41 protein-coding genes and 1 rRNA gene (1 of these 42 cut by a window edge) are annotated in these 45,043 nt (G+C 62.2%); 33 read left to right on the top strand and 9 right to left on the bottom strand.

The window, feature by feature from the left end; all coding sequences use genetic code 11:
- A 5S ribosomal RNA gene (rrf, locus tag ASR47_RS07510) occupies positions 1-110 on the top strand; the annotation flags it as partial.
- Positions 111-325: 215 nt separating this feature from the next.
- Here rrf and ASR47_RS07505 read toward each other — a convergent pair.
- The gene (locus ASR47_RS07505) at positions 326-886 is read right to left on the bottom strand and encodes an acyloxyacyl hydrolase (RefSeq protein WP_065307132.1); all 561 of its coding nucleotides are present in this window, start codon (positions 884-886) and stop codon (positions 326-328) included.
- A gap of 51 nt (positions 887-937) precedes the next feature.
- On the opposite strand from ASR47_RS07505, the gene ASR47_RS07500 reads away from it, so the two are divergent.
- The gene (locus tag ASR47_RS07500; RefSeq protein ID WP_082988796.1) at positions 938-1,885 is read left to right on the top strand and encodes an NAD(P)-dependent oxidoreductase; all 948 of its coding nucleotides are present in this window, start codon (positions 938-940) and stop codon (positions 1,883-1,885) included.
- Positions 1,886-1,890: 5 nt separating this feature from the next.
- Here ASR47_RS07500 and ASR47_RS07495 read toward each other — a convergent pair whose 3' ends face one another.
- Positions 1,891-3,084 (bottom strand): M20 aminoacylase family protein, encoded by a 1,194-nt coding sequence (locus tag ASR47_RS07495; protein WP_065307153.1) that lies wholly within the window; start codon positions 3,082-3,084, stop codon positions 1,891-1,893.
- 206 nt (positions 3,085-3,290) lie between these two features.
- On the opposite strand from ASR47_RS07495, the gene ASR47_RS07490 reads away from it, so the two are divergent.
- The 4 genes from ASR47_RS07490 to ASR47_RS07475 all read left to right on the top strand — a co-directional run bounded on the left by ASR47_RS07490 (position 3,291) and on the right by ASR47_RS07475 (position 10,112).
- A complete protein-coding gene (locus ASR47_RS07490; protein ID WP_065307129.1) occupies positions 3,291-5,366 on the top strand; it encodes a molybdopterin-containing oxidoreductase family protein in 2,076 nt (691 codons plus the stop codon).
- A gap of 1 nt (position 5,367) precedes the next feature.
- Entirely contained in the window at positions 5,368-6,423 is a 1,056-nt protein-coding gene (locus ASR47_RS07485; RefSeq protein ID WP_065307128.1) for an aminopeptidase, read from the top strand.
- A gap of 269 nt (positions 6,424-6,692) precedes the next feature.
- The gene (locus ASR47_RS07480) at positions 6,693-8,375 is read left to right on the top strand and encodes a long-chain fatty acid--CoA ligase (RefSeq protein WP_065307127.1); all 1,683 of its coding nucleotides are present in this window, start codon (positions 6,693-6,695) and stop codon (positions 8,373-8,375) included.
- Between the two features lie 54 nt (positions 8,376-8,429).
- Entirely contained in the window at positions 8,430-10,112 is a 1,683-nt protein-coding gene (locus ASR47_RS07475) for a long-chain-fatty-acid--CoA ligase (protein ID WP_065307125.1), read from the top strand.
- Here the strand turns inward: ASR47_RS07475 and ASR47_RS07470 are convergent.
- Entirely contained in the window at positions 10,109-11,281 is a 1,173-nt protein-coding gene (locus tag ASR47_RS07470) for an acyltransferase family protein (protein ID WP_065307124.1), read from the bottom strand. The two genes, ASR47_RS07475 and ASR47_RS07470, sit on opposite strands and share 4 nt — an antisense overlap.
- Positions 11,282-11,426: 145 nt before the next feature.
- On the opposite strand from ASR47_RS07470, the gene ASR47_RS07465 reads away from it, so the two are divergent.
- Complete coding sequence (locus ASR47_RS07465; protein WP_245714286.1) at positions 11,427-12,311, top strand: LytTR family DNA-binding domain-containing protein; 885 nt, start codon at positions 11,427-11,429, stop codon at positions 12,309-12,311.
- Here ASR47_RS07465 and ASR47_RS07460 read toward each other — a convergent pair whose 3' ends face one another.
- Together ASR47_RS07460 and ASR47_RS07455 are read right to left on the bottom strand one after the other, a co-directional pair.
- On the bottom strand, positions 12,312-13,901 hold the full coding sequence (locus ASR47_RS07460) for an alkaline phosphatase D family protein (RefSeq protein WP_065307121.1): 1,590 nt from the start codon (positions 13,899-13,901) through the stop codon (positions 12,312-12,314). It lies immediately after the preceding gene.
- An 8-nt stretch (positions 13,902-13,909) separates the two neighbouring features.
- The gene (locus ASR47_RS07455) at positions 13,910-14,350 is read right to left on the bottom strand and encodes an acyl-CoA thioesterase (protein ID WP_065307120.1); all 441 of its coding nucleotides are present in this window, start codon (positions 14,348-14,350) and stop codon (positions 13,910-13,912) included.
- A gap of 61 nt (positions 14,351-14,411) precedes the next feature.
- Between ASR47_RS07455 and ASR47_RS07450 the strand changes: the two genes are divergently transcribed.
- From ASR47_RS07450 to ASR47_RS07405, 10 genes are all read left to right on the top strand, one after another.
- Positions 14,412-16,259, top strand: a complete 1,848-nt coding sequence (locus ASR47_RS07450) for an ABCB family ABC transporter ATP-binding protein/permease (RefSeq protein WP_065307152.1) — start codon at positions 14,412-14,414, stop codon at positions 16,257-16,259.
- Between the two features lie 205 nt (positions 16,260-16,464).
- On the top strand, positions 16,465-17,421 hold the full coding sequence (locus ASR47_RS07445; protein ID WP_065307119.1) for an amino acid ABC transporter substrate-binding protein: 957 nt from the start codon (positions 16,465-16,467) through the stop codon (positions 17,419-17,421).
- A 103-nt stretch (positions 17,422-17,524) separates the two neighbouring features.
- Entirely contained in the window at positions 17,525-18,274 is a 750-nt protein-coding gene (locus ASR47_RS07440) for an amino acid ABC transporter permease (protein WP_065307118.1), read from the top strand.
- Between the two features lies 1 nt (position 18,275).
- A complete protein-coding gene (locus ASR47_RS07435; RefSeq protein WP_065307117.1) occupies positions 18,276-18,968 on the top strand; it encodes an amino acid ABC transporter permease in 693 nt (230 codons plus the stop codon).
- A gap of 39 nt (positions 18,969-19,007) precedes the next feature.
- The gene (locus tag ASR47_RS07430; RefSeq protein ID WP_065307116.1) at positions 19,008-19,733 is read left to right on the top strand and encodes an amino acid ABC transporter ATP-binding protein; all 726 of its coding nucleotides are present in this window, start codon (positions 19,008-19,010) and stop codon (positions 19,731-19,733) included.
- 156 nt (positions 19,734-19,889) lie between these two features.
- Positions 19,890-20,954 (top strand): dihydroorotase, encoded by a 1,065-nt coding sequence (pyrC, locus tag ASR47_RS07425; RefSeq protein WP_065307115.1) that lies wholly within the window; start codon positions 19,890-19,892, stop codon positions 20,952-20,954.
- Positions 20,955-20,960: 6 nt separating this feature from the next.
- Positions 20,961-21,761: a DUF3025 domain-containing protein gene (locus tag ASR47_RS07420; protein WP_065307114.1), complete on the top strand. Its 801-nt coding sequence runs from the start codon at positions 20,961-20,963 to the stop codon at positions 21,759-21,761.
- Positions 21,762-21,793: 32 nt separating this feature from the next.
- Entirely contained in the window at positions 21,794-22,795 is a 1,002-nt protein-coding gene (locus ASR47_RS07415) for a Gfo/Idh/MocA family protein (protein ID WP_065307151.1), read from the top strand.
- On the top strand, positions 22,792-24,003 hold the full coding sequence (locus tag ASR47_RS07410) for an MFS transporter (protein ID WP_065307113.1): 1,212 nt from the start codon (positions 22,792-22,794) through the stop codon (positions 24,001-24,003). Before ASR47_RS07415 ends, ASR47_RS07410 begins: the two co-directional genes overlap by 4 nt.
- Before the next feature lie 249 nt (positions 24,004-24,252).
- Positions 24,253-24,744 carry an REP-associated tyrosine transposase gene (locus tag ASR47_RS07405; RefSeq protein ID WP_065307112.1) on the top strand — a complete coding sequence of 164 codons (492 nt, stop codon included), beginning with the start codon at positions 24,253-24,255 and terminating at the stop codon, positions 24,742-24,744.
- A 43-nt stretch (positions 24,745-24,787) separates the two neighbouring features.
- Here ASR47_RS07405 and recG read toward each other — a convergent pair whose 3' ends face one another.
- A complete protein-coding gene (gene recG, locus ASR47_RS07400) occupies positions 24,788-26,899 on the bottom strand; it encodes an ATP-dependent DNA helicase RecG (RefSeq protein WP_065307111.1) in 2,112 nt (703 codons plus the stop codon).
- A 175-nt stretch (positions 26,900-27,074) separates the two neighbouring features.
- Between recG and queA the strand changes: the two genes are divergently transcribed.
- The 10 genes from queA (at position 27,075) to ASR47_RS27390 (ending at position 36,377) form a co-directional block, all read left to right on the top strand.
- Positions 27,075-28,130, top strand: coding sequence for a tRNA preQ1(34) S-adenosylmethionine ribosyltransferase-isomerase QueA (gene queA / locus ASR47_RS07395; protein WP_065307110.1), 1,056 nt, complete (start codon positions 27,075-27,077; stop codon positions 28,128-28,130).
- Between the two features lies 1 nt (position 28,131).
- Positions 28,132-29,271 carry a tRNA guanosine(34) transglycosylase Tgt gene (gene tgt / locus ASR47_RS07390; RefSeq protein ID WP_065307109.1) on the top strand — a complete coding sequence of 380 codons (1,140 nt, stop codon included), beginning with the start codon at positions 28,132-28,134 and terminating at the stop codon, positions 29,269-29,271.
- 241 nt (positions 29,272-29,512) lie between these two features.
- On the top strand, positions 29,513-29,800 hold the full coding sequence (gene yajC / locus ASR47_RS07385; RefSeq protein ID WP_065307150.1) for a preprotein translocase subunit YajC: 288 nt from the start codon (positions 29,513-29,515) through the stop codon (positions 29,798-29,800).
- Positions 29,801-29,893: 93 nt separating this feature from the next.
- Positions 29,894-31,759, top strand: coding sequence for a protein translocase subunit SecD (gene secD / locus ASR47_RS07380; protein WP_065307108.1), 1,866 nt, complete (start codon positions 29,894-29,896; stop codon positions 31,757-31,759).
- A gap of 91 nt (positions 31,760-31,850) precedes the next feature.
- Complete coding sequence (secF, locus tag ASR47_RS07375; protein WP_065307107.1) at positions 31,851-32,873, top strand: protein translocase subunit SecF; 1,023 nt, start codon at positions 31,851-31,853, stop codon at positions 32,871-32,873.
- A 74-nt stretch (positions 32,874-32,947) separates the two neighbouring features.
- Positions 32,948-33,646 carry a helix-turn-helix transcriptional regulator gene (locus tag ASR47_RS07370; RefSeq protein ID WP_065307106.1) on the top strand — a complete coding sequence of 233 codons (699 nt, stop codon included), beginning with the start codon at positions 32,948-32,950 and terminating at the stop codon, positions 33,644-33,646.
- A 73-nt stretch (positions 33,647-33,719) separates the two neighbouring features.
- A complete protein-coding gene (locus ASR47_RS07365) occupies positions 33,720-34,337 on the top strand; it encodes a glutathione S-transferase family protein (RefSeq protein WP_065307149.1) in 618 nt (205 codons plus the stop codon).
- Positions 34,338-34,551: 214 nt separating this feature from the next.
- Complete coding sequence (locus ASR47_RS07360) at positions 34,552-35,841, top strand: type II toxin-antitoxin system HipA family toxin (RefSeq protein WP_065307105.1); 1,290 nt, start codon at positions 34,552-34,554, stop codon at positions 35,839-35,841.
- The gene (locus ASR47_RS07355) at positions 35,842-36,162 is read left to right on the top strand and encodes a helix-turn-helix transcriptional regulator (RefSeq protein ID WP_065307104.1); all 321 of its coding nucleotides are present in this window, start codon (positions 35,842-35,844) and stop codon (positions 36,160-36,162) included. It abuts the gene before it with no gap.
- Positions 36,163-36,215: 53 nt separating this feature from the next.
- Positions 36,216-36,377, top strand: a complete 162-nt coding sequence (locus tag ASR47_RS27390) for a hypothetical protein (RefSeq protein ID WP_171898910.1) — start codon at positions 36,216-36,218, stop codon at positions 36,375-36,377.
- On the opposite strand, the gene ASR47_RS07350 is transcribed toward ASR47_RS27390, so the two are convergent.
- From ASR47_RS07350 to ASR47_RS07340, 3 genes are all read right to left on the bottom strand, one after another.
- On the bottom strand, positions 36,374-37,222 hold the full coding sequence (locus ASR47_RS07350) for an HDOD domain-containing protein (protein ID WP_065307103.1): 849 nt from the start codon (positions 37,220-37,222) through the stop codon (positions 36,374-36,376). The two genes, ASR47_RS27390 and ASR47_RS07350, sit on opposite strands and share 4 nt — an antisense overlap.
- Positions 37,223-37,448: 226 nt before the next feature.
- On the bottom strand, positions 37,449-37,733 hold the full coding sequence (locus tag ASR47_RS07345) for a hypothetical protein (RefSeq protein ID WP_065307102.1): 285 nt from the start codon (positions 37,731-37,733) through the stop codon (positions 37,449-37,451).
- Between the two features lie 43 nt (positions 37,734-37,776).
- Positions 37,777-38,166, bottom strand: coding sequence for a MarR family winged helix-turn-helix transcriptional regulator (locus tag ASR47_RS07340; protein WP_082988793.1), 390 nt, complete (start codon positions 38,164-38,166; stop codon positions 37,777-37,779).
- Between the two features lie 174 nt (positions 38,167-38,340).
- Here ASR47_RS07340 and ASR47_RS07335 point away from each other — a divergent pair, with 174 nt between their 5' ends.
- From ASR47_RS07335 to astB, 6 genes are all read left to right on the top strand, one after another.
- Positions 38,341-39,285 (top strand): GlxA family transcriptional regulator, encoded by a 945-nt coding sequence (locus ASR47_RS07335; protein WP_065307100.1) that lies wholly within the window; start codon positions 38,341-38,343, stop codon positions 39,283-39,285.
- Between the two features lie 141 nt (positions 39,286-39,426).
- Positions 39,427-40,668, top strand: coding sequence for an acetylornithine/succinylornithine family transaminase (astC, locus tag ASR47_RS07330; protein WP_065307099.1), 1,242 nt, complete (start codon positions 39,427-39,429; stop codon positions 40,666-40,668).
- Positions 40,669-40,753: 85 nt separating this feature from the next.
- On the top strand, positions 40,754-41,785 hold the full coding sequence (locus ASR47_RS07325) for an arginine N-succinyltransferase (protein ID WP_065307098.1): 1,032 nt from the start codon (positions 40,754-40,756) through the stop codon (positions 41,783-41,785).
- 13 nt (positions 41,786-41,798) lie between these two features.
- Positions 41,799-42,851: an arginine N-succinyltransferase gene (gene astA / locus ASR47_RS07320; RefSeq protein ID WP_065307097.1), complete on the top strand. Its 1,053-nt coding sequence runs from the start codon at positions 41,799-41,801 to the stop codon at positions 42,849-42,851.
- The gene (gene astD / locus ASR47_RS07315; protein WP_082988792.1) at positions 42,844-44,334 is read left to right on the top strand and encodes a succinylglutamate-semialdehyde dehydrogenase; all 1,491 of its coding nucleotides are present in this window, start codon (positions 42,844-42,846) and stop codon (positions 44,332-44,334) included. The genes astA and astD overlap by 8 nt, the downstream gene beginning before the upstream one ends.
- Before the next feature lie 9 nt (positions 44,335-44,343).
- Positions 44,344-45,043 carry the 5' portion of an N-succinylarginine dihydrolase gene (astB, locus tag ASR47_RS07310; RefSeq protein ID WP_065307096.1) on the top strand. 647 nt of this gene lie beyond the right edge of the window, so only the first 700 of its 1,347 coding nucleotides appear in the window; its start codon is at positions 44,344-44,346; its stop codon lies beyond the right edge, outside the window.

Here is a 45,043-nt window from a genome sequence, read left to right as displayed (position 1 = left end):
GATGACCATAGCAAGTTGGTCCCACCCCTTCCCATCCCGAACAGGACCGTGAAACAACTTTGCGCCGATGATAGTGCTGCAACCAGTGTGAAAGTAGGTTATCGTCAGGCTTGTTATTCGCAGTAGAGAAAAACCCCGATCAGTGATGAGCGGGGTTTTTTTTCGTCTGGCGAAAAGGGCGTAGGTCGGATTAGGGCCGCAGGCCCGTAATCCGACAACATTGTTGGCTGCGACCGTAATCCGACAACATTGTTGGCCGCGACCGTGGTGGTGTCGGATTACGCGTTCCGCTAATCCGACCTACAGAACCTCGAACGTGCGTAGATCAGAAGTGATAAGCCACTTTGACCACGCCGTAGTTCACGCCGCTGTTTGGCTTCTTGTAGCCGCCATTCGAAAAGTGCTGGATCTTGGCGCTGACTTCCCAGTTGTTGTCGAACACATAGCCGATGCCGGCATGGTCGCCAAACTGGAAGTGGGTCGACAGGCGGTCGTCGTCATTGTTGTACAGCTTCGACAGCATGTGCACGCCGATGCCGGCTTCGGCGTAGAAGCCGCGCTTGCTGGTGTTTTCAAAGCGGAACACTGGCGTAAAGCCCAGGTCCCACAGCTTCTGATGCTGACCCGGAACGTTCTTGTAGCTCTTGCCGTCCCAGCCGCCGATGCTCGCATCCCAGTAACCGCTCAGCTGCGTGCCGTTCGATACGAACCAGGCCTTGTCCCAGTTCGAGGTGACGCCGGCGCGTACCATCTGGATTTTCACGCCCTTGGCGTACTCGCCGTAGACGGAGTCGATCAGCTTGTCATCAGCGGCAAAGCTGGAGCTGGCGGCCATCAGTGCGGTCACTGCCGCGGCGAGGGTGAGGAGATTCTTCTTGAAGAACATAGAGGCTTTCATCGTAAAATTGGCCGTTAGGCTTGTCTTGTTTGCACAGGCATGCGTCTTGCTGCCGTTTTCGCCACTCGATACTCAGGGGTTCAATTGACATTCTCTACAAAAATCGCATTTCTCGGTACTGGCCTGATGGGGGATCCAATGGTCCGGCGCCTGCTGCAGGCGGGTTATTCTGTCACAGTTTGGAATCGCACGCACAGCAAGGCCCAGGTATTGCGCGCGGCCGGGGCAAATGCGCCAGAATCGCTGTCGGATGCCGTCGCCGGCGCGCAGATCGTGATCTCGATGCTGGAGGCCGGACCGGTCGTGGCGCAGGTGCTGCAAGCCGCCTTGCCGACCATGGAGGCCTCGGCCTTGTGGGTCGACATGAGTTCGACCAAACAGTCGGAAGCGCAGCAATTCCATGCGACCTTGCAGGCGGCCGGCCATGCCTTTATCGATGCGCCTGTCTCGGGCGGCGTGGGCGGCGCGCAGGCCGGCAGCCTGGCCATCATGGCCGGCGGCAGCGAGGAAGATTATGAAAAGGTGGCGACTATTCTCGCCGCCATGGGACGTCCGACGCTGGTGGGCCCGGCCGGCAGCGGCCAGGTCGCCAAGCTGTGCAATCAACTGATCGTCGGCGCCACCCTGAATATCGTGGCCGAAGCATTGCTATTGGCCCAGGCGGCGGGCGCCGATGCGGCCGCCGTGCGCACGGCGATACGTGGCGGCTTTGCCGAGAGCCGCATTCTGGAGGTGCATGGCCAGCGTATGCTGGAGCGCAATTTCGTCGCCGGTGGCCAGGTCAAAAGCCAGATCAAGGACATGCACAATATTCTGGCGGCGGCCGAGGCTGCCAATATCACGCTGCCGGTGACGCAGCTGGTCACGCAGCGCTATGAATCGCTTGCCGCAACCCATGCGACGGCAGACCACGCCGCCGCCCTGCTGGCTCTGGAAGCCATCAATCCTGGCCAGCGTCTCGGTGCTGCTCCAGATAAACTCGGTTAATCTGATCAAGCCAGCGGCAAGCTGGTTTCGGCCAGCTTGACCCAGAAGCTGGCGCCGATTGGCAGCAGGTTGTCGTTGAAATCGTAGCTGCCATTGTGCAGCACGCATGGGCCCAGGCCGTGGCCGCCGTCGCGGTGGTCGCCATCGCCGTTGCCGATAAAGATGTAGCAGCCGGCTTTTTCCTGCAGGAAGAACGCGAAATCTTCGGCGCCCATGGTCGGCTCGACATTGTCATTGACCTGGTCGGCGCCGACCACCTGTTTCATCACTTCCACGGCAAACGCGGTTTCTTTCGCATGGTTGACCAGCGGCGGATAGTTGCGCTTGAAGCTGAATTCGACCTCGGCGCCAAAGGCGGCGGCCGTGTGCACGGCGATGTCGCGCATGCGCTCTTCGATCAGGTCCAGTAACGGCGTGGTAAAGGTGCGCACGGTGCCGACCAGGCTGGCGTCGTCGGGGATCACATTGGTGGCGCTGCCGGCATGAATTTGCGTGATCGACAGCACGGCCGTGTCGAGCGGGCTCTTGTTGCGGGTAATCACGGTCTGCCAGCTCTGCGCGATCTGCACCGCCACCATCACCGGGTCGATGCCCTTGTGGGGCTGGGCCGCATGGGCGCCCTTGCCTTTGACGGTGACGTGAAATTCATTGCTCGACGCCATCATCGGCCCGGCCACCACGCTCAGGGTGCCAGCGGCGGCGCCTGGCCAGTTGTGCATGCCGTAGATGGCGTCCATCGGGAACTGCGTAAACAGGCCGTCGGCGATCATTTCGCGCGCGCCGGCGCCGCCTTCTTCGGCCGGCTGGAAGATCACATACACGGTACCGTCGAAATGGCGGTTGTGCGCCAGGTGGTGGGCGGCGCCCAGCAGCATGGCCGTGTGGCCGTCGTGGCCGCAGGCGTGCATCTTGCCGGGATGGCGCGAGGCGTGTTCAAAGGTATTCATTTCCTGCATCGGCAGGGCGTCCATGTCGGCGCGGATGCCGATGGCGCGCTTGGAGCTGCCGTTCCGGATAATGCCGACCACGCCGGTACGGCCCAGGCCGCGCACGACGGGGATGCCCCACTCGGCCAGCCTGGCGGCAACGACGTCGGAGGTGCGCTGTTCTTGGTAGCATAATTCCGGATGGGCGTGCAGGTCGCGGCGGATCCGTCGCAGCTCGGATTGAAACGCCAGAATCGGTTCAACTAGTTTCATCGTATTCTCCTGTAGATGCAGGCGCGCATCAGTGTACGGCACGCCGGGACGGGCACGTTTGATCGAAAACATGCGCGGGATTGAGCCATTGTAGCCCGTGTCCCGCTTCCAGAGCCAGCGCACAGCCTGCCAAGTGCGCAGCCGCTGGCTGACCGGCGCGCGATGGTTTACAGTATCGGCTCCCCTGACGCTTTTTGGATTGCACCATGACCACCACCCAAGTGCGCGCGACCTGCCCGCTCGATTGCCCCGATACCTGCGCCTTGCTGGTGACCGTGACCGACGGCGTGGCTACCGCTGTCAAGGGCGATCCCGACCATCCGACCACGGCTGGCGTGCTGTGCACCAAGGTGTCGCGCTTTACGGAGCGCACCTACCATGCGGACCGCCTGCTGCATCCGCTGCGCCGCGTGGGCAAGAAGGGCGAAGGCAAGTTCGAGACCATCAGCTGGGACGAGGCGCTCGATAGTATCGCCGCGCGCCTGGCGCCGATCGCGGCGCGCAATCCGCAGGCCATTTTGCCGTACAGCTATTGCGGCACCATGGGCCTGGTGCAGGGCGAGTCGATGTCGTCGCGCTTTTTCAACCAGCTTGGCGCCTCCCTGCTCGACCGCACCATCTGCGCCTCGGCCGGCGCCACCGGCTACCGCTACACAGTGGGCGCGACGGTTGGCACGGACATGGAACAGTTTCAGAACGCCAAGTTGATCATTATCTGGGGCGGCAATCCGATTGCGTCGAACCTGCATTTCTGGATGCGTGCCCAGGAAGCCAAGCGCAACGGCGCGACCCTGGTCGCCATCGACCCCTACCGCTCGCTGACGGCCGAAAAATGCCACCAGCATATCGCTTTGCTGCCCGGCACCGATGCGGCGCTGGCGCTGGGGCTGATGCATGTGTTGATCAAGGAGGACCTCGTCGACCACGACTATATCGCGCAGCACACCCTGGGCTATGACCGGCTGACACAGCGCGCACTGGAGTGGACGCCCGAGCGCACTGCCGAGGTCTGCGGCATCAGCGCGACGGAAGTGATCGAACTGGCGCGGCTGTACGGCCAGACTTGCCGCAACGGTGACGGTGCGGCGATCCGCGCCAACTACGGCGTGCAGCGCGTGCGCGGCGGCGGCATGGCGGTGCGCAATATCGCCTGCCTGCCAGCGCTGACGGGCGCCTGGCGCCATGCGGCCGGCGGCATGCAGCTGTCGAGCTCGGGCTCGTTTCCCGTCAACCGCAAGGCGCTGCAGCGGCCCGATTTGCTGAAGGGTACGCCGCGCACCATCAATATGAGCACCATCGGTGACGACCTGCTGAAAGCAAGCTCGGCCGAATTCGGCCCGCAAGTCGAGGCCGTGATCGTCTACAACTCGAACCCGCTGGCGGTGGCGCCGGACTCGTCGAAAGTGGCGCAGGGTTTTGCGCGCGAGGATTTGTTTACCGTCGTGCTCGAGCACTTCCAGACCGATACCGTCGACTATGCCGATATCGTGCTGCCGGCCACCACCCAGCTCGAACATGTCGATGCGCACTCGACTTATGGCCATCTGTACATGATGGCCAACAATGCGGCCGTGGCGCCGCTGGGCGAAGCGAAAGCGAATACGGAAATTTTCCGCCTGCTGGCGCAGCGCATGGGCTTTGACGACCCATGCTTCCAGGACAGCGACGACGCGCTGGCGGCGCAGGCGTTCGACGCCAAGGATGCGCGCGCCGTGCATTTCGACTGGGAATCGCTGAAGCGGACGGGCTGGCAAAAGCTGGCGATGCCCGACGCGCCGTTTGCCGATGGCGGTTTCCCCACGCCGTCAGGAAAATGCGAGTTCTACTCGCAGGCCATGCAGGACGCCGGGCTCGATCCGCTGCCCACCTATATCGCACCGTATGAGTCGCCGGCCAGCAACCCGGAACTGGCGGCGCGCTTTCCGCTGGCAATGATTTCGCCACCGGCACGCAATTTTTTGAATTCCACCTTCGTCAACGTGAAAAGCCTGCGCGCGGCCGAAGGCGAGCCGCACCTGGACATGCATCCCGATGATTGCAGCGCGCGCGGCATTGCCGTGGGCGACATGGTGCGCATCTTCAATGACCGCGGCAGCTTCGTGGCCAAGGTGCGCGTGACGGACAAGGCGCGGCGCGGCCTGGTGGTGGGGCTGTCGGTATGGTGGAAAAAACTGGCCAGCGACGGCAAGAACGCCAATGAAGTGACCAGCCAGCGCCTGACCGACATGGGCCGCGCGCCGACCTTCTACGATACGCTGGTCGAAGTGGAAAAGGCCGCCTGACATGGCCCGCATGCCCGCCGCCGCAGTGCTGGGCATGCTGTGTCTGCTGCTCGCTGGCTGCACCCAGCTGCGCTATTACACGCAGGCGGCGCGGGGCCAGTATTCGCTGTGGTCGTCCGCGCGCCCGATCGACGCCTGGCTGAGCGATCCGATCACCGAGCCACGCCTGAAAGCGCGCCTGCACAAGGCGCAGCAGATCCGCCGGTTTGCCGTGACCGAGCTGGGCCTGCCCGACAATGGCAGCTACAAGACCTATGCCGCCGTGCAGCGCCCGTTTGTGCTGTGGAATGTGGTGGCCACGCCGGAGCTGTCGCTGCAGCCGCTGCAATGGTGTTTCCCGATTGCCGGCTGCGTCACCTACCGCGGCTACTATGACAGGAGTGAGGCGCAGGCCTATGCGGATACTTTGCGCGCCCAGCATTACGATGTGCAGGTCGGCGGTGTGCCGGCGTATTCGACCCTGGGCTGGTTCGACGATCCGCTGCTGTCAACCTTTATCAACTATAACGACGCCGAACTGGCGCGCATGATCTTTCACGAGCTCGCGCACCAGGTGGTGTATGTGCCAGGGGACTCGGCCTTCAACGAATCGTTTGCCGTCGCAGTGGAAGAGGCCGGCGTGCAGCGCTGGCTGGCGCACGATGGCAATGCCGCCATGCAGGCCGCGTATCTGCAATATACGGGCCGGCGCCACGATTTCCTGACCCTGCTGCGCAAATACCGGGCGCAACTGGCGGCCCTGTATGCCAGCGATGCGCCCGACGCGGACAAGCGCGTGCGCAAGGCGCTGGTGTTTGCAGCACTGCAAGACGAGTACAAGATCCTCAAGCAGCAATGGGGAGGTTATGGCGGTTATGACCGCTGGTTCGAGCAGCCTTTGAGCAATGCCCACCTCGCTTCGGTCGCGACCTACGATCAATTTTTGCCAGCCTTTAAAAAATTGCTGGAAGAAAAAAAGAACTTTCGTGCTTTTTATGCTGCAGTGCACACATTGTCTCTGCTGGACCCGCCTGAGCGTCGCCGGCGTCTGCAACACAGCCTGCCCCGTGACCCGTAAAGATTGTCATGTTTGCCAAGCAGGCAGTTCCTGCAACGCTGTATTTTCTATGCTGCATTGCAACACAAAATAGCCTTGGAGTTCCTGTTCTAAACCTGCTGAAAGCGCTTGCATGGAAGGCGTGCGCCCGATAGCATCGCGTAAGCGGCATCGAGCAATTGCTCTTAAGAATGCTCATCATGACTGCAGGACAGCGTATCCGCAGCAGTAATCAGCGCCGGACGACATCCACCGGCTCCCCCGTGATTATTCGAGACAAGAGGCACAGCATGGAAAAAATTTGGCTGCAGTCATATCCGCCCGGCGTACCCGCCGAGATCAATCCTGATCAATACCGTTCGCTGGTGCACTTGCTCGAAGAAGCGTTTCAAAAATATGCGGACCGCAATGCCTATGTCTGCATGGACAAATTCCTCACCTATGCCGAGCTCGATACCTATTCGCGGCAGCTGGGCGCCTTTCTGCAAAGCCGCGGCCTGAAAAAAGGCGCGCGCGTGGCCCTGATGATGCCCAATGTGCTGCAGTATCCGGTGGCGATCGCGGCCGTGCTGCGCGCCGGCTACACGGTGGTCAATGTCAATCCGCTGTACACGGCGCGTGAGCTGGAACACCAGCTCAACGATTCGGGCAGCGAAGCGATCATCGTGCTGGAAAACTTTGCCCATACCCTGGAGCAAGTGCTGAGCAAGACGGCTGTGAAACACATCATCGTCGCCAGCATGGGCGAGATGCTCGGTGGCCTGAAAGGCCTGCTGGTCAATTTCGTGGTGCGCAACGTCAAGAAGATGGTGCCCGCTTATTCGTTGCCGAACGCCATGCGTTTCAAGAGCGCGCTGTCGCACGGCAGCCGCATGAAGTTGACGCCCGTCGAGCTGCATATCAATGACCCGGCCTTCCTGCAATATACGGGCGGCACCACCGGCGTGTCGAAGGGCGCCACGCTCAGCCACCGCAATGTGATCGCCAATGTGCTGCAGACGGAAGCATGGTCGTCGGCCGCGCTTGACCCGGACAACAAGGAGCAGCTGACCATCATCTGCGCCTTGCCGCTGTACCATATCTTCGCGCTGACGGCCTGCGCGCTGTGGGGCACGCGCATGGGCGGCCTGAATGTGCTGGTGCCCAATCCGCGCGATATTCCCGGCCTGATCAAGGAACTGGGCAAGTACAAGTTCAACCTGCTGCCGGCCGTCAACACTCTCTACAATGCGCTGGTGAATCACCCCGACTTTGCGCGGCTCGATTTCTCCGGCCTGAAAATTGCCAACGGCGGCGGCATGGCGGTGCAAAAATCGGTCAATGACAAGTGGCAGCAGGCCACCGGCGTGTCGATTATCGAAGGCTATGGCTTGTCGGAAACGTCTCCGGTGGCCACCTGCAACCGCGCCGACAGCACGGCGTTTTCCGGCACCATCGGCCTGCCGATTCCGTCGACCGAGATCGCCATCCTCGACGACGATGGCAATGAAGTGGCGCTGGGCCAGGCCGGTGAAATCGCCATCCGCGGCCCGCAGGTGATGAGCGGCTACTGGAACCGTCCCGACGAGACAGCCAAGGTAATGACGGCCGACGGCTACTTCAAGTCCGGTGACGTCGGCATCATGGACGAGCGCGGCTACGTGAAAATCGTCGACCGCAAGAAGGACATGATTCTGGTGTCGGGCTTCAATGTGTATCCGAATGAGCTCGAAGCCGTGATCGCGGCCCACCCGGGCGTGCTCGAATGCGCCTGCGTGGGCGTGCCCGACGAACATTCGGGCGAAGCCGTGAAAGTGTTTGTGGTGCGCAAGGACCCGAACCTGACGGTGGAGACCCTGATGGCCTATTGCAAGGAACAATTCACGGGCTACAAGCGGCCGAAATTCATCGAATTCAGGGATGAACTGCCAAAGACCAATGTCGGCAAGATTTTGCGCCGCGCCCTGCGCGACGAACAGAAAGTAACGGCTTAAAACACCGGGATGCGCCAGGGCGGCGCGTCCCTTCACAGATAAAGATGAGGCAAGATGGACAAGATTTGGTTGAAGTCGTACCCGGACAGCGTGCCGACAGAGATTGATTGCACGCAATACCGCTCCGTGACGCACTTGCTGGAAGAATCGTTCCAGAAGTACGCGGACCGCAATGCGTTCGTGTGCATGGATAAATTCCTTACCTACCGCGAGCTCGACAAATTGTCGCTGCAGATGGGCGCCTGGCTGCAAAGCAAGGGCTTGTCGCCCGGCGCGCGCGTGGCCATCATGCTGCCGAACGTGCTGCAGTATCCGGTGGCGATGGCGGCGATTTTGCGCGCCGGCTATACGGTGGTCAACGTCAATCCGCTGTACACCCCGCGCGAACTGCAGCACCAGCTGGTCGACTCGGGCAGCGAGGCGATCATCGTGCTGGAAAACTTCGCCACCACGGTCGAGCAGGTGCTGCCGCACACCCAGGTCAAACACGTGATCGTCGCCACCATGGGCGACTTGCTCGGGGGTCTGAAAGGCACGATCGTCAATTTCGTGGTGCGCAAAATCAAGAAAATGGTGCCGGCCTTTCATCTGCCGGGCGCCATCGGTTTCAACAAGATGCTGGCCCAAGGCGCACGCCTGAAACTCAAACCGGTCCAGCAGGGCCACGACGATATCGTCTTCCTGCAATACACGGGCGGCACCACGGGTGTCTCGAAAGGCGCGATGCTGCTGCACCGTAACGTGATCGCCAATGTGCTGCAAAACGAGGCGTGGATCGCGCCCGTGATGACGAAGGAGATGCGCGCCACCTCGATGGGTTTTGTGTGCGCCTTGCCGCTGTACCATATCTATTCGCTGACAGTCAGCGCGCTGATGGGCATGCGCCTGGGCGGCCTGAACGTGCTGGTGCCAAACCCGCGCGACATTCCAGGTTTCGTCAAGGAACTGGCCAAGTACAAGATTGTCGTCTTCCCGGCCGTCAACACCTTGTACAACGCCTTGCTCAACAATGACGACTTCGCCAAGCTCGATTTTTCCAGCTATAAAGTGTGCAACGGCGGCGGCATGGCCTTGCAGCGCAATGTGGCCGAACGCTGGCTGAAAGTGACCGGCTGCCCGCTGATCGAAGGCTATGGCATGTCGGAAACCTCGCCGGTGGTTACCGGCAACCGCGTCGACATCACCGAATTCACGGGCACCATCGGCATGCCGATTCCGTCGACCGATGTCACCATCATCGACGACGATGGCGTGGAAGTGCCGCTGGGCCAGCCCGGTGAAATCGCCGTGAAAGGCCCGCAAGTGATGGCCGGCTACTGGCAGCGCCCCGATGAAACCGCCAAATCGATGACGGCGGACGGCTACTTCAAGACCGGCGACGTCGGCATCATGGATGAGCGCGGCTATGTGCGCATCGTCGATCGCAAGAAAGACATGATCATTGTCTCGGGCTTCAATGTGTATCCGAACGAGGTGGAAGACGTGGTCGCTTCCTGCCCGGGCGTGCTCGAATGCGCTTGCATTGGCGTGCCGGACGGTAACTCGGGCGAAGCCGTGAAAGTGTTTGTGGTGCGCAAGGATCCGAACCTGACGGTGGAACAGATCCGCGAGCACTGCAAGCATGAACTGACAGCATATAAAAAACCGAAATACATCGAGTTCCGCGATGAGTTGCCGAAGACCAATGTCGGAAAAATCTTGCGCCGTCAGTTGCGTGACGAGAAAAAAGTCGCCTAGACCGCAGGCAGTGCTTTGCCCGCGGCCAGCCTGCGCGCTGGCCTGGCGGGCAAACCGAAACAGACGCGCAGCCAGTTCACCTTGCTGATCAGCAGCGAGGTGAGTCCCCAGCAGATCGCCACCGTACCGGCCAGTATCAGCACTGGTTCCACCACTGGCCCCAGCTTCAGGGGTACCAGCCAGTAGGCCAGCAGCACGATGGCGCTCTGATGCAGGATATACCAGGGATAGACGGCCTGGCGCGCCCACGCCAGCCAGGCAAACGGACGGTTGAGCAGGGTATGCGACCAGCCCAGGATGGCGCAAATGGCCAGCCACATGTACAGATTGCGCATCGGCCAGGAACCGCTTGACGCCCAGGTCAGCAGGTTTTCCGAATACACCAGGTCAAAGCCGACATACACGGCAAATGCGCAGGGCGCCAGCAGCAGCGTGTGCCAGCGCAGCCGCGCCAGTTCCTGCCATACGCCCTTGTCATTGCCCAGCCACCAGCCATACAGGTACATGGTGAAATAGATGGCGTGCGCGTACCAGTCTTTAACCAGCGCATGGTTTTCCGGGTAGCGCAGTTTCAGGAAGACGGTGGCCGCCAGTGGGAGCAGGGCGGGCAGCACCAGCAGGCGCCAGCCGCGCAGGCCGGTGAACAGCGGCCGGAGCCTTTCCAGCATCGGCTGCAGCGCCACCAGCACGATGGTGTACAGCAGCAGATACACCAGATACCACAGATGATTCCAGGTAAAACTGGTTTTCCAGCCCGTAAAGGCGCCGGCCGGCCAGGCATGGTGGCCAAAGTAATCGAGCAGGAACTGGCCATAGCCAGGCGCCACCAGGCCATTGCTGACGCCTTCGCAATACGGCTGCAGCGGCACCACCACCAGCACGCCAAACAGCAGCGGCAGCAACAGGCGCTGCACCCGGCGCCACAGGAAGGCGCCGCGCGACGTTTGCGTCATCATGGCGCACGACACGCCGGAAATGAGGAACACGATTTCCATGCGCCAGCGGTTGATGAACACCATCGGAAAGTTCAGGCTGTCGGTCAGGTAAGTGCTCTTCATGTGGAAGTCGGCGCCGGCCAGGTAGAGCATGGCTGTGTGGTAGGCGATCAGCAGGCTGAAGACAAGAAAGCGCAAGGCGTCGATATCGTGGCGGCGGGAGGCATGGGTCATGGTGGGTGGCTGGTGGTGGTGGAATGACCCCAGCATAGGCGGGCCGGCCCGGGCGAACCAGCAAAAAGTGACCAATCGAAGGCTGTTTGTGACCAGTGGCGGTCCCGGGACGGCCGGTGGATCGTACAATCAGGCAACTAATTTTATGTCTGCCACCATGAGCGTGTCTTCCACCGATCTGTTGCAACGTTATCAACGCTGGCGCAGGTTCGCCGAGCCCGGTTTCTGGATCGTCTTGTATCTGCTGCAAACCTCGCTCAACTGCTGGATCAGCTGGTTGGATCGCGTCCGTACGCATGTCGCTACGCCGTTCTGGGAAGTGGCCTTGTGGGAATGGAGCAGCAACCTGGTCTTGCTGGCGCTGGTCCCGGTGGTGATTTTTGCCAATCAGCTGCGCCCGCTGCAGCTGGTATTCCAGCGCCAGAACCTGCGCTGGCACCTGGCGGCGTCCCTTATCTACAGCCTGGTGCATGTGCTGGCCATGGTGGCCCTGCGCAAACTGGTCTATTGGACACAGGGTGGCGATTACGATTTCGGCAGCTGGTGGCGCGAGCTGCCGTATGAATATATCAAGGATGTGCGCACTTACTTCTCGATCCTGCTGTTTGTCGGCTTTTACCAGTTGCTGCTGATGCGCTGGCAGGGCGAGGCGACTTTGCTGGGCGAACCGGACCAGGGGCCGGCGGTGGAACCGGTAGCCCAGCCGGAACGGTTTTTGGTGCGCAAGCTGGGCAAGGATTTTCTGCTGCCGGCGGCGGACATCGAATGGATACAGGCCTGGGGCAATTACGTGAACCTGCATGTGCGCGGCCATGACTATCCGCTGCGCTCGACCATGGCCGCCATTGAGCGTCGCCTCGACGCCACCCACTTTGTGCGCGTGCACCGCAGCTATATCGTCAATCTGGCTTTCGTCCACACCATCGTGCCGCTCGATTCGGGCGACGCACGCGCGATATTGACGACCGGCGGCGAGGTGCCGGTCAGCCGGCGCTACCGCGAGGCGCTGAAAAAAGTCGCGGTGGCCTGATCAGTTTTGCAGGCCGGCCTTGCCGTCCCGGACGGTAAAGCTGGCCAGGGTGGCGATGTGCGAGGCGCTGTCGCGCACATTGTCCAGGCCCTGGAACCAGGTGGTGGTTTTGGCGGGTGTAATCTCCATCAGCATGTAGCCGCGCTTGTCGCTGCGACCGTAGCGGATATGCGGATTCATCGCCACGTAGTCGTCGGTGCGCGATTGCGGGCGCGAACTGGACGTGATCGAAGTGCCGCAGAACTCGGTGGCCAGCAGCGGATTGGCGCGCGAGACGGGGCGCATGGCGTCGCGGCTCAGTTCGGTCGCATAGAATGTATGCACGTCGCCGGACAGCACCAGCGGATTGCGCGCGCCGCTCGCTTGCAGGGCGTCGAGCAGCTTCTGGCGCGCCACCGGATAGCCGTCCCAGCCGTCGGTCCAGATCCGTTCATCGCCGGGCCGCGTGATCGGCACCTGGCTCGATTGCGCCATCAGGGTCTGCTGGGCCAGGATATTCCAGCGCGCGGGCGACTTTGTCAGCCCTTCCTGCAGCCACTGTTCCTGCGCTGTGCCCAGCATGGTGCGCTGCGGTTTGCGCAAATCCGGGCAGTTTCGGGTCGTGACGGAATTGGAGCCGCCGCGGTTTGGCCTGGGACAGGCATGGTGGGTGCGGTACTGGCGGTCGTCGAGTACGTGAAACCGCGCCAGGCGGCCCCAGTCGTAGCGCTGGTAGATGCGCATATCGACAAAGCCGCGCCGGCCCAGCGGCAGCAGGCGCAGCGGCATATGCTCATAAAAGGCCTGGTAGGCGGCCGCGCGGCGCTGCAAAAAAGTGGGCGTGAGCAGCTCGTCGCGTTCGTTGCCGTAGTCATTGGCCACCTCATGGTCGTCCCAGGTGACGATCCACGGCGCCACCCGGTGTGCGCCCTGCAAATCCGCATCGCTTTTGTATTGCGCATAGCGGGCGCGGTACTGCTGCAGGTTGAAGCTTTCGTCGCGGCGCACGGCGCGCTGCGGATGCCGCAGCTGGTAGGCGCCCCATTCATAGATATAGTCGCCCAAAAACGCCACCAGGTCGGGCGCGGCCGCGGCGATATGCCGGTGCGCCGCATAGCTGCCGAACTCCCAGTGCTGGCACGACGCCACGGCCAGCTTCAGCGAGGCCGGCATGTCGGATGCAGGCGGGGCGGTGCGCGTGCGCCCGACCGGGCTGACGGCGTCGCCAAAGATAAAGCGGTACCAGTACCAGCGGCCAGGCGCCAGGTCCGTCACGTCCACATGCACGCTGTGCGCCAGTTCCGGCGTGGCCATCGCCTGGCCTTTGGCGACGATGCGCTGGAACGCCTCGTCGTCGGCCACTTCCCAGCGCACGGCCAGGGCGATGGCCGGCGTGGCGCCAGCGTTCAGCGGGTCGTGGTTGATGCGCGTCCAGATCACCACCGCGTCGGGCAGCGGCGAGCCGGAAGCGACGCCGAGCGCAAACGGATAGCCGGCGCCATTCATGCGCGTGGCGGCGCTGGCGCCGGCGCCGGTCAGCGCGCTGCCGGCGGCCGTCAGCGCGGCAATGCGTGCAGCGCTGGCGAGAAAAATGCGGCGCTGGCTATCCATGGCGTGGTTTATGGCGACAGCAGGGTTTCAATCGGCGGCACCTGGCGCGGCTTGCGGTCCGAGTCGGTGGCGACGTAGATCAGGGTCGCTTCGGTGACCTTCACGATGCACGCCTGCAGGCGGTTGCGCTCGGCATACACCTCCACATTGACGGTGATCGAGGTGTTGCCGACCTTGACGATCTCGGCGTAGAACGACAGCAGATCGCCGACGAACACGGGGTTTTTGAAGACGAAAGAGTTGACGGCGATGGTTGCGACCCGGCCGTTGGCGCGCCGCGTGGCCGGCAGCGAGCCGGCGATATCGACCTGCGCCATGATCCAGCCGCCGAATACGTCGCCGTAGACGTTGGCGTCCGATGGCGCTGGCATCATGCGCAGTTCGGGCATTTTGCCGGCGGGCAGGCCGGAGGCCAGGCAGTTGTCGGGGCGGGCGGGGGAGGTGCTCATCGTTTATTCTCATGAAAGGCTACAATTGTCCCGATTGAACCATAAAAAGCCGACCTTCGCCATGCGCCGCTCCCAGACATCTCCCCCACCTCGCTCGCCCGCCGCCGCCAGCCGCAGCGATTTTGCCACCCTGAAAACCTTGCTGCCGTATTTGTGGGTCTACAAATGGCGCGTGCTGCTGGCGCTGCTATGCCTGGTGGGCGCCAAGCTGGCCAATGTCGGCGTGCCCTTGATTCTGAAGAAACTGGTCGACGCCATGACGGTCACGGCCAGCCATCCGCAGGCGCTGCTGGTGTTGCCCGTCGCGCTGCTGGTGGCCTATGGTTTGCTGCGCGTGTCGACCACCCTGTTTACCGAGCTGCGCGAATTCCTGTTTGCCCGCGTCACCCAGCGCGCCGTGCGCACCATTGCCCTGCAGGTGTTTCGCCACCTGCATGCGCTGTCCCTGCGCTTTCACCTGAACCGCCAGACGGGCGGCATGACGCGCGATATCGAACGCGGCACGCGCAGCGTCGGTTCGCTCATTTCCTATACCCTGTTCAATATCCTGCCGACCCTGGTGGAAATCACCCTGGTGCTCGGCTACCTGGTGCTGCATTACGATATCTGGTTCACCGTCATCACGGCGGTGGCGCTGGTGTCGTATATCGCCTTTACCGTGCTGGTGACGAACTGGCGCACGCATTTTCGGCGCACCATGAACGACCTCGATTCCAAGGCCAACACGAAAGCCATCGATTCGCTGATCAACTACGAGACCGTCAAGTATTTTGGCAATGAAGACTACGAGGCGCGCCGCTATGACGAGGGCCTGCAGCGCTATGAGTCGGCCGCCGTCAAGTCGCAAACCTCGCTGTCGTTGCTGAACACGGGACAGTCGCTGATCATCGCCACGGCCGTCACCTTGATCCTCTGGCGCGCGACGGTGGGCGTGATCGCCGGCAGCATGACCCTGGGCGACCTGGTGCTGGTGAACGCCTTCATGATCCAGTTGTATATTCCGCTCAATTTCCTCGGCGTGATCTACCGCGAGATCAAGCAAAGCCTGGCCGACATGGAGCGTTTGTTCTCGCTGCTCGACGAGAACCGCGAGATCGCCGATACGCCGCAAGCCACGCCGCTGGTCACGCAAGGCGCGGCAGTGCGCTTTGCGCATGTGGACTTCAGCTACGAGGCCAAGCGCCAGATCCTGTTCGATGTCGACTTCCAGATCGCCGCCGGCACCACCACGGCGGTGGTCGGCCATAGCGGTTCGGGCAAGTCGACCTTGTCACGCCTGCTGTTTCGCTTCTATGAAGTCAATGAGGGCAGCATCACCATCGACGGCCAGGATTTAAGGATGATCACGCAGGACTCGCTGCGCGCGGCGATCGGCATCGTGCCGCAAGACACGGTGCTGTTCAACGACAGCATCGAATACAACATCGCCTACGGCAAGCCGGGCGCCAGCAAGCAAGCCATCGTGGCGGCGGCCAAGGCGGCGTCGATCCACGACTTCATCGAAAGCCTGCCGGACGGTTATGCGTCGATGGTGGGCGAACGTGGCTTGAAATTGTCGGGCGGCGAAAAACAGCGCGTGGCGATTGCCCGCACCTTGCTGAAAGACCCGGCGATTCTGATCTTCGACGAGGCCACCTCGGCGCTCGACTCGAAAGCGGAACAGGCGATCCAGGCGCAGTTGAAGGAGATCGCGAAGAACCGCACCACCCTGGTCATCGCGCACCGTTTGTCGACGGTGGCCGATGCGCAGCAAATTTTGGTGCTCGATCATGGCCGCATTGTCGAACGGGGCACGCATGCGCAATTGCTGGCGCTTGATGGCCTGTATGCGCAGATGTGGCAACGCCAGCAGGCCGGCCAGCGCGATGAGGAAGACAGCGACAGCGAAACATTGAGCCTGGCCAAATAAGTGCGTCGCTGTAAAACAGTAGGAAAAATGCTACAGCGACGGCACTTCACTGGTGCGCGGCGTCCCTATTCCGGTGAAACTGACTGTCAATCGAAGAAAAGGACTGGTAGGACGCTGAAAATGAAATAAAATTAATCCATTGGTGGCATTCGCACCCCAGTTGTTTCGTCCAGGCCTGGCCTGGTTTGTCCGCTCAGGAGACTCTATGAAATTGACCAAACTTTTCGCCACACTGCTCAGCGTCGGTGTTATCAGCAGCATGTCGCCAGCCCAGGCCCAGGAATTGACGGGCACCTTGGCCAAGATCAAAAAAGCCGGTTCCGTCACGCTCGGCGTGCGCGACGGCTCGGTACCGTTTTCCTATCTCGATGACAAGCAGCAGTACCAGGGTTATTCCATCGACCTGTGCATGAAGGTCGTCACGGCCCTGCAAAAACACCTGGGCCTGAGCGAACTGAAAGTGGTGATGAGCCCTGTCACCTCGGCCAACCGCATTCCGCTGATGGCCAACGGCACCATCGACCTCGAATGCGGCTCGACCACCAACAACCTGGAGCGCCAGCAGCAGGTCGCGTTCGCGCCGACCATGTTCGTGATCGCCAACCGCTTGCTGGCCAAGAAATCGTCGAACATCAAGAGCCTGGAAGACATGCGCGGCAAGACCCTGGTCGCCACCGCCGGCACCTCGACCGTCAAGCAGATGACGATCCTGAACAAGGAAAAAAACCTGGGCATGAATATCGCCATTGCCAAGGACCATCCTGAATCGTTCCTGATGCTCGAAACCGGCCGCGCCGTGGCCGAAGCCAACGACGACATCCTGCTCGCGTCGCAAGTGGCCAATTCGAAAACGCCGGGCGACTACGAGATCACCAAGGAAGCGCTGTCGGTCGAGCCGTACGGCATCATGATGCGCAAGAATGACCCGGCCTTCAAAAAGGTGGTCGACGATGCCTTGAGCCGCCTGTACAAGAGCGACGACATCAACCGCATTTATGCGAAATGGTTTACCTCGAATATCCCGCCTAAAAACATCAACCTGAATTTCCCGATGCCGCCGCAACTCAAGGCGGTCTTCGCCAATCCGACCGACTCGGGTGATCCGGCGGCCTACGCGGCCGTGCCGGAAGCGCAAAAAGCGTCGGACAAAAAGAAAAAATAACAGGACTGCGTGAAAAACCGGGAGGCGCAAGCCTCCCGTTTCATTTTGCGTGCGGCGGCCAGCCTGCTGGCCGCCGGTCGATGGCTGCATGGGAAGGATCAACATGAATTACAACTGGAATTGGCGCATCTTCTGGGAGACCTCTCCCGATGGTGTCGGCACGTATATGGACACTCTGTGGGCCGGCCTGACCTGGACCCTGGCCACGGCCGGCGTGGCCTGGATCATGGCCCTGATGCTCGGCCTGGTGATCGGCACCTTGCGCACCCTGCCCAACAAATGGGTGGTCGGCATCGCCAACGCGTACGTCGAACTGTTTCGCAACGTGCCGCTGCTGGTGCAGATGTTCCTGTGGTATTTCGTGATGCCGGAATTGCTGCCGGTGGACATGGGCAACTGGATCAAGTCGCTGCCGAACGCGCCGTTCGTCACGGCCGTGCTGTGCCTGGGCTTTTTCACCTCGTCGCGGGTGGCGGTGCAGGTCACGACCGGCATCGAAGCGCTGCCGCGCGGGCAAAAACTGGCCGGCACGGCGCTGGGATTGACCTTGCCGCAAACCTACCGCTTCATCCTGCTGCCGATGGCCGCGCGCGTGATCATGCCGCCCTTGACCAGCGAATTTTTGAACATCATCAAGAACAGTTCCGTGGCCTTGACCATCGGCCTGGTCGAGCTGACGGCCAGCGCGCGCGCCATCCAGGAGTTCTCGTTCCAGGTATTCGAAGCGTTTTCGGCCGCCACCATCATCTATGTCGCCGTCAATTTGCTGGTGGTGATCCTGATGGCGCTGATCGAGAGAAAGATCAGGATCCCCGGCTTTATTGTCGCCGGCAGCAAATCGGGAGGACACTGATATGTTCGGTAATTTCGACTTCGATGTCATCTCGCGTTCCTGGGTCTACCTGTTCCAGGTCGGCATGCTGTTTACCCTCAAGCTGACGGCGCTGTCCATGGTCGGCGGCATCGTGCTGGGCACCTTGCTGGCGCTGATGCGCCTGTCGAGCAGCCGTATTCTGTCGACCGTGGCGTCGAGCTACGTCAACCTGATACGCTCGATTCCGCTGGTGCTGGTGATCTTCTGGTTCTATTTCCTGGTGCCGTATATCGCCGCCTGGATCATCGGCGCCGACGAACCGGTCAAGGTGGGCGCGTTTTCGTCGGCCCTGATCACCTTCATCATGTTTGAAGCGGCCTATTACTGCGAGATCATGCGCAGCGGCATACAGTCGATTCCGCGCGGCCAGGTCTGGGCCGGCCAGGCGCTGGGCATGAACTACTACCAGACCATGGCCAATATCGTGCTGCCGCAGGCGTTCCGCAACATGATCCCGGTGCTGCTGACGCAGACCATCGTGCTGTTCCAGGACGTGTCGCTGGTGTACGTGCTGTCGATCCCCGATTTCGTCGGCGCCGCCTCGAAGATCGCCCAGCGCGATGGCCGCCTGGTGGAGATGTATGTGTTCGTGGCCGTCGTGTATTTCGTGCTGTGCTATGCCCTGTCGTTCCTGGTCAAGCGCCTGCAAAAGCGCGTCGCCATCATCCGTTAATTTTGGCAGCCCGGTGCTGACGTCTACAGAAAGAAAATGATGATTGAACTGAAAAATGTAAGCAAATGGTATGGCCAGTTCCAGGTACTGACCGACTGCAGTACCGACGTGTCGAAAGGCGACGTGATGGTCATCTGCGGCCCTTCGGGTTCGGGCAAGTCCACCCTGATCAAGACCGTCAATGGCCTCGAACCGATCCAGAAAGGACAGATCATTGTCGACAATATCGCAGTCAATGATCCGAAGACCAATCTGTCGAAACTGCGCGCGCGCATCGGCATGGTGTTCCAGAACTTCGAGCTGTTCCCGCACCTGAGCATCCGCGAAAACCTGACCATCGGCCAGATCAAGGTGCTGGGCCGCGGCGCCGACGAAGCCAACGCCAAGGGCCTGAAATACCTGGACCGCGTGGGCCTGCTGTCGCAGCAGGACAAGTTTCCCGGCCAGCTGTCGGGCGGCCAGCAGCAGCGCGTGGCGATCGCCCGCGCGCTGTCGATGGACCCGATCGCCATGCTGTTCGACGAGCCGACGTCGGCGCTCGATCCGGAAATGATCAACGAGGTGCTCGATGTGATGGTGGGCCTGGCGCAAGAGGGCATGACGATGATGGTCGTCACGCACGAAATGGGTTTTGCCAAGCGCGTCGCCAACCGCATCGTCTTCATGGACCAGGGCAAGATCATCGAAGACTGCAGCAAGGACGATTTCTTCACCACCACGCGCTCGGACCGGGCGCGCGATTTCCTGGCGAAGATCATTCACTAAGTTTTCTTTGCTCGTTAAAAACGGCCGGCATCCACCGGCCGTTTTTGCGTTAACGACGCGTCTGCGCATGGCTTGCCTCAGGTATTGCGGCCGCAAAGGCGGCCGTGTGGCTGGTAAAATGTCGTCATCCGCCATCACCGCCCGAGAGCTGCCGCCATGTCCACACCCGATCACACCCCGTCCGCCGTTCCTTCCTCGATCACCATCGCCCGCCCCGACGACTGGCACTTGCACCTGCGCGATGGCGCCGTGATGGCCAGCGTTTTGCCGCACAGCGCGCGCCAGTTCGGCCGCGCCATCGTGATGCCGAACCTCAAACCCCCGGTCACCACCACCGCCGACGCCGCCGCCTACCGCGAACGCATCCTGGCCGCCGTGCCGCCAGGCGTGAACTTCGATCCGCTGATGGTGCTGTACCTGACCAATAACACTTCGCCCGACGAAATCCGCCGCGCGCAGGACAGCGGCATCGTGCAGGCCGTGAAACTGTATCCGGCCGGCGCCACCACCAATTCCGACCTCGGCGTGACCGACCTGAAAAACTGCTACAAGGTGCTCGAAGTGATGCAGGAAGTGGGCATGCCTTTTCTTGTGCATGGCGAAGTGACCGATCCCGAGATCGATATTTTCGACCGCGAAGCCGTCTTCATCGAACGCGTGATGCGCCCGCTGCGCAGCAGCTTCCCGGCGTTGTCGGTGGTGTTCGAACACATCACCACCAAGGATGCGGCGCAGTACGTGGCCGAGGCCGAAGGCCCGATCGCCGCCACCATCACCGCCCACCACTTGCTGTACAACCGCAACGAGATCTTCAAGGGCGGCATCCGCCCTCATTACTACTGCCTGCCTATCCTCAAGCGCGAAGAGCACCGCCTGGCACTGATGACGGCGGCCGCCAGCGGCGACGAGCGCTTCTTCCTCGGCACCGACTCGGCGCCACATGCGCAGGGCGCCAAGGAAATGGCCTGCGGCTGCGCCGGCTGCTATACGGCCCTGCACGCGATGGAACTGTATGCCGAAGCGTTCGAGCGCGCCGGCGCGCTCGACAAGCTCGAAGCGTTCGCCAGCTTCCACGGCCCGGCCTTCTACGGCCTGCCGCGCAATACCGATACCATCACCCTCAAGCGCGAAAGCTGGACCTTGCCTGACTCGCTGCCGCTGGGCGACAGCCACGTGATTCCGCTCAATGCCGGCGAGCAGATCAACTGGAAGATGGTGTAAGCGCCCATGCTGCCATCGATAGACTGGACCCGCCCCTGGTACGCCACGGTGCTGCCGGCGCGGGGGCGGCTGGATTTGCAGCGCCACACGGTGATCGAGGCGCTGAACGGGCAGGCGCGCGCGCTGGACCTGCGCAATCCATCGGGCTTGCCGCTGGGCTTCGTGCCGCAAGCGGAGCTGCCCGAAGGCGTGGCGTATGAAGAGTTCATCGGCGCCACCGGCGGCGTGCCCACGCGCGACAATCTGCACGACTTTTTCAATGCGCTGGTGTGGCTGACCTTCCCGCTGATCAAGCGCCAGTTGAACGCCTTGCAGGCGGCGCAGATCGCCTTGTCGGGCGTCGGCAAATCGCGCGGGCCGGCGCGCGATGGCGCGACGATTTTCGATGAAAATTCGGCCCTGCTGGTGCTGCGCGACAGCGAAGCCGGCCACGCCCTGGACGCCGCCTTGCGCGCGCACGACTGGCACGGCGTGTTTGTCGACCAGCGCGCGCGGTTTGATGCCAAAGGCGACGCCGATGTCTGGCTGTTCGGCCATGCGCTGATGGAAAAACTGGTGGCGCCCTACAAGGCGATTACCGCGCATACGCGCGTGGTGTTTGCCGGCGACGACTACTTTGCGCTGGACGAGATGGCGCGCCGCGCCTGGCTCGACCAGCGAGTCGCGCAGGACCTGGTGCGGCAAGGCCTGAGCACGGCCGATTTCACGCCCCTGCCGGTGCTCGGCATTCCCGGCTGGTGGCCGCAGCAGGACGCGCAGTTTTATGGAGACACGACGGTTTTTCGCCCGAAGCGCAAAGCCGCATGATAATCAACGCGCAGCAGCGCGAAAGGACAGGCATGGAGCAGGTGATACGGTGGGGCATACTCGGTACCGGCAAGATCGCCCAGGCGATGGCGGCGGCCTTGCGCGATGTGCCCGGTGCCCAGCTGGTGGCGGTGGCCTCGCGCGGCGCTGACAGTGCCCGGCGTTTCGGCGCGCAGTTTGGCATCGAACGTTGCCATGCTTCCTACCAGGCGCTGGCCGACGACGCCGCTGTCGACCTGATCTATATCGCCACGCCGCATACCCTGCATGCCAAAAACGCGCTGATGTGCCTGGCCGCCGGCAAGCATGTGCTGTGCGAAAAGCCGTTCACCATGAACGCGCGCGAAGCGCAAGGCGTGATCACCCTGGCGCGCGAGAACAAGCGGTTTCTGATGGAAGCCATGTGGAGCCGCTTCCTGCCGGCGGTGCAGGAGGCGCGGCGCCTGATCGCCAGCGGAGAGATCGGCACGGTGCAGCAGCTGCAGGCCGATATCGGCTTTGTCGCCGATTTCCCGCCCGAGCATCGCTTGCTCAATCCACTGCTTGGCGGCGGCGCGCTGCTCGACATCGGCATCTATCCGCTGTCGATGGCGGCATTCTTCCTTGGCCCGGTGTCGCAGGTACAGACCCTGGCCGAGATGGGGCCGACCGGCGTCGACGAGCAGGCCGTCTTCAGCCTGCTGCACGAAGGCGGCGGCAGTTCTTCCTGCGCCTGCACCATGCGCGCCTTGAGCCCGACCGAACTGACGATCACCGGCACCCTGGGCCGCATCCGGCTGCCGGGCCGCTTCTACAAGCCCGATCACCTGGTCGTCGAACCGCTCGATGGCGAGCGCCGAGTGGTGGCCGCTCCCTACCTCGGCAATGGCTACACCCACGAGGCGATCGAAGCGATGCGCTGCATTCGCGCCGGCCTGCTGGAAAGTCCCCTGATGCCGCATGCGGAAACGCTGGCGCTGATGGCCGTGCTCGACACCATGCGCGGCCAGGTGGGCATGCTCTACGACGCCGATCACGCGATGGTGGCAGCATGAATACCGCATCGCGCCCGAGCCTGAAAACCGTGCTGATCGCCAGCGGCGTCGTGTTGACGCTGGCGATGGGCGTGCGCCATGGCCTCGGTTTCTGGATGCAGCCGATCTCGCAGGCCAATGGCTGGACGCGCGAAACCTATTCGCTGGCGATGGCCCTGCAAAACCTGATGTGGGGTGTGTTCGGCCCGTTCGCCGGCATGGCGGCCGATCGTTTCGGCACCATGCGCGTGGTGATTGTCGGCGCCATCAGCTATATGGCCGGCCTGGTCTGGATGGCGACGGTCAGCCAACCGACGCTGTTCATTATCGGCTCGGGCGTATTGATCGGCCTGGCGCTGGCGTGTACCGCGTTTGGCGCCATCAGCGGCATCGTCGGGCGCAGCGCGCCGCCCGAACAGCGCTCGTGGGCCTTCGGCATTTCGTCGGCGGCCGGCTCGTTCGGCCAGTTTTTGATGATGCCGATCGAGCAGCAGCTCATTTCGGCCGTCGGCTGGCAGAACGCCTTCTTTACCCTGGCCGCGCTGGTGGTGGCGGCCATGATCCCGATGGCCTTCTGGCTGCGCGAGCCGCCCGTCACGCACAGCGGCGGCGCCCAGCAAAGCATTGGCGAAGCGTTCGGCGAGGCGATCGGCAACCGCTCGTTCTGGCTGCTGCTGGCCGGCTATTTCGTGTGCGGCTTCCAGCTGGTCTTCATCGGCGTGCACCTGCCGGCTTATTTGAAAGACCAGGGCCTGATGAACCCGAATATTGCGGTGACGGCGCTGGCGCTGATCGGCCTGTTCAATATTTTCGGCTCCTACTACGCGGGTAAACTCGGCGGCAAATTCGCCAAGCGCCATTTGCTGTCGGCCATCTACCTGTCGCGCGCGGCCGTGATCGGCCTGTTCCTGCTCGCGCCCCTGTCGGCCTGGACGGTGTACCTGTTTGCCGCCGGCATGGGCGTGCTGTGGCTGTCGACGGTGCCGCTGACGAACGGCATTATCGCCGGTATCTTCGGCGTCAAGCACCTGTCGATGCTGGCCGGCATGGTCTTCTTCTCGCACCAGGTCGGCAGTTTCCTGGGCGCCTGGCTCGGCGGCTTCCTGTACGAGCGCATGGGCAATTACAGCGCGGTGTGGATCATCACCATCGCCCTGGGCCTGCTGGCGGCATTGATCAACCTGCCGATCGACGAACGCGCCGCCCGGCGCACGGTGGCCGCATCATGAGCACGCGGCGCATCTGGCTGTGGCGAGTGGTGAGCGCCGTGGTACTGGGCGCGGTGTTCATGGCCTATCTGCGGCCCGACTTCATGCTCGACCTGGCGAACCGGTTCTGGATGTGCATGTAGGCTGTGGTGGCGCAAGTGTGCTGACGGTTTGTCGGGTTATGCTGAACGTCGGATTGCGCTGAACGTCGGATTAGGCCAGAGGCCGTAATCCGACAACAGCCGACAACAGCCTGCAACGCCACAGACCATGCGATACCGACGCACATTCCAGCCCGGCGGCAGCTTTTTCTTTACGGTGGTGATGGCCCATCGGCGGCCGATCTTTGCTTCTGCCGATGCGGTTGCTCTGCTGCGCGAGGCGTTCAGGGTGGTGCGCAAAGCGCGGCCTTTCGATATCGACGCCATCGTTGTTTTGCCCGACCATCTGCACTGTATCTGGACGCTCCCCGATGGCGATGCCGATTTCATGACACGCTGGAGGCTGATCAAGACGTGGTTCAGCAAACACTCGGCATTCAAGAATATATGGCAGCACCGCTACTGGGAGCATCTGCTGCGCGATGAACGCGATTTTGAACATCACGTCGACTATATCCATTTCAATCCGGTCAGGCATGGCTTGGCAAACCGCGTCGTGGAGTGGCCGTATTCGAGTTTTCACCGGTATGTGGCGCGAGGGATTTATGCGGCGGATTGGGGTGGGGCGTTTTTGGAGAGGGTGGGAGTAGGCAGGCAGTGAGGCCAACACAGTTGTCGGATTACGCGCGGAGCGCTAATCCGACCTACACTTTCAGGAACTCTTCCTTGTTGCCGAGCCAGCGCGCCAGGTGGGCTTCCACCGTGGCGGCGCTGGCCGGCGTGGCGGCGTGCAGCAGCTCGTGCGCCACGTCGCGCGCCTGGTCCACCAGCCATTGATCGGTTTCCAGGTCGGCGAAGCGCAGCATCGCCTGGCCGGACTGGCGCGCGCCGAGGAATTCGCCGGGGCCGCGGATTTCCAGGTCGCGGCGGGCGATTTCAAAGCCGTCGGTGGTTTCGCGCATGGTCATCAGGCGCTGGCGCGCCACGCCGCCCAGCGGACCCTGGTACAGCAGCAGGCAGACGCTGGCCGCCGTGCCGCGGCCGACGCGCCCGCGCAGCTGGTGCAGCTGCGACAAACCGAAACGCTCGGCGTGTTCGATCACCATCAATGACGCATTGGGCACATCGACGCCGACCTCGATCACGGTGGTGGCCACCAGCACGTGCAGCTGGCCGGCGATAAAGGCGTCCATCACTTCCTGTTTTTCGGCCGGCTTCAGGCGGCCGTGCACCAGGCCCACCTGCAGCGCGGGCAGGGCTTCGGCCAGCATCATGCAGGTGTCGGTGGCCGTTTGCAGCTGCAGCGCTTCGGACTCCTCGATCAGCGGACAGACCCAGTACACCTGCCGGCCTTCCAGCGCGGCCGCATACACGCGGGCGATCACCTCGTCGCGCCGGTTCTGGTCGATGGCGCGCGTGACGATCGGGCTGCGCCCGGGCGGCAGCTCGTCGATCACCGACACTTCCAGGTCGGCGTAATAGGTCATGGCCAGGGTGCGCGGGATCGGCGTGGCCGACATCATCAGCTGATGCGGCACGGCCGCGCTGTCGCCCTTGTTGCGCAGGGTCAGGCGCTGGCCGACGCCGAAACGGTGCTGCTCGTCGACGATCACCAGGCCCAGTTTTGAAAACTGCACATTGTCCTGGATCAGCGCATGCGTGCCGATCACCAGCTGCGCCTCGCCCGATTCGATCAGGGCCAGCGACGCCGTCTTTTCCTTTTTTTTCAGGCTGCCGGTCAGCCAGGCGACCTTGACGCCCAGCGGTTCCAACCAGGCGGCGATCTTGCGGAAGTGCTGTTCGGCCAGGATCTCGGTCGGCGCCATCAATGCCGCCTGGTAGCCGCTGTCGATCGCCTGCGTGGCCGACAGGGCCGCCACCACCGTCTTGCCGCTGCCCACATCGCCTTGCAGCAATCGCTGCATCGGATACGGCTGGCGCAGGTCGGCGCGGATTTCGTCGAGCACGCGCGCCTGGGCGCCGGTCAGCCTGAACGGCAGGGCGTTTTGAAAGGCGGTCGACAGGCTGCCGACGAACGGCAGGGCGGCCGCGCCCTTGGAGCGGCGCGCGTACTGGGCGCGTTTGAGCGACAACTGCTGGGCCAGCAGTTCATCGAACTTCATGCGCACCCAGGCCGGGTGCGAGCGGTCCATCAGCGCGCTTTCATCGATCTGCTGCGGTGGATAATGCAACAGGCGCACGGCCGCCTGGAACGGCGAGAGCTGCATCTGGCGCAGCAGCGATTCGGGCAAGGTATCGGTCCAGTCGATGCGCTTCATCGCCTCGGCAATCGCGCGGCGCAGCACATGCTGCGACAGGCCTTCGCCGGACGGATAGACGGGTGTCAGGGCGGTTGGCAGCGGCGCGCCTTCGTTGACCACTTTATAGACCGGATGGACCATTTCGGCGCCGAAAAATCCATGCTTGAGCTCGGCGCGCGCGCGTACCCGCGTGCCTTCGGCCAATTGTTTCACTTGGCTGCCGTAGAAATTCATGAAGCGCAGCAGCAGGTCGCCCGTCTCGTCGGCGATGGTGACAAGCAACTGCTTGCGCGGTTTGAAGCTGACTTCGCACTTGCTGACCACGCCTTCGACCTGCCATGACTCGCCGCCGCGCAGACAGGCGTCGCGTATGGTGTAGACACGGGTTTCGTCTTCGTAGCGCATCGGCAGGTGCAGCACCAGGTCCATATCGGTGCGCAGGCCCAGCCTTGCCAGTTTCGTTTCCGTGCTGACCACTTTCTTGACGGCTTTGGGCTTGGACGCGGGCTTGCTTGCTGGCGGCAGATCGGGCGTTGCGGACGGGAAATCAGGCATATAAGAGATTTTGTTGCCGCTAGCGTAAAATAGAGGGTTGTCCGGCACACCCTGTGCGTACCGCGGAGAAAATCTTGCGGCGGATTATTGTAATGCCTGTATAGGCGCACAGTATAGTGCCACACGCCGCATTGCGCACTCCTAATCATTGTTACGTACTTTTCAAGCAAAACGCATGTATTCGCTTTCCGATTTCGATTTCAATTTGCCGCAAGAAAATATTGCGCAAACTCCCCTGGCCCAGCGCAGCGCCTCGCGCCTGTTGCATCTGGACGGCGACACCGTGGTCGACCGCAGCTTTGCCGACATCGTCAACCTGCTGCAAGCCGGCGACCTGCTGGTGATGAACGATACGCGCGTGCTGAAAGCGCGCTTCTTCGGCGTCAAGGAAAGCGGCGGCAAGATCGAGGCCCTGGTCGAGCGCGTGCTCGATGAGCGCACCGTGCTGGCCCAGGTGCGCGCCTCGAAGTCGCCGCCGCCGGGCTGCCGCATCCGCCTGGCCGACGCCTTTGACGTGACGGTGGGCCAGCGCGCCGGCGAATTTTTCACCTTGCACTTCGAGGCCGACGTATTCGAGCTGATCGAGGCGCATGGCCGGCTGCCGCTGCCACCGTATATCGAGCACGATGCCGACGAGTTCGACGAAACGCGCTATCAAACGGTGTTCAACAAGGTGCCGGGCGCGGTCGCCGCGCCGACCGCCGGCCTGCATTTCGACCAGGCCCTGCTCGACCAGCTGAAAGCCAAGGGCGTCAATTTCGCCTATGTGACCCTGCACGTGGGCGCCGGCACCTTCCAGCCGGTGCGCACCGAAGTGCTGGCCGAGCACAAGATGCATACCGAGTGGTACACCATGCCGCAGGACACCGTGGACGCCGTGCGCGCCACGCAGGCAGCCGGCCGCGATGTGGTGGCCGTCGGCACCACCAGCCTGCGCGCGCTGGAGTCGGCTTCGCAAAGCGGCCAGCTGCAGGCGGGCAGCGCCGATACGGCCCTGTTCATCACGCCCGGCTATGCCTTCAAGACCGTCACGCGGCTGATCACCAATTTCCATTTGCCCAAGTCGACCCTGCTGATGCTGGTGTCGGCCTTTGCCGGCTATGAACCGATCCGCCATGCCTACGCGCATGCGATCGCGCAACACTACCGTTTCTTCAGCTATGGCGATGCGATGCTGCTGACCACGCAATCGCGCGCTCCCCTGAACATCACCCCTTCCGTGAAAGACTGACATGCTGGAATTTACTCTACTCAAGACCGACACGAGCGGCCTCACCAAGGCCCGCCGCGGCACCTTGAAACTGAACCACGGCGTCGTGCAGACGCCGATCTTCATGCCAGTGGGCACTTACGGTTCAGTAAAAGCCATGTCGCCGCTGGAACTGAACGAGATCGACGCGCAGATTATCCTTGGCAACACCTTCCACTTGTGGCTGCGTCCGGGCAATACCGTGATGGAAAAATTCGGCGGCCTGCACGGCTTCATGGGCTGGAACAAGCCGATTTTGACGGACTCGGGCGGCTTCCAGGTGTTTTCGCTGGGCGCCATGCGCAAGATCACGGAAGAGGGTGTGCATTTCAATTCGCCCATCAACGGCGACAAACTGTTCCTGTCGCCGGAAGTGTCGATGCAGGTGCAGCGCGTATTAAATTCCGACATCGTGATGCAGTTCGACGAATGCACGCCGTATGAAATCCAGGGCCGCCCGGCCACCCTGGAAGAAGCGGCCAAGTCGATGCGCATGTCGCTGCGCTGGGCGCAGCGCTCGAAGGATGAATTCCACCGTGGCGAAAACCCGAATGCGCTGTTCGGCATCGTGCAGGGCGGCATGTTCGAAATGTTGCGCGACGAGTCGCTGGCCAAGCTCGAAGAGATCGATTTCCCCGGCATCGCCATCGGCGGCCTGTCGGTCGGCGAGCCGAAGGAAGACATGATGCGCATGCTGGCCCACGTCGGCCCGCGCCTGCCGGCCAACAAGCCGCACTACCTGATGGGCGTCGGCACGCCGGAAGACCTGGTGGCCGGGGTCTCGAACGGCATCGACATGTTCGACTGCGTGATGCCGACGCGTAACGCGCGCAATGGCTGGCTGTTTACGCGTTTCGGCGACATCAAGATCAAGAACGCCAAGTACAAGGAAGACCAGGCGCCGCTCGACGAGACCTGCGGCTGCTACGCCTGCCGCAACTTTTCGCGCGCCTACCTGCACCATCTGCACCGCTCCAAGGAAATCCTCGGCGCGCGCCTGAACACCATCCATAACCTGCATTACTACCTGGACCTGATGCGCCAGATGCGCGAAGCGCTCGATGAAGACCGTTTCCACGCATTTACCTTGCAGTTCCACGCTGAACGCGCACGCGGAACTTAAGAAATCCTTAGAGCCAGCACAACAGCGGCCTGGCCGTATGTTTTCCGTCTTGCCGCTTGGTTTGGGGTGCCAAAGCATTGCATAATGCTTTTTTAGCCCCATTTGGAGCTGCCATGCCTGCATTTAGGCAAGGTGGACGACAGCCGATGCTAGAATACAGCGCTATTTTTCCAAACTGATTAGAACTGGAGTCACCGTGTTTTTCATTTCCAACGCTTACGCGCAAGCCCCTGCCGATGCCATGGGCCTCGGCAGCAACCTGACCAGCTTTTTGCCGCTGGTATTGATGTTCGTGGTCATGTATTTCCTGATGATCCGCCCACAGCAAAAACGCGCCAAAGAACAGCGGGCGATGATGGACGCGCTGGCCAAGGGCGACGAAGTCGTTACCTCCGGCGGCATGCTGGGCCGTGTTGTCAAGGTGGTGGACGCTTACGTCACCATCGAAGTGGCCAGCGGCACCGAAATCATGGTGCAGAAGAGCTCCATTACCACCTTGCTGCCTAAAGGCACCCTGAAGGCGCTGTAATTATTGTCGTCATCAAGTGACATGGGCGGCTATCCGCCGCCCATTGTGCCGCCTTCGACGCCACCGACGCTCAACACTGAACGCTGAATCAATATGAATCGCTATCCTGCCTGGAAGTACATCCTTATCGCCGTCGCCTTATTGCTGGGCGCACTCTATACGGCGCCCAATTATTTCGGTGAGTCACCGGCGTTGCAAGTTACCAGCGGCAGGTCGACCGTCAAGGTCACGAGCGAACTGATGACGCAAGTCGATCAGATATTGACCAAAGAAAGCATCAAGTCGGAAGGCGTGACCATGGACGGCGCCGGCAACCTGGCCTCCGTGCGCGTGCGTTTCGCCGATCCCGATACCCAGTTCAAGGCCAAGCTGGTACTGGAAAAAGACCTCAATACCGATGCCAGCGACCCCGCCTACATCGTGACGGTCAACCTGCAGGCCAACACCCCGATGTGGATGCAGAAACTGCATGCCTTGCCGATGTTCCTCGGCCTGGACTTGCGTGGTGGCGTGCACTTTCTGATGCAGGTCGATGCGAAAGCCGTGCTGACCAAGAAAGTACAGGGCATCCAGTCCGCCGCGCGCAGCATCCTGCGTGACAAGAATATCCGCCACGCCGGCATCGACCGCGCGGGCGACAGCATTGAAATCAATTTCCGCGACGCCGATACGCGCCTGAAGGCAAAAAATGCCCTGTCCGACCAGATGAGCGAACTGGCGTTTGCCGACGCCGGCGCCGGCAGCGACCTGAAACTGGTGATCAACCTGAAACCGGCGGCCCTGAAAGCGACTGTCGACGAAGGCGTGAAACAGAATATCTCGACCCTGTCCAAGCGCGTCAACGAGCTGGGCGTGGCCGAGCCGCTGATCCAGCAGCAAGGTCCTGACCGCATCGTGGTGCAACTGCCCGGCGTGCAGGACGTGGCGCGCGCAAAAGCCATTATTGGCCGCACCGCCACCCTGGAAGTGCGCCTGGTCGACGAGACCATCGTGCCGGGTACCGAACTGTCGAGCGCAATTCCGTTCAACTCCGAGCTGTTTACCGTCGGCAAAGGCGTGCCAGTGGTGCTGTCGAAAGACGTGATCCTGACGGGCGACTATATCTCCAGCGCCACCGCCAGCTTCGACCAGAACCAGCAGGCGGCCGTATCGATCGACCTGAACGGCGACGGTGGCCGCAAGATGCGCGAAGCGACCCGCGAACGCGTGGGCAAGCGCATGGCCATCGTATTGTTTGAAAAAGGCAAGCCGGAAGTATTGTCGGTCGCCACCATCCAGCAGGAACTCGGTTCGCGCTTCCAGATCACCGGCATGGGCGGCGCTGAAAACGCCAATGAACTGTCGCTGCTGCTGCGCTCGGGCGCCCTGTCGGCGCCGATGACCGTCATCGAAGAACGCACCATCGGCCCGCAATTGGGCGCCGAAAACATCGCCAAGGGTTTCCACTCGACCTTGTACGGCTTTATCGCCATCGCCATCTTCATGATCGCCTACTACATGCTGTTTGGCGCCTTCAGCGTGCTGGCCCTGGCCTCGAACCTGTTGCTGCTGATCGGCCTGCTGTCGATGATACAGGTGACGCTGACCTTGCCCGGTATTGCCGCGATTGCGCTGGCGCTGGGCATGGCGATTGACGCCAACGTACTGATCAATGAACGTATCCGTGAAGAGCTGCGCGCCGGCAGCACGCCGCAAGCGGCCATTTCGGCCGGCTTTGACCGCGCCTGGGCCACGATTCTCGATTCGAACGTGACCACCCTGATCGTCGGCCTGGCCTTGCTGGCCTTCGGCAGCGGTCCGGTGCGCGGCTTTGCCGTCGTGCATTGCCTGGGCATCCTGACGTCGATGTTCTCCTCCGTGTTCGTCTCGCGCGGCGTGGTCAACCTCTGGTATGGCCGCAAGAAAAAGCTGACCAGCCTGTCGATCGGCACGGTCTGGGTACCGGGCACCAGCAAATAAGCGACGGCCCAGCCCTGCCTACATAGCGTCAACAGCGATAGCGTCCGGTGGCCATGCCGCTGGACGCACAGAACAGAACTCAGAGGATTTCATGGAATTTTTCCGGATCAAAAAAGATATTCCCTTCATGCGCCATGCGTTGATTTTCAACGTGATTTCGGCGCTGACCTTCGTCGCCGCCGTCTTCTTCCTGTTCCACAAGGGCTTGCACCTGTCGGTCGAGTTCAAGGGCGGCACGGTGATGGAGGTCAAGTACCCCAAGGCCGCCAACCTGGAAAGCATCCGCGGCACCCTGATCAAGATGGGTTATGAAGAGCCTGGCGTGACCAGTTTCGATACCGCGCGCGACGTCATGATCCGCCTGCCGGTGGAAAAAGGCGTCTCCGCCGCCAATACCTCGCTGCGCGTGTTCGACGCGCTGTGCAAGGTCGAGCAGGGCAGCACCAAGGCCATCGACACCGTCACCGCAAAAGGCGAGCACGTACTCAAGAGCGCCTGCATGGACACCGCCGGCAATGAAGCGGTGTTGCTGCAAAAGGTTGAATTCGTCGGCCCGCAAGTGGGCGAGGAACTGGCGCAGAACGGCCTGAACGCACTGGTGATGGTGATCCTGGGCGTGATGGTCTATCTGGCCATCCGTTTTGAATGGAAATACGCTGTCTCGGCGATTATCGCCAACCTGCACGACGTGGTCATTATTTTGGGCTTTTTCGCCTACTTCCAGTGGGAGTTCTCGCTGACGGTGCTGGCGGCGATCCTGGCCGTGCTCGGCTATTCCGTCAACGAATCGGTGGTGATCTTTGACCGTATCCGCGAAAACTTCCGCAAGCAGCGCAAGGCAACCGTGCATGAAGTGATCGACAGCGCGATTACCAGCACCATCTCGCGTACCATCATCACCCACGGCTCGACCCAGATGATGGTGCTGTCGATGCTGATCTTCGGCGGCCAGACCCTGCACCATTTCGCGCTGGCGCTGACCATCGGTATCTGCTTCGGTATTTACTCGTCCGTGTTCGTGGCGGCGGCGATCGCCATGTGGCTGGGCGTCAAGCGTGAAGACCTGATCAAGCCGGTCAAGGAAAAAGACGAAACCGACGGCGCCGTGGTGTAAGCCGGCCAGTTTCAGTATCTTGAATTATCAGAACGGTCACCACAGGTGGCCGTTTTTTTACAGGTGAGCGCATCATGAGCCGCAGTGGCCGTTTGTTCCTATTGATGGACGCCATGCGCGCCAGACGGGTACCGGTCACGGCGGCCCAGCTGGCGCAGCAGCTGAGCGTGTCCGAACGCACGATCTACCGCGATATCCAGACCCTGGCCGAGCTTGGCGCCCCGCTGCAGGGGGAAGCCGGCGTCGGCTATCTGCTGCGCCGCGGCGCCTTTCTGCCACCGCTGATGTTCGACGCCGACGAGCTCGAAGCACTGGTGCTGGGCGCGCGCTGGGTACGCCGCCAGGGCGATGCGGCGCTGGCGCAGGCGGCCAGCAAGGCGCTGGCAAAAATCGCCACCGCCTCGCCACGTGACTTGCGCGACAGCATGGCCGAGACCAGCTTGTGGGTACCGCTGGGTCCGGCGGCCGATGCTGGCGCCGTGGCCGACCGTTTCGTGCAGCCGGTACGCGAGGCGATCCGCCACGAATGCAAGCTGACCCTGGGCTACCAGGACGAGCACGGCAGCGCCACCGCACGCACCGTCTGGCCGTTTGCGCTGGCCTATTTCGAGGGCAAGCGCCTGCTGGCCGCCTGGTGCGAATTACGCGGCGACTACCGCCATTTCCGCATCGACCGCATCGCCAGCGTCGACGGCGGCGAGCGCTATCCGAAACGCCGCCACGAGCTGCTCGGCGTGTGGCGCAAGATGTACGATATCGAACCTGAAAGTTAGTTTTTGCTCCTGACAAAAACTGTCAGTGCCGCTGCTTACCATGGTGGCTTCTTCACTGACCGGAGCCACCATCATGCGCCTGTATCACAACCCCATGTCGTCCAACGCCCGCCGTACCCTGATGACGGCGATCCACCTGGAGCTGCCGGTCGAACTGGCCGAAGTCGACCTGATGAACATGGACGACCGCCGCCGCCTGGCCGAGCTCAATCCCAACGTCAAGGTGCCGGTGCTGGCCGATGGTACCTTTTTGTTGTGGGAATCGTGCGCCATCATGCAATACCTGGCCGGCAAGGCGCCGGGCCAGACCGTGTATCCGGAAGAAGCCCAGGCGCGCGCCGATGTCGACCGCTGGATGTTCTGGTGTTCCCAGCACTACGCGCCGGCCATCGGCGTGCTGACGTGGGAGCGGGCCTGGAAGGGCATGACGGGCGGCGGCGACGCCGATCCTCTGGAAGTGGCGCGCGGCGAGCGCGAACTGACCGAGTGCGCGCTGGTGCTCGACAACCACCTGGCTGGACGCAGCTGGGTCTGCGGCAACAAAGTCAGCCTGGCCGACTTCGCGCTGGCCGCGCCGATGATGTACAGCGAAAAGGTGGCATTGCCGCTGGCGCAGTACGCGCATCTGCAAGCCTGGTTTGCGCGGGTGCAGCAACTGCCGGCCTGGCAGGAGACCAATCCGCTGTGGTAAGGCGTTTATCTGCCTTGGGTTAGCCAGCGCACGGATGCTGCTGCAGGGCGGCCATAAGATGGAGCTGTCTCTTTCAGGACATCCCTAGCTTTGGACTTTACCCGCTTTCGAGCGGGTTTTTTTTGCCAATAAATAGCAGCCGTTTTTTGTTTACGCATTTAACTATCATTAATATGGCTGCTACCGGACTTATAAATGCTAGTATTCTGTGTATATGGATACTACTTGCACACTACAGGTCTTCGCCGATGCTATCTGGCAGGATGCCGCCGTGCTGGACCTGACGGGCGAGGTCGATCTGGGCGTCGCTGCCGCTACCTATCTTGTCTATCTTCCTGACTATGCAATTCGTTATTGGAAAAGTAATGATGCCGCGGCCCTGTCTGTCAATGTGCCAGTCGATCTGGAAAGCTATGCAGAAGACCGTTGGCCGGCATTCCTGGCCGATTTGCTACCGCAAGGCTATGGCCGCATCGAACTGCTGAAACAGCTGAAAAGAGACGGCGCTGCGGGGCCGGCCGCCGACTGGGCGCTACTATGCGCCGGCGCCGGCAACCCGATTGGTAACCTGCGCATCAAGGAAGCACATGCATGGATCATGGAACGTAGCGGCAACAGGATGCGAGGTTTCTCGACTGAGGAGGTCGCTGCCCGGGCGGATGATTTCAATGAGTATCTTGCGCAGCATGGCTTGTTCCTGGCCGGTTCGTCCGGTGTGCAGGGCGAGTGGCCCAAAATACTGCTCACGCAAGCGCACGACGGCCTGTTTTATCTTGACCATACGCTGCCTGATGAAGAGGCGAAAGCGCATTACATCGTCAAATTTGGCCGTGGCAAAGATGAGGCATTGGCCAATATTCTCCGCCTGGAAGCGCCCTACATGCAATTGGCAAAAGGGCTGGGACTCGATGTCCATGCCGATCTGATGCTGCACGAGCGCGCCTTGTTCATTCCACGCTTCGACCGTGCCGTCACACAAGACGGTGTCGTGCGTCAAGGCCAGGAAAGCATCGCGTCACTGTGCGGCATCGGCGGATTTGGAAGAGTCCCTTCCCATAACGATGTGTGCGGGAAACTCGGTGAAGTGGCTACTGATCCCACGCGTGACATCATCGAATATATCAAACGCGATGTGGCGAACATCGTGCTGGGCAATAAAGACAATCATGCCCGCAACACCGCCATCCAGCGGCGGCACGACGGCACCATGGCACTTACCCCACTGTTCGATTTTGCGCCGATGTGGCTCCATCCGGACGGGATTGCGCGGCGCATGCGCTGGCAGGGCGATGATGGTGGCTCACCCGTATGGCGCAGCGTGATCGAGCAGGCCTGCGCGGCGGCGCAGGTGAACCTGCATGCCGTGACGGCGGCTGTTGCCGCCATGGCCCTGCCGTTGTCGACGCTGTTCGACGATGCCCGCGCGCTGGGCATCGAGGAGCGCTTTCTGGCACCGATGAATAAAGCGCTGGACAATGTCCGTGCGCAGTTGGAGAACCTGTAGATGGACAAGCGCTTCAATCCGCTGACGGCGGCCGAGCAGGTGCAAGTGCGCCGGGCCCTGGCGGCCGAACTGGCGGCCGATCCCGCCATGCCGATTCCGGCGGTCATTCGCACCATCCGTAACGCCTTGCGCCTGACCATCGCCGAATACGCCAAACTGTGCGCGGTATCGCCACGCACCTTGCAGGATATTGAACGCGAAGTGTCCAGCCCGACCCTGGTGACGGCGGAAAAACTGTTGCGTCCCATGGGCATGGCGCCAGGGGCGGTGGCCAGGCCGCGGCCGCGCGTGCCGCCACGGGGAACGATAGCCGGCACTTGAAAAGTTGATAAGTGCCTGCATCTAGGCAAGATTCAATCACGACAAGGAACACCGTGTTCTTCCCACGCCATCCCAAGCCGCTGCTCAGTACCAAGGCTGTTGCCACAATGATGGTGCAGCAGCGGCAACGCACGCCGGCGATTGACAAGCATGTGCTGATCGTCGAGAACGCCAAACCGCTGCTGGCGCCCGTGGCGCCGGTCAAGAAAGATTAGTGAACCAGCACGTGCAGCAGCGACTGCACTTCCTCGTCGGCGTCGGCCAGGATGCTCGACAAGGTCGCGTCGTCGCCGATCAGGCAGTCGATGCCGCGCGCAGCGCGCGCGTTGCGCACGGCAATCGCGGCCGGACTTTCGTTGAGCGGCGAGGCCACCGGCGCCAGGTCGTTGGCCAGCAGCAGGGTGTCGCCCAGCGATTCGGGGGGAATCGCGCGCAGGCCTTCCCACAGCGAGCCGATGGCGTTCATCACCGCTTCCGGCACCTTCAGCTTGGCCAGCACGCCCTGGCCGATGGCCTGCTCGCCATATTCGATCCATTCCTGCGGTTCGCCATCGAGCAAGCCGGGGAATTCGGCCGCGCGCGAGAGCAGGTAAAAGCCGCCCACTTCATGCATGATGCCGGCAAATAGCGCCGTATCGGCGTCGACCTTGGTCACGCGGCGCGCGATCACCTGCGACAGCGCCGCCACATGGGCCGTGTGCTCCCACAGCTGGGCGGCCTTGGCCTGCAGTACCGGATCGGTAATGGTGCTGCCCAGCTGGCGCACGATCAGCGCGGCCACCACCGATTGCAAGGTGCGCACGCCGAGGCGCTGCACCGCGTTGCGCACGCTGGTAATTTCAATGCCGGAGCGGTTGAAGGCGACCGAATTGGCAATCGCCACCGTGCGCGCGGCCAGCAGCGGGTCGGCCTGCACCAGCTTGGCAGCCGCTTCGATATGGCAATCGGGATCGGCCAGCGCCTGCTGCAGCTTGAGCGAAGCGTTCACGTTGGCGGGGAAGGTCAGCTCGCCACGGCCAGCAAGTGCGGCGATACTTTTAAAGGCGTCGAGTCTGTTCATCGAAAAAATTATACTCGCAATATTTCTCTGCGGAACTTTTTCAAATTGATTTTTTTGTAAACAGGCGTAGGTCGGATTAGCGCGGCGAAGCCGCGCGTAATCCGACAACATTGTTGGCGGTGACCCGACAGCATTGTTGGCTGTGACCCGACAGCATTGTTGGCTGCGACCGTGGTGGTGTCGGATTACGCGCTTGCGCGCTAATCCGACCTACGATGTATAAAACTTACAACACTTCGCTGAAAATCGCGTCACAGCCTTCGACCAGTTCATCGCTGTCTTCCAGTTCATCCGTCAGACCCAGGTCGAACAGTTCCTCGACCGCGTTCATGAAGCTGTTGTGCTTGGTGGCGCCGATCAGGCGGTAGATTTCGCCGTCTTCGTTGCGGATGCCGATGATCAGTTTTTCCTGGCGCACCAGTTCCGGCGTGCTGGCGTTGAGCAGCAGATTGCCGATGATGTGTTTATCGAAATGGGCAGGTTTTTTGCCGTCGAGCAGGGAGGTTTTCAACTTGATTTCCTTTGATATTTTTGGATGCTTGCTTGATGAGTTTTCAGCTGTGGCCGTTTGCAATGGCCTGTTTCAGTCCCGCCAGGCTGTTTTCCAGCCGGACGAAATCGTCTTCGGTATAGCCTTCAAATAACTGTTGCCCTTGCCTGGTAAGCTTGGGAAACACGTCATGAAACACTTGCTCGCCTTCAACGCTCAGGCGCACCGAGTAGGAGCGCTTGTCGTGTGGGCAGCGTTCGCGCCGGACCAGTCCCTTTTGCTCCAGCCGTTCGATCACCCCCGTCAGCGTGCCCTTGGTGATCAGGGTTTTCTGGCCCAGTTCCTTGTAAGGCATGCCGCAGGTATTGCCCAGCGTGGCGATAATGTCGAACTGCGCATGCGTCAGGCCGTACTGGCGCACAAAGTCGCTCGAAAACCGTTCGAAGCCTTGCATGCACTCAGCCAGCAGCCGGATACTTTTTAAATATCGTTCACCCATAGGCCGTGATTATATCCTTGTGGCCCGCTTTTTTCCGGTGCGCCAAACGCGTGGCGCCATGGCGGACTCCGCGCCCCCAAACTCCGGTATCATGTGCGCACTCCAGCTTAGAGCCGACTGCGCCTGCCGATGTCCTTTGCCACTCTCTCCCGTATCGGCCTCGATAAACCGCTGCGCCTGCTGCTGATTAACGCCGGCGACGCCGAGTCGATCACCTGGGCCGGCCTGGTGCAGCCGCTGCGCCTGTGCGCGCGCGCGCTCGGTCCGCAAGCGTTCCAGCTCGACATCCGCACGCCGCAGCAGGTGGCCGCGGAGGGCGGCCACTGGCATGTGGCGCTGCTGGTGGCCGATGAAACCCAGGCGCCGCTGTCAGGCGAGCTGTGCCGTGCCGTGATCGAGCGCTGCCGTTCTGCGCCATTCTGGGGTGGCGTCGGCGCGGCCGTACTGTGGCTGGCCGACGCGGGCGTGATGGATGGCGTGCGCATCGCCCTGCCATGGGCCCTGTATGCCGATGCGGAAGCCAAGGCCGAGCGCGCCATCCTGACGCCGCACCTGTTCGATATCGACGGCCCCCATCTCACTTGTTGCGGCGGCGCGGCCAGCATCGATTTCTCGCTGACCCTGATCGACACCATTTTCGGCGCCGACGCCCAGGCCCTGGTCAAGGAAGCGCTGTGTGTGGACAAGGTGCGCGGCAAGGAAGAGCGCCAGCGCGTCGCCCTGCAGGCGCGTTTCGGCGTGCTGCAGCCGAAGTTGTCGGAAGCGGTGACCCTGATGGAGGCCAATATCGAGGAGCCGCTGTCGACCGACGACATCGCCAGCCTGGTCGGCCTGTCGCGGCGCCAGCTCGAACGGCTGTTCAAGCAATACCTGGGCAGCCTGCCGTCGCGCTACTACCTGGAGCTGCGGCTGCAGCGCTCGCGGCAACTATTGCTCGATACACATTACTCCATCGTGCAAGTGGGGCTGATGTGCGGTTTTTCGTCGGGTTCGCACTTTTCCACGGCGTTTGGCACCCTGTTCGGCAATACGCCGCGCGAAGAGCGCCAGCGCAAATTGATGCCGCCAAGCTAGACGCAGCAAGGCTTTCCTGTGATGAATTGTGAAAAACCTTGTCGCAGATTCAAAAGAGTTTTAGCATCCCGCTTTTTATAATGCAGTACACGCGCAGCTGTCGTAGCTGCGGGAGTACCTAACATATTGATGGGGAATGCCATGAATGCCAAGCTTGATTCGACCGTAACGGCTCGTCCAGTCACCCGCGAAACCTATGATCAGGTTCTCGTTCCCACCTACGCTCCCGCCGCCATGGTGCCCGTGCGCGGCGCCGGCCTCGACCTGTGGGACCAGTCCGGCAAGCATTACCTCGATTTCACCTCCGGCATCGCCGTCAACAGCCTGGGCCACTGCCATCCGGCGCTGGTCGATGTCTTGACCAAACAGATCAATACCCTGTGGCACCTGGGCAATGGCTACACCAACGAGCCGGTGCTGCGCCTGGCGCAAGCGCTGACCGAAGCGACCTTTGCCGACCGCGCGTTTTTCTGCAACTCGGGTGCGGAAGCCAATGAAGCGGCGCTGAAACTGGCGCGCAAATACGCGCACACGAAATTCGGCGCACACAAGTCGCGCATCATTTCCTGCTTCAGCTCCTTCCATGGCCGCACCCTGTTTACGGTGTCGGTTGGCGGCCAGTCGAAGTACACGGAAGGCTTCGAACCGCTGCCGCCATCGATCGACCATATCGCCTACAACGATATCGAAGCGGCGCGCGCCGCCATCGGCGACGATGTGTGCGCGGTGATCGTCGAGCCGGTGCAAGGCGAAGGCGGCGTGGTGCCGGGCAACCCTGAATTCCTGAAAGAACTGCGCGCGCTGTGCGACAAGACCGGCGCCCTGCTGATCTTTGACGAAGTGCAGTGCGGCATGGGCCGTACCGGCGCCCTGTTCGCCTACATGGGCTATGGCGTGACACCGGACATCCTGACCGCCGCCAAGGCGCTGGGCAATGGCTATCCGATCGGCGCCATGCTGACCACCGAAACACTGGCGCAAACCCTGAATGTCGGCAGCCACGGCACCACCTACGGCGGCAACCCGCTGGCCACCACGGTCGCGTTGAAAGTGCTGGAAACGATCAATACGCCGGCCTTCCTGGCGCGTGTAAAAGAAGCCAGCGTCAACACCATCGCCATGCTGGAAAGCCTGATCAACGACTACCCGCAAGTGTTCTCGGCGGTGCGCGGCAGCGGCTTGCTGCTGGGCCTGGTCGTCAGCGATGCCTGGAAAGGCCGCGCGAAAGACATCCAGAAGGCGGCCGAAGCGCAGGGCCTGATGGTCCTGATCGCCGGCATGGACGTGGTGCGCCTGGCGCCGGCGCTGATCGTGTCGGACGCGCAGATTGCCGAAGCGGGCCGTTTGCTGCGCGTTGGCATCGACGGCCTGCTCAAGGCATAAGGTGTAACACCCCCCGCATCACATCACCGGCCCGCCGCCTTTGCCGCGGGCCGGCCTGGTTTTACCCTGTGAGTAAGGAGTCTCCATGTATGTTGTCCGTCCGGTAGAAATTGCGGATATCGCAGCCCTTGAAGCGCTGGCCGCGATCACCATGCCGGGTGTCCATACCCTGCCGAAGACGCGCGAGAAAATCGCCGCTTCCGTCGAGCGCTCCATCGCCTCGTTTGCCGCCCATGTCGACATCCCCAGCGAAGAATCGTATCTGTTCGTGCTCGAATCGCTGGCGGACAAAAGCATCCTCGGCACGGCCGCCATCTTCGCCTCGGCCGGCTCGAATGGCACCTATTTTTCCTTTCGCAACGACGTCATCCAGCAGGTCTCGCGCGACCTGAACATCAGCCACAGCGTGCATGCGCTGACCTTGTGTTCGGAGCTGACGGCGTACTCGCAATTGTCCGGTTTCTATGTGCGCAACATGGAGCAGGCGGGCCTGGAAGCGGCGCTGCTGTCGCGCGCGCGGCTGCTGTTCGCGGTCCTGGCGCCGCACCGTTTCGGCGACCGCTTTTTCGTGCCGCTGGCCGGCATTACCGATGGCGACGGCCAGTCGCCGTTCTGGGATGCGCTGGGCCGCAAGTTCTTCCAGATGGATTTTCTCGATGCCGAAAAAGTCATCGGCGGCGCGCGCAACCGCACCCTGATCGTCGAACTGATGCCGCACTATCCGGTCTACGTGCCGCTGCTGCCCGGCGACGCGCAGGCGGCCATGGGCCAGATCCATCCGAGCGGCGAACTGGCCTTCAACCTGCTGACGGAAGAGGGCTTCGAAGCCGATGACTACATCGATATTTTCGACGGCGGACCGATCCTGCAGGCGCACAAGAATTCGCTGCGCTCGTTTACGGGTTCGCTGACCCGCAAGGTGACGGCAGGCATGACGCCCAGCCGCACCGGCCTGAAAGTCAATTATGCAATCGCCTCCGGCGCCGAGCGCAATTTCCGCGCCGTGACGTTTGTCTGCGATGCGCTTGAAGCGCAAGACACGGTGGGCCTGCCCGCCGAGCTGCTCGACACGCTGGCGGTGTCCGCCGGCGACAGCGTCATTTGCGTCCGCATCTAAGGGAGACCACCGCATGCTAGTAGTTCGCGCCATCAACGCTTCCGATCTCGACGCCCTGTACGGCCTGGCCAGCCAGGTCGGCACCGGCATGACCACCCTCAAACCCGACATGACCATGCTGGGCGACCGGCTGGCGATTGCCTGCGCCTCGTTCGCCGAAACCATCCCACCCGAAAAGCGCGACTACATGTTCGTCATGGAGGATACCGACTCGGGCCGCCTGGCCGGCGTGTGCGCCATCAAGGGCGCGGTCGGCCTGGAAGAGCCGTTTTACAATTACCGCATCGGCACCCTGGTCCATTCCAGCCGCGAGCTCGATGTATTTACGCGCATGGAAACGCTGTACCTGTCGAACGACCTGACCGGCAGCACCGAACTGTGTTCGCTGTTCTTGCACCCCGATTACCGCAGCGGCACCAACGGCAAGCTGCTGTCGAAAAGCCGTTTCCTGTTCATCGCCCAGTTCCCGCACCTGTTCACCGAAAAACTGATCGCCGAGATGCGCGGCTACCAGGCCCAGGACGGCAGTTCGCCGTTCTACGAAGGCCTGGGCCGCCACTTCTTCAAGATGGATTTTCACCATGTCGACGACCTCACCAGCCTTGGCAAAAAGTCCTTCATCGCCGAGCTGATGCCGCGTCAGCCCATGTACGTGGCCTACCTGCCCGACGAGGCGCAGGAGGTGATCGGCAAGGTCCACCTGAGCACGGCGCCCGCGCGCCGTTTGCTGGAACAGGAAGGCCTGCACTTCGAAGGCTATGTCGACATTTTCGACGCCGGCCCGGTGCTGCAGGCGCGCGTGTCCGAACTGCGCGCCATGCGTGACAGCCTGCCGGCCGTGCTCGATGCGCCAGGCGGCCTGGAAGCCTGCGCGCTGGCGGCCGATGCCGAACCGTATCTGGTGTCGAACACCGACCTGAAGGATTTCCGCATGATCGTCACCGACGCCATGCCGCAAGGCGGCAAGCTGGCTTTGCACGACGATGAATTGCATCTGCTGCGCTGCCGGCACGGCGACACCGTGCGCACGCTGTCACTCAACCCGAGGAAGCATACCCATGTCTGAACAATTCAATGCAGCATCCGCCTTGTCCAACTTTATCAACGGCGCCTGGCTGGCCGGCAGCGGCGCCGAACTGGTGACCATCGACCCGTCCAGCGGCCGCCAGACCTGGGCCAGCCTGGCCGCCACGGCCGGCGATGTGGAGCAGGCCTGCCTGGCCGCCCGCACCGCGTTTGACAGCTGGGCCGACACGCCACTGGCGGAGCGCATCGCCACCTGCGTGCGCTTTCGCGACCTGCTGAAAACCAATGCCGAAGAACTGGCGCGGCTGATCTCGGAAGAAGTGGGCAAACCGTTGTGGGAGTCGCGTACGGAAGTGGCCACCATGGCCAACAAGATCGACATCTCGGTGCAGTCCTACAATGCGCGCACCGGCGTCACGCACAGCACCATCGCCGACGGCGAGGCCGTGCTGCGCCACCGCCCGCACGGCGTGTTCGGCGTGTTCGGTCCCTACAATTTTCCTGGCCACCTGCCCAATGGCCATATCGTGCCGGCCCTGATCGCCGGTAACACCATCGTCTTCAAGCCCAGCGAGTATGCGCCGCGCACGGCGGTTAAAACCGTGCAGCTGTGGCAGCAGGCCGGCCTGCCCGATGGCGTGATCAACCTGGTCAACGGCGCGCGCGATACCGGCGTGGCGCTGGGCGCGAACGCCTTGCTCGACGGGGTGCTGTTTACGGGGTCCTGCCAGACCGGCGTGAGTTTGCACCGCCAGTTCGGCGGCCAGCCGGGCAAGATGCTGGCGCTGGAAATGGGCGGCAACAACGCGCTGGTGGTGTGGGACATCCAGGACGTCGACGCGGCCGTGCATCACGCGATCTTCTCCGCCTTTGTCTCGGCCGGCCAGCGCTGCACCTGCGCGCGCCGCCTGGTGGTGCAGGACAACGCCTTTGGTGCCGCTTTCATTGCGCGCCTGGTGGAGGTGGCGGGCAAGCTGGGCCTGGGCGCTTCGAACGCCCAGCCCGAGCCGTTCATGGGGCCCGTCGTCTCCGCCGCCGTGGCAAAACGCCTGGTGCAGGCGCAGATGGACATGGTCGCCAGGGGCGGCACCACCCTGCTGCAGATGCGCCAGCTCAACCCGGAAGCGGGCTTGGTCACGGCCGGCATCGTCGACGTCACCGATGCGAAAGGCATCCCGGACGAAGAGTGGTTCGGCCCGCTGCTGCAGGTGATCCGCGTGGCCGACTTTGACGCGGCCCTGAAGGTCGCCAACGCCACCGAGTTTGGTCTCGCGGCGGCCCTGCTGTCGGACGACGCGGCGCTGTGGCAGCGCTTCCAGACCCGCGCGCGCGCCGGCATCATCAACTGGAACCGCCCGACCACGGGCGCGGCCAGCACGGCGCCGTTCGGCGGCGTCGGCAAGTCCGGCAACCATCGCCCGAGCGCCTATTACGCGGCCGATTACTGCGCCTATCCGGTCGCCTCGATCGAGAACGCGGCCTTGTCCCTGCCGGCCAAGCTGTCGCCCGGTTTGCATTTCTAAGGAGTGACCATGCAAGGCACGCGCGAATACAATTTTGACGGCCTGGTGGGCCCCTCGCACAACTACGCCGGGCTCTCGTTCGGCAACGTCGCTTCGTTCAGCAACGTAAAGAGCGCGTCGAATCCGAGGCAGGCCGCCTTGCAGGGCCTGGCCAAGATGCGCGCGCTGGCCGCGCGCGGTTTTGCGCAGGCCCTGCTGCCGCCGCAGGACCGGCCGAATTTCCGCCTGCTGCGCGCCATCGGTTTTACGGGCAGCGACGCCGATGTGCTGGCGCGCGCGTATAAAGAATCGCCGGTGATCCTGGCCTGCGCCTATTCCGCCTCGCCGATGTGGACCGCCAACGCCGCCACCGTCAGCCCGTCGGCCGACACGCGGGACGGGCGCGTGCACTTCACGGCCGCCAACCTGAACAACAAGCTGCACCGCGCCTTCGAGCACGCGCAGTCGGCGCGCAGCCTGCGCGCCATCTTCGGCGATGAACAACACTTTGCCGTGCATGACGCGCTGCCCTCGACGCCGGCGTTTGGCGACGAGGGCGCCGCCAACCATACGCGCCTGGGCGCCGCGCACGGCGCGCCGTCGGTCGAATTGTTCGTCTACGGCCGGGTGGAGTTCGACCCATCGGCACCAAGCCCTAAACGCTATCCGGCGCGCCAGACCCTGGAAGCGTCGCAGGCGGTGGCGCGCCTGCATGGACTGGATGCCAAAC

This window comes from Janthinobacterium psychrotolerans (assembly GCF_001677885.1).
GTDB lineage: Bacteria > Pseudomonadota > Gammaproteobacteria > Burkholderiales > Burkholderiaceae_D > Janthinobacterium > Janthinobacterium psychrotolerans.
Note: the sequence above shows the minus strand (reverse complement) of the source record. Positions and strands in the feature narration are given on the sequence as shown.

Excerpts from the sequence above, each read along its gene's own strand:
- ASR47_RS07500 (WP_082988796.1), top strand. The coding sequence starts at position 938 with ATGCGTCTTGCTGCCGTTTTCGCCACTCGATACTCAGGGGTTCAATTG.
- ASR47_RS07405 (WP_065307112.1), top strand. The coding sequence starts at position 24,253 with ATGCGATACCGACGCACATTCCAGCCCGGCGGCAGCTTTTTCTTTACG.
- tgt (WP_065307109.1), top strand. The coding sequence starts at position 28,132 with ATGCTGGAATTTACTCTACTCAAGACCGACACGAGCGGCCTCACCAAG.
- ASR47_RS07485 (WP_065307128.1), top strand. The coding sequence starts at position 5,368 with ATGGCCCGCATGCCCGCCGCCGCAGTGCTGGGCATGCTGTGTCTGCTG.
- ASR47_RS07440 (WP_065307118.1), top strand. The coding sequence starts at position 17,525 with ATGAATTACAACTGGAATTGGCGCATCTTCTGGGAGACCTCTCCCGAT.
- ASR47_RS07340 (WP_082988793.1), bottom strand. The coding sequence starts at position 38,166 with ATGCAAGGCTTCGAACGGTTTTCGAGCGACTTTGTGCGCCAGTACGGC.
- secF (WP_065307107.1), top strand. The coding sequence starts at position 31,851 with ATGGAATTTTTCCGGATCAAAAAAGATATTCCCTTCATGCGCCATGCG.
- ASR47_RS07365 (WP_065307149.1), top strand. The coding sequence starts at position 33,720 with ATGCGCCTGTATCACAACCCCATGTCGTCCAACGCCCGCCGTACCCTG.
- ASR47_RS07490 (WP_065307129.1), top strand. The coding sequence starts at position 3,291 with ATGACCACCACCCAAGTGCGCGCGACCTGCCCGCTCGATTGCCCCGAT.
- pyrC (WP_065307115.1), top strand. The coding sequence starts at position 19,890 with ATGTCCACACCCGATCACACCCCGTCCGCCGTTCCTTCCTCGATCACC.
- ASR47_RS07465 (WP_245714286.1), top strand. The coding sequence starts at position 11,427 with ATGTCTGCCACCATGAGCGTGTCTTCCACCGATCTGTTGCAACGTTAT.
- ASR47_RS07415 (WP_065307151.1), top strand. The coding sequence starts at position 21,794 with ATGGAGCAGGTGATACGGTGGGGCATACTCGGTACCGGCAAGATCGCC.
- queA (WP_065307110.1), top strand. The coding sequence starts at position 27,075 with ATGTATTCGCTTTCCGATTTCGATTTCAATTTGCCGCAAGAAAATATT.
- ASR47_RS07350 (WP_065307103.1), bottom strand. The coding sequence starts at position 37,222 with ATGAACAGACTCGACGCCTTTAAAAGTATCGCCGCACTTGCTGGCCGT.
- astC (WP_065307099.1), top strand. The coding sequence starts at position 39,427 with ATGAATGCCAAGCTTGATTCGACCGTAACGGCTCGTCCAGTCACCCGC.
- ASR47_RS07420 (WP_065307114.1), top strand. The coding sequence starts at position 20,961 with ATGCTGCCATCGATAGACTGGACCCGCCCCTGGTACGCCACGGTGCTG.
- ASR47_RS07435 (WP_065307117.1), top strand. The coding sequence starts at position 18,276 with ATGTTCGGTAATTTCGACTTCGATGTCATCTCGCGTTCCTGGGTCTAC.
- ASR47_RS07505 (WP_065307132.1), bottom strand. The coding sequence starts at position 886 with ATGTTCTTCAAGAAGAATCTCCTCACCCTCGCCGCGGCAGTGACCGCA.
- ASR47_RS07360 (WP_065307105.1), top strand. The coding sequence starts at position 34,552 with ATGGATACTACTTGCACACTACAGGTCTTCGCCGATGCTATCTGGCAG.
- ASR47_RS07370 (WP_065307106.1), top strand. The coding sequence starts at position 32,948 with ATGAGCCGCAGTGGCCGTTTGTTCCTATTGATGGACGCCATGCGCGCC.
- secD (WP_065307108.1), top strand. The coding sequence starts at position 29,894 with ATGAATCGCTATCCTGCCTGGAAGTACATCCTTATCGCCGTCGCCTTA.
- recG (WP_065307111.1), bottom strand. The coding sequence starts at position 26,899 with ATGCCTGATTTCCCGTCCGCAACGCCCGATCTGCCGCCAGCAAGCAAG.
- ASR47_RS07470 (WP_065307124.1), bottom strand. The coding sequence starts at position 11,281 with ATGACCCATGCCTCCCGCCGCCACGATATCGACGCCTTGCGCTTTCTT.
- yajC (WP_065307150.1), top strand. The coding sequence starts at position 29,513 with ATGGGCCTCGGCAGCAACCTGACCAGCTTTTTGCCGCTGGTATTGATG.
- ASR47_RS07450 (WP_065307152.1), top strand. The coding sequence starts at position 14,412 with ATGCGCCGCTCCCAGACATCTCCCCCACCTCGCTCGCCCGCCGCCGCC.
- ASR47_RS07355 (WP_065307104.1), top strand. The coding sequence starts at position 35,842 with ATGGACAAGCGCTTCAATCCGCTGACGGCGGCCGAGCAGGTGCAAGTG.
- ASR47_RS07475 (WP_065307125.1), top strand. The coding sequence starts at position 8,430 with ATGGACAAGATTTGGTTGAAGTCGTACCCGGACAGCGTGCCGACAGAG.
- ASR47_RS07430 (WP_065307116.1), top strand. The coding sequence starts at position 19,008 with ATGATTGAACTGAAAAATGTAAGCAAATGGTATGGCCAGTTCCAGGTA.
- ASR47_RS07455 (WP_065307120.1), bottom strand. The coding sequence starts at position 14,350 with ATGAGCACCTCCCCCGCCCGCCCCGACAACTGCCTGGCCTCCGGCCTG.
- ASR47_RS07410 (WP_065307113.1), top strand. The coding sequence starts at position 22,792 with ATGAATACCGCATCGCGCCCGAGCCTGAAAACCGTGCTGATCGCCAGC.
- ASR47_RS07480 (WP_065307127.1), top strand. The coding sequence starts at position 6,693 with ATGGAAAAAATTTGGCTGCAGTCATATCCGCCCGGCGTACCCGCCGAG.
- astA (WP_065307097.1), top strand. The coding sequence starts at position 41,799 with ATGCTAGTAGTTCGCGCCATCAACGCTTCCGATCTCGACGCCCTGTAC.
- ASR47_RS07460 (WP_065307121.1), bottom strand. The coding sequence starts at position 13,901 with ATGGATAGCCAGCGCCGCATTTTTCTCGCCAGCGCTGCACGCATTGCC.
- ASR47_RS07445 (WP_065307119.1), top strand. The coding sequence starts at position 16,465 with ATGAAATTGACCAAACTTTTCGCCACACTGCTCAGCGTCGGTGTTATC.
- ASR47_RS07325 (WP_065307098.1), top strand. The coding sequence starts at position 40,754 with ATGTATGTTGTCCGTCCGGTAGAAATTGCGGATATCGCAGCCCTTGAA.
- ASR47_RS07335 (WP_065307100.1), top strand. The coding sequence starts at position 38,341 with ATGTCCTTTGCCACTCTCTCCCGTATCGGCCTCGATAAACCGCTGCGC.
- astD (WP_082988792.1), top strand. The coding sequence starts at position 42,844 with ATGTCTGAACAATTCAATGCAGCATCCGCCTTGTCCAACTTTATCAAC.
- ASR47_RS07495 (WP_065307153.1), bottom strand. The coding sequence starts at position 3,084 with ATGAAACTAGTTGAACCGATTCTGGCGTTTCAATCCGAGCTGCGACGG.